A 57671-nucleotide genomic window follows, 5' to 3' on the forward strand; every position below is an offset into this window, starting at 1 on the left:
TTTCTGCAGGGGTATAGCCAAGCGGTAAGGCAGCGGGTTTTGATCCCGCCATTCTGGGGTTCGAATCCCTGTACCCCTGCCATTTTTTGATAACCCAGCTTCGGCTGGGTTTTCTTTTTTCTGCGCCAGATGAATTGAGCCCAGTTATTTGAGCCCAGTTATTTGAGCCCTGCAGCATAAGCACCGACCCAGGCTTTTAACGGCCCGGCATTGGCGGCGAGCGTTAATCCTGCTTTGCGGGCGAATCGAAATAGCGGTGATGTGCTGCTAAATAGCTGATAAAAACCGTCCATCGCCGACATCATTAATAAATTCGCGTTTTTACGTTGTTGCTCGTATTTGGCCAGCAATGCTGCATTTGCTGGATCTTCGCCAGCAGCCACTGCCGCCAGCACCAGCTCTGCCAACACTTTTGCATCGGCAAAGCCTAAGTTTACGCCCTGCCCGGCTAACGGATTAATGGTATGCGCCGCATCGCCGACCAGCACCACTCTGCCGGCGCTATATCTGTTGGCATGCATCCGGGTTAATGGAAACCAGCCTTGTTGCAGCACTTTCACTTTGCCGAGTTTTTCTGGAAAATGTTGCTGAATTTGCTGCGCCAGTTCGGTGGAATTAAGCGCCGCCAACTGCTTGACCCGTATCTGACTGTCGTACCAGACCAAAGATCCCATAGCGCCGGGCAAAGGTAAAAATGCCCGGGGTCCTTGTTCGGTAAATTGCTGCCAGGTGATGTCTTGTTGTGGATATTCAGTTTCAACTGTTGCCACTAAACAACCTTGTTGATACTGCCAGCCATTACTACCAATGCCAGCCAAAGTTCGTAGCTGCGAAGTACCGCCGTCGGCCGCAATCAATAACCGGCCCCGGATTTCACCAAATTCCTGCGTCTGCAGGCTGGCATAGCCAGGTTCTTGCTGCAGTGAAACAATGGTCGCCGGACAAAATACCGTCAGTTCTTTCGGGAACTGCTGCCACAAGGCCGCCTGAATTTGATTATTTTCAATAATATGGCCAAGATGCGGTTGCTTAATTTCTTCGGCGGTAAAGGTCAATTCGGCACCAGTTACCTTGCCGTCCGTTGCTTCAAACGCCTGCAACCGCTGATAAGGACAAAGCCGCTGTACAGGAATGGCCTGAAAGGCACCAAGTTCGGTCAGCCATTGTTCGCTGCGCCGGTTAATCGCGCTGACCCGCAGATCAACAGGTGCATCTGGCGCAAGCTTAGGTGCAACCGTTTTTTCCAATAGCGCAACTTTGAGCCCGCTTTGACTAAACTTCAACGCCAGCGACGCCCCGACCATGCCCCCACCGACGATTATCACATCAAACACGGCTGCACCTTTTAAAAATTCTGGATTGATGAACTGCTGTAACCAGCAACATTCTGTCTGGCATTCTAACCGAGAATAAGCGGCCTACTGCCGGGCCGGATCAAATTAATCGGTAATTTTCACCAACGCTGAAAGAAATCGCCACCCTACTCGTTCTTATGGCCACTTCTACTGACTAAGGATTTTCAATGACCATCTTCCAAAAAACCACCAGGTTGCTCGCTCTGAGCTTTTTTTCCGCGACGACATTTTTCGCCACAGCCGCCGACATCGCCACGAGCCCGGACATTGCCCAAAGCCCCGAAACAGTGCGGCCGTTATTAAACGGCATGACAGTGCCAGCGATTTCGGTGCTGGATCAAGCAGGCAAAACCGTTGATTTAACCGCAACCATCAAGCAAAAACCAACGGTGCTGGTATTTTACCGCGGCGGCTGGTGCCCCTATTGCAATACGCAGCTTGCTGGCCTGCAGCAAGTCGAAGACGAATTTGCCAAGCTTGGTTATCAGATTATTGCCATCAGCCCGGAAGCGCCGCTAGCTGTAAGCAAATCGCAGCAATCGACCAAAGACGTAGCTTTAAGTTATAGGCTGTTGTCCGATGAACAACTCAGTGCCGCCAAAGCCTTTGGTATCGCTTATTACCTGGATGCCAAAACCACGGCTTTATATAAAGGCAGTTATGGCATTAACTTAACCTATGACAGCACTGGCCAGGCGGTGCTGCCGGCACCCGCGGTCTATGTGCTGAATGAAAAAGCTGAAGTGCAGTTTAGTTATGTCCATATCAACTATAAAACCAGGTTGCAGCCGGAATTACTGTTGTTAGCCGCGAAATTAGCGAAAGGTTGATCCAGCAACACGGTTTCAGCGGGCAGCGTTGTTGTCCACTGAAACCGCAATTCCCGCATAAAAACCCCATCTTTATTCAGATATCCCACATAACAATTCCCAGCTGATTCAATCAGCTGCCAAAGCCAAAGCTGTCACTAAAAATGCGTTGACGTGCGGCGAAAAATCCGGCATTTTGCGCGCCCTATCCCCTTTAGCCTTATCTTGACTACAGCAGAAGTTTTGCCGTGTGCAGCGTTTATGGCTAAAGTAATGTTTTCTTTTTTCCTTTTGCTTTGGAGAATGTTGCATGCGTAACGTCACAGTTGCCGCCACCCAGATGATTGGTGGCTGGAATGTCGAAGAAAATATCGCCCGTGGCGAAAAACTGGTACGTGAAGCGGCCAGCCAGGGTGCACAAATTATCCTGTTACAGGAACTGTTTGAACGTAACTACTTCTGCCAGAAGCAAAAACCTGATTATCTGAATTTCGCCGTGCCGCTGGAAGAAAACGCTGCCTTTTTGCATTTCCAGAACATCGCCAAAGAACTGAAAGTGGTGCTGCCAATCAGCTTTTATGAGCGCGCCGGCAACTGCCTGTACAACAGCGTGGCGGTGGTGGATGCCGACGGTTCTTACCTGGGCACTTACCGCAAAAGCCATATTCCGGATGGCCCTGGTTACAGCGAAAAATACTATTTCACCCCAGGCGACACCGGTTTTAAAGTTTGGGATACCGCTTATGCCAAAATCGGCATCGGTATTTGCTGGGATCAGTGGTTCCCGGAATGTGCCCGCAGCATGGCACTGATGGGTGCAGAACTGTTGTTCTACCCAACGGCTATCGGTAGCGAACCACATGACCCAACTATTTCATCGCGCGACCACTGGCAACGCACGCAGCAAGGCCATGCCGCTGCCAACTTAGTGCCGCTGATTGCGTCCAACCGGATTGGTACTGAAAGTGAAGACGATTTCTCCATCACTTTCTATGGCAGTTCCTTTATTGCCGACCAATCTGGTGCCAAAGTGCAAGAAGCGGATGAAGTGAGCGAAGCAGTGCTGGTGCACACCTTTGATTTAGACGCGCTGGCGCATATCCGCCGCAGCTGGGGGGTGTTCCGTGACCGTCGCATCGATATCTTCGATACGCTACTCACCAAAGATGGCAAAACCACGCCAACCGCAGGTAAAAACTAACATGGCCGTGACCTTAACCAGCACTCCACGCGCCGATGGTTTTTATATGCCAGCCGAATGGGCGACGCACAAGCAAACCTGGCTGGTATGGCCAGAGCGCACCGATAACTGGCGTTTGGGTGCCAAACCGGCGCAACAAGCTTTTACGGCAGTTATTCGCGCCATCGCCCGCTTTGAGCCAGTGACCGTGCTGGCTTCGGCCCGCCAGTTTGCTAATGCACAGGCGCAGCTGAGTCTTGAAGCGACAAAACACCCGATCCGGGTGATTGAAGTTTCAACCAACGATTCCTGGTGTCGTGACACTGGCCCAACTTTTGTCACTAACGGCACCGAAGTACGCGGCGTCGACTGGACTTTTAACGCCTGGGGCGGCCTCAACGGCGGCTTGTATTTCCCCTGGGATCTGGATGACCAGGTAGCGCAAAAGGTGTTGAATGTTGAAGGCATCGCCCGGTATCGCACCGAAGGTTTTGTGCTGGAAGGCGGCGCTATTCACACCGACGGCGAAGGCACCTTGCTGACCACCGCCGAGTGTTTGTTAAATGCCAACCGCAACCCGGATCTCACCAAAACCCAAATCGAACAGCAGCTGTCGGATTATTTAGCCATCGATAAAGTGATTTGGCTCGAAGATGGCATCTTTAACGACGAGACCGATGGCCACGTCGACAATATGTGCTGTTTTGTCCGCCCGGGTGAAGTACTGCTAGCCTGGACTGACGACAAGTCTGACCCACAATACGCCCGCTCCAAAGCGGCACTGGAAGTGTTGGAAAACAGCACTGATGCCAAAGGCCGCAAGTTTATTATTCATAAACTACCGGTTCCAGGCCCGTTACTGGCCAAAGCTGAAGAATACGCCTCAGTCGATTTAACCGGTGCTGCCACGCCGCGGGAAGCCGAAGCGCGTTTAGCCGGCTCTTACATCAATTTTTATTTATGTAATGGCGGTCTGGTATTGCCGACTTTTGACGATCCGATGGACGCAGTTGCGGTGGACATTTTGGCGAAAGTCTTCCCACAACATCAAATCGTCACCGTGCCTGGGCGGGAAATTCTGCTTGGCGGCGGTAATGTACACTGCATTACCCAGCAACAGCCTGCATAAAACCCGCATAAAACCTCCCAGAAAAAGGTGAAAGTGGCATCAGTCGCCACTTTTGCCTCACTTCAGTCATTCTCTGTTCCCATTCTTAGGCACTATCACAGCCTAATTTAACTTAAACAGCTGAATAAAATCACGATTACTACGGCTGTCATTAAGCGCATACAAAATACGCGGTTAATTTTTACGCACTTGGTTTGCCCACATAAAATTACATATGGAAATCAAATTCATTATGGTGGTAGCATCCCGACGCATTTTAAAGCAATTTTATTACATTTTTAACCAAAACAGATAAAAGTATCCAAGGAACTGTATGCAACTTGTAAGAAGATCGATGCTATCAGCCGCAGTTTTGCTGGCATTAACCGCTTGTAATGGCAATAAAGATAACAATATTGGCCCAAATACGGCTTCCTCTGCTATTAGCGGTACCAAAATGTGGCTCCCGGTACAGGGCAGCTTTAAAGCATCTGATGCTAACAATGATGCTCTTACCATTACTTCTATCAGTGAAGGTACTGCGAACATTTCTGCTCAGAATGGTGTTTATCAACTCAGCAACGGCACCTTGGCAGTGAATGGTCTGAATTTTGTGTTCACACCAACCAAAAATACCGCAACCAGCATCACTTTTACCGTATCTGATGGTGAGTTACGTAATTCCGGAACAGTTTCAATCGCTGCAGCTGCTGGCGATCCATTGCAATCACAACAATGGGCACTGAAAAATACCGGTCAACGTGCTTACTCATTAGGCGAATCTGCTTTGGCGTACATGGTTGATCTCTATAAGAGTATTGGTCAGGACGAAGCTACCGCCAAAAAATCAGCCGCAGCTCAATTCGCCAAATGGGAACAAGTGTTAGTACCTGGTCAGGATATGAACGTGCCAGCTGCTTACGCACTGGGCGCCACCGGCCAAAACACCATTGCAGTGGTCGTCGATTCAGGTCTGGAACTGGCACACGAAGATTTAGAAGCAAACATTCTGCCGAATCGGTCACTGAACTTTATTGCCAACGTTGCCAAACCAACAGATCCAAGCCCAACATCAGCTCGTGGTGACCATGGCACCAGCGTTGCCGGACTTATCGCCGCCGTAGGCTGGAATGGTAAAGGCGGTCACGGTGTGGCGCCGGACACAAAATTAATTGGCATGAACTATTTGTCTGCTCAGACCGATCTGGCCTATTTCCTGTCCCATGGCATTCCAGGCAGCGGTATTGAATCATCAGAGCCTTTAGCCGTGTTTAACCGCAGCTACGGTATAACCCACCCTGGTGCTCTGGAATATGATGTGCTGGACGAAGCCGTTCAACAATTTTCTTCGGTTGAACTTCGTAACGGCAAAGGCGCAGTCAACACTAAATCCAGTGGCAACAGTTTCCGCAGTGGCAGCCGTGAAAACAACCTGTGCTCCGCCAACGGTGCCAGAACACTTGGTTTAACTTGCTATAACGGCAATATGGAACCATCGCAGGCGACGCCGTACTACATTTCGATTGGTTCGGTTAATTCTGATGGCAAACACACCAGCTATTCTACTGCGGGCGCCAACCTGTTTGTCGCTGCGCCATCAGGCGAATATGGTGATACAGCACCGGCCATGGTGACAACCGATCAGATGACGTGTTTACGTGGTTATTCAAGCTTTGCTAATGCTGATTATTTTGACACTGTGATCACTGGTGAACCAGGTTACTTTGCTGCATGGTACCCGTTTAACACCCCTGGTCATGATGACAACCCAAGTTGTAATTATACCTCCAGCTTCAATGGTACTTCATCCGCAGCACCAAACGCCGCAGGTGTCATCGCCTTGATGCTGTCGGCAAATCCAAACCTGAGCTACCGTGATGTGAAACATATTCTGGCAGCCAGCAGCAGCAAAGTGGATCCAACCAATGCCAAGGTTAAACTAACTTTAGCGGACGGCGAATTTGTCGCACATGACGGCTGGGTTAAAAATAAAGCCGGCTTTGAGCACAATAACTATTACGGTTTTGGCCGCGTTAATGCTGGTAAAGCGGTGGAACTGGCAAAAGCTTACACCCGGAATCTGGGTGAGCTGAAGATGTCCGCCTGGGTTGCTGCTGCTCAACCACTGGCACTGCCGGTACCGGATAACTCGGTCACTGGTGCCGAAATCAGTATCGAAATCGCTGATGATATTACGCTGGAAGGTGCGCAGTTCAAATTTAACGTGCTGAATGACGAGATGACTTTAGCTGTAAATGCGCAAAATCAGCTGTACAAAGAGTTTCACACTACTGCAGGTATCGATCTGGCGATTGAAGTGACTTCACCACAAGGAACCCGCAGTGTCCTGCTGAGTTCTAAACAAGCACTGGTGATGCCAGCTGCCGGTGAACTTTACTACCAACGGCATATCCTGAAAGATCATGTGTTTCTTTCGAACGCATTTTTTGGTGAAAAAGCTAAAGGTACCTGGAAAATCAAAGTATTGGATGCAAATGGTACAGACATTAATGCCACAGGCGGCATCCTGAATACCAAAGGCTATCTGAATAACAAGCAGCCAAGTGTCGTTACCAGCGCAGCTGTCCGGGTATTTGGCAATTAATGAGTGGAATGAATCAGATGAAATTATCAACTTTATTACTGGCAACTTTGGTTGCATCTACCACACCACTTGCACTGGCTCAAACGGCTGAGTCTGAGCCACAAACGACGTTTGGCGTTTATCAGATCCAACCAGGCCTGGTCGCTGTGACGGCACAGAACCACACCGATGGACAAGTTGTAGAAAATGTTGGTGCGATGCAAGTGATCAACGCCCAACAACCTGCGGCCACCAACACCGTACAAACGAATGCAGTTGTTCGTAATGTGCTGAGCGGCGAACTGGCCGTGGTGACAGGTCGCATCAGCGTACTGAGCAACGATGCCGCCGCAGTCAAAGCTGCAGCCACCCGTCTGGGTCTGAAACAGTTACACAGTTTCAATAAAGGACAGGTGCTGGTTCTGCAAGCGAGCGCCAATGCCGATTTGTTAGCACTGACCGCAGCACTGAAACAAGTAGCTGGCGTGAGCAAAGTTAAACTTGACGTACTTGAAAACAAACAAGAAGCGCATTAACAGCGCTGAATAGTAAAAAACCCCACTGCGTGCAGTGGGGTTGCTTTTTGGTGTGTGCTGTCGTTTTTTACGCAGTTTCAGTACTTTTTATAACGTCCGCTGCGCTAAGCTTTTGCTTTGGTTTCGCTGATATATTGCTCAACTACTCTTTGCAAAATCGCAATCGGCATCGAGCCATTTTTCAGCACCACATCATGAAAATCAGTCAGTTTAAACTTGTCACCCAGCTCAGTTTGCGCTTTGTTGCGCAGCTCAACAATTTTCAGCATGCCAATTTTATACGCACAAGCCTGACCTGGCATCACGATATAACGCTCAATTTCCGCTTCCACATCTGAAGCGGCCATCCCGGAATTACCGGCCATATATTCAATGGCTTGTTCGCGGGTCCAGCGATGGTGGTGAATACCGGTATCAACCACTAAGCGGATAGCGCGGAATAATTCATCCTGCAACCGGCCTAAATCACCAAAAGGATCATCCTGATACAATCCACGCTCGGCCATCAACTGTTCGGTATATAACGCCCAACCTTCGGCATAGACGGTGAACGGCAGAATTTTACGGAAGGTCGGCAAGCCCTCTAGCTCTTGCTGAATAGCAATCTGGAAATGGTGACCAGGAATACCTTCATGCACCGCCAGCGTTTTCATACTGAATTTGGGCGTGGCTTTAATATTGTACAAATTGGCGTAAAACACCCCAGGGCGCGAACCATCCATTGCTGGCGCATTGTAATAAGCGCCTGGCGCGGTTTTTTCACTGAATTCCGGCACCCGTTGCACATCCATATCCGCTTTAGGCCTGATATTAAAAGCGCCGTCTAAACGGGTATTGATATCCGCCAACATGGTTTTGTAGTCAGCCAGAATTTGCAGTCGCGCTTCGGCCGTGTCCGGATACAGGAACCTTGGGTCGTCGCCCAAAGCTTTCATCATCGTTGGCACATGGTTGCCGCTAATGCCTTGCGCCTGTAGTGTGGTCAACATCTGCTGTTGAATACGTGCCACTTCATCCAATCCCAGCTGATGAATTTGCGCCGGGGTTAAATCGGTGGTGGTGTGCTCTTTGAGCATATAAGCGTAATAAGCCTCGCCATTGGGTAATTTCCACACGCCATCGTCCGTGGTGGTTTGTGGCAATAAAGCTTGCAGATATTCGGTTAAATGCTGGTAGCCCGGCAACACCGAGCTTTCAATCGCCGTCGCGACCTTTTGTTTGAGCGCGGTGGCCGTTTGTGCGTCAATGCCTTCGATGGCATCAACTTTACCGGCAAAGTGTTTATATAACAGCTGCTGATCAACCGGGCCAGCGGTAAACCCCTGCATCTCTGCCAGTACTTTTTCCAGTACAAAGCGCGGTGGGATCACGCCTTTATTGGCCCTGATCTGTAAATCTTCCACCACCTGCAAAAACACCCGGTTAAATTGCTCCAATCGAGCAATGTAATGTTCGGCGTCCGTTAAATCGTGCAGCGGATGGCTGTTGACCATAAAGTTTGGCAGCGAATTTTGCACACCAAATAACTGGTTCACCGGATAACCATGGTAACGCCACTGCTCGCCATCAGCACCGTGCGCCATAAACCATTCCAGCATGTCGTAACTGAGTTTTTCCTGCTCTGACATGGCGTTACGATCATATTGGCGCAACGTGGCTAAATCAGCTTTCAGTTTGGCTTGTTGTGCGTCGCCAGCTTGCTGCGAGCGGTCGTCCAATTTCGCGTTGTGGCTTCGAATGCCAAGACTTTCCAGCATCCGTAATTGCGTCAGCAGTTCCGGGCTTTCTAAGCCAAATTCCAGAAATACCCGCTCATAAAACACCCGGCTGGAAAAGGGTTTAAACCAAATTGCATTCACTGCCAGCACGGTGATTGCTGCCAAAATCAGCAGAAAAATTCTTAGTACCCACTTACCCATTTGTTCGTTTCCTTTTTTATTTTTATAAAACATAGCTTTACTAAGATTTGACCTGTTCTGTCAATTGCAAAGTGCATATTGCTTAAAAAAACCGCAGAAAACTGGTCTAAACAGATGCTGTTATCACAGCAGGTTTTCCATTAAACTGTGCGGCCGCGTCGCCGTGGCGCGCCTTGTTTGTACTGTAAGGAGTCATTGAATGGCTAAAGCCTGTGCTTGTCATATCCTGGTGAAAACCTCGGAAGAAGCCGAAAACCTGAAACAGCTGTTGGCAAAAGGTGCCAGTTTTCATGAGTTAGCCAAAAAACACTCGTTATGTCCGTCTGGTAAAAAAGGCGGTGATTTGGGCGAATTCCGCTCCGGTCAAATGGTAAAACCCTTTGATGACGTGGTGTTTAAAAAAGCAATTTTGGAAATCCATGGTCCGGTGAAAACGCAGTTTGGTTTTCATTTGATCAAAACCTTATACCGCGCTTAACCCCCACTTTAAGGACCGACGATGCAACTTGCCCTTTGCCAGTTTGACACGGACGCTCAAGCGATCCTGGCAATATTTAACCACGCCATTTTGCATACCACGGCCCTTTATGAATATAACCCCAGAACGATGGCGACCATGCAACAGTGGTTCGCCAACAAAGCGGCCAGCAACTTTCCGGTGTGGGGACTGAAAAATGCCGAAGGTGAATTGGTTGCTTTTGGCAGTTACGGCACCTTCCGCGCTTTTCCGGCGTTTAAATATTCAGTGGAACATTCGGTTTATGTCCATCCTGATCATCAGGGCAAAGGTTATGGCCGGATGATGTTAGAGCAGTTGATTCAATCGGCACAGCAGGAGAATTATCACTTGTTGATTGGTGGTATTGATGCCAGCAATAGCGGCAGTATTGCACTGCATCAAAAACTGGGTTTTGTGCACAGCGGTACTATTACTCAGGCGGGTTTTAAGTTTGGCCGGTGGCTGGATTTAGCTTTTTATCAGCTTACACTGAGTACGCCGACTGAGCCTGTTGATGGGTGAGTAATAGCTGGAGTTGGCAAATAACTCCAGCTATTACTATCAAACCTGTATTTATTGCGGACGTTTTTTACCCAGCGCAACAGCCCGCAGTTTTGATTTTTCAATCGACAATTTGCGGCTATTACTCAAAGTTTTTTTCATTTTCACTTCGGCATCTGCCTGATCTTCTTTCGCTTTGCTGGAATGATTAAATTTCGGATTATGCTCATAGCCCGGCAGTACTTGCTGTTCAATCACCTGCTTAATCATTTTTTCAATCAGACTGAGCATCGGTAAATCATCCGGCGTTACCAGCGTCACCGCGAGTCCAAAACGGCCAGCACGACCGGTGCGGCCTATCCGATGCACATAATCTTCGGCGACATGAGGTAAATCGTAGTTCACCACTATCGGCAAATCTTCGATATCCAGGCCACGGGCGGCGATATCAGTCGCTACTAATACCCGCAGTTCCCCCTTTTTAAAATCCTGCAACACCTTGGTACGGTGGCCCTGACTTTTATCACCATGAATGGACGCCGCTTCGATACCGTCGAGCGCCAGCTGTTTACTTAAACGGTCGGCGCCATGTTTAGTGCGGCTGAAAATCAGCACCTGTTGCCAATTACGCGCTCCGATGACGTGCGAAAGCATTTCGCGTTTTCGCTGTGAATCGACCCGAAACGCCAGTTGTTGTACCTGTACTGACGCAGAGTTGGCAGTTGCCACTTCAATCAATTCCGGGCTATCGAGTAAATTGTCGGCCAACGCTTTAATATCATTGGAGAATGTCGCTGAAAACAACAGCGTCTGCCGCTTCGGCGGTAACTTGGCCATTATCCGTTTGATATCGTGGATAAAGCCCATATCCAGCATGCGGTCGGCTTCATCCAGCACCAGCACTTCCAGCTGATACAAGCTAATCGTCCCCTGATGTAAATGGTCCAATAACCGGCCCGGCGTTGCGATCAGAATATCCAGACCACCATCGGCGGCATCCAGCTGCGGATTAATTGACACACCACCATAAAACACCGCGGTTATTAGCGGTAAATGCCGGGCATAAGCGGCGATATTGTCGGCCACTTGCTGTGCGAGTTCGCGGGTTGGCGTCAGCACCAGACAACGAATTTGTTTCGGCTCCAGCGTTTTTGGCTGAGAAATAAGTTTTTGCAGAATAGGTAAAGTAAAAGCGGCGGTTTTGCCAGTACCGGTCTGGGCGCCACCCAGCACATCTTTGCCTTTTAAAATCACCGGAATGGTTTTTTGCTGAATTGGGGTTGGGCTTTGGTAGCCCTGATCGGCGATTGCCTTTAAGATAAGCGCGTCTAACGCCAAATCTGCAAATTGCATAATTGTCCTTCAGAAACAAGGCAGATCCCGAGCATTCGGCGCTGCCAAAACGGCGGCCAGATGTGGGCGCCAATAAGGACGCGAGTATAGCAGAATCAACCTTTGCCGGATATCCAAGCCTCATGTCAGAACTGTGCGACCACAACAAACCAGAACTCCAGGCCACTGTGGGCGAAGGCTCCAACCCTGCTAAGCACTGGTTTGTTTATCTGATCCGCACTCAGCAAGGTGTACTTTACACCGGCATTAGTACCGATCCGGCCAGAAGATTACGCCAGCATCAGGGCGAAATTGTCGGTGGTGCCAAAGCTCTGCGCGGTAAAGGCCCACTGCAACTGGTCTGGCAATATCAGGCGCCCAATCGCAGCATCGCCAGCCAGTGGGAATTTCAGCTGAAAAAACTACCAAAAAAAGCCAAAGAGCAACTGGTCAGTTTGTTGTGGCAACCAGAGTTTTTGCAGGGTATCCAACAGAAGTCGTATAGCGATAAGTGATCTCAGGCGTTATCATCAACAGATCTGCACTTTCATTTAAACAATACCTAATTCATCACATCCGGAGCCCGCTGTTGGACAATTTTCTGCTGATTTTAATCTACCTTTGCATCGGCATGCTGGCGCGACGGATCCCGAAATTTACCGACGATACACCGGTGGTGCTGAACGCTTTTGTGCTTTATATCGCGTTACCGGCGCTTATTTTACAGAAAATTCCGGCGCTGACCTTTTCCACTGCGCTCTTAATCCCAGCCGTAGTGCCGTGGATTTTATTGCTGATCGTCGTCGCCACTGTGTTGCTGTTAAGCCGGATTTTTGGCTGGAGCCGCGAAGTCACCGCAGCCTTACTAATAGTGCTGCCGCTTGGCAATACCTCATTTTTGGGGTTCCCGATGATCGAAGCGTTTTTTGGTGGTGATCATCTGCCTTATGCGCTGATTTACGATCAGGTGGGATCTTTTGTGGCGCTAGCCACCTACTCGACTATTCTGGCGGCGGCCTACAGCCCAAGCGCGGAACAAGCCACGCTCAAGTCGATGAGTCTGAAAATTGTCACCTTCCCGCCCTTTCTGGCGTTAATGCTGGCGCTGTTACTGCGAAACTTTAGCTACCCACCATTGTTTCAGGCACTGATTGATAATCTGGCAGCAACATTGGTACCGCTGATTATGGTGGCGGTTGGCTTTACCCTGCGCTTTTCATTGGGCGGCGAGCGATTGTCGCCACTGCTGAGCGGCATTACCATTAAGTTGGTGCTGATGCCGTTATTGGTTTACGCCGGCTGCTATGCGCTGGGGTTGGAAGGGAAAGCGGTGACAGTTTCGGTGTTTGAAGCAGCGATGCCACCAATGATTTCTGCCGGCGCTATCGCCATTATGGCCGGGCTGGCACCAAGAATGGTGGCCAATCTGGTGGGTTTTGGTTTATTGGTGAGTTTTATTACCTTGCCGCTGTGGTATTGGTTATTGCAGATCTGATAGTTAGCTCTGATAATTAGTTCTGATAGTTCGCACCCGGGATCAGTCAGATAAACTGATCCCGGGCACCTTATTTTAGTCCCGGCTCATCGCCAGCAGCTTCGGCAAAAACTCTTTATCCATCGCCGCCAGTTCAATTTGCTCAGCTAACACTTCATGCAAAATAGCGTCTGTTGTCAGTGGGTTGGCTAACACCACCCGAAACACCACCGTATCCTGGCGCTGGTATGTGGCGGGTTTTAACCGGGTACGGGAGACAAAAGATTTACCTTCTTCGCGCTGACGTTTTTGGATAAATTTGGTCAGGCCGCTAATCAGCTCATTAAATTTCTGCACCCGCTCCCAATCACCGTCTGCCATCGCTTTATGCATCGCTTGTTGCACTGCCGCCGGCACATACCGATAAGTCAGTAAACAGAGCTCCGGCGCTGTGACCAGTTCAAAATCGGCATGTAAATCAATGAGTCCAGCAAAATAACGGGCTTTTTCTAAGCTGCGGTTAATCAGAATTTCATAACCTTCGCGGCCAATCACCTGCAAACAGGCATGTACCAGCATCGCCATACCGGGGCGTGAGCCCTCGAGAGTTTGACTACCTAAATCTTTTGAGCCTTTACGTAAAATATATTCAGCGTGATGTTCAATCGCGTGCGCAGCAGACGGATGTTTAAATACCACCATGCCAGCGCCCATTGGCACATACATTTGTTTATGCGCATCGATGGTGACTGAATCTGCTCGCTCGATGCCTTTGAGTAAATAACGATATTTATCAGAGAGTAACGTCGCACCGCCCCAGGCAGCATCCACGTGGAAATGACAGTTAAGCTCTGCAGCTAAATCCGCCAGCTCATCTAAGGGGTCGACATTCCCGGTTTCGGTTGTTCCCGCCACTCCAACAATCGCCACCACCCGAATCGATCGCGCGGCTAAATCGGCAGCCACCCGGCGCATTTCAACGCTATCGACTTTATTGTTGGCATCGGTTTTCACCGGGATCAGTAAATCGCGGCCAATACCCAGAATATCAGCAGCTTTACGCAACGAATAATGGCCACGCTCAGACACCAGAATAGCTAAATCCTGATAACCATAATGGCGCATAGCACGGAATAAACCTTCTTTGGCCACCCCTTTAAAATCGCCGTCCGGCCGCAATAAGCGGTTGCGGGCAATCCACAGCGCCGTCATATTGGCGACAGTACCGCCAGAGCAAAATGCGCCTAATGAATGATTGGCGCTATGCAGCCATTTTTTATAAAAACCTTCAGTTTCGCCATACACCAAGTGGTGCATCATGCCGAGCACCTGACGTTCTAACGGGGTAAAGGCTTTGGAAGTTTCGATTTTCACCAAATTCTGGTTCAGCCCGACCATCATTTTTGACAGCGGCAACACAAAATAAGGCAAAGCTGACGTCATATGACCGATAAAACTAGGCGCCGCCGTGTGAACCGAATGCGCGACCAGTTTTTGCATCATATTTTCAGCATAGTCGGAGACAAATTTTGGCTGTGCCGGAATTTGATAAGCCTGAAAATCACGCTCGATTTGCCACAGCGGTTTTTCCACCGCGACAATACTTTCGCGCAGAAAACCCGCCAGGTTTTGCGAGATATTCTGCTCAATAATACTGAGCGTGGAGTCTGGCGCTTCCGGCACCGTGAAAATGCGCCATAGCGCTTCTTCGGAGGCCTCAGCCTGGCGTTTAGGTTCGGTCATAGTTTCTCACCGGGTTACTTCAGGCCGTCCACAGGTCCAAACCTGTAACGCCGAAAAACAGTAAGTCAAAAGGAGGTCACTGTACTTTATGAGTTCTGAAAAGTCTTCAAAAAACTGTCATCCGCCTGCAAACTGGTCGGAACAGCACCGGTTTGCAGACGAAGTCAGTGATTCGAATTTATAAGGGACCTTAGCTGCGAAGGCCAATACCTTTATTAATCAGATGCATAGCAATAGAAAACAGCACCGTGATTAAGCTCAGCATCACCGCAAAAGCCACATAGATGTTGACATCCGACACGCCAAGAAAACCATAACGGAAGGCGTTCACCATGTAGACAATCGGATTGGCCGCGGCCACGTGTTGCCAAAAACCGGGTAATAAGGTCAGCGAATAAAACACCCCGCCCAGATACGTCAGCGGCGTCAGCACGAATGTCGGCACTATGCTGATGTCATCAAAAGTCTTGGCATACACAGCGTTGATCAGACCGCCTAACGAAAACAGCGCTGAAGTTAGCACCACGGTCGCGATAATCACCAACAAATGATGAATACGGATATCAACAAAAAACAAACTGAGCAAAGTGACAATCAAGCCAACCAATACGCCACGCGCCACGCCACCGCCGACAAAACCCAGCACAATCACATAGTTGGGTACCGGCGCTACCAACAGCTCTTCGACATTACGCTGAAACTTGGCGCTGAAAAAACTGGAGGCCACATTGGCGTAGGAATTGGTGATCACCGACATCATAATCAGCCCGGGCACAATAAATTCCATATAGCTGAAGCCACCCATATCGCCGATGCGCGAGCCAATTAAGGTACCAAAAATCAGGAAATACAAAGTCATGGTGATGGCAGGTGGCACTAAAGTCTGCACCCAAATCCGCATAAAGCGGTTGGTTTCTTTATTAATGATGCTTTGAAAAGCAATCCAGTTGCGCGCCTGACTCATGCTTTTGCTCCTTGCGCTTTTTCTGACTGGCCATTTTCTACCAGCCCATTTTCGACCAGGCTGACAAACAACTCTTCCAGCCGGTTGGCCTTGTTGCGCATCGACAGTACCTGAATACCCTGCGCCGTTAACGCCGCAAACACCGAGTTCACGCCCTGCCCTTTAGCAACATCAATTTCCACCGTATGCTCGTCAAGTTGCCGTATGGTGAAACCGTCCAGCGCCTCCACTTTAGCGGCAGTGGCTAAATCCAGCACAAAGGTTTCTTTGGTCAGTTTGCTCAGTAGCGCCTTCATGCTGGTGTTTTCAACAATCTGGCCTTTATTGATAATGGCAATATTGCGGCAGAGGTTTTCCGCTTCTTCCAGATAATGGGTGGTCAGAATAATAGTCACGCCTTGTTGATTGATTTCTTTCAGGAATTCCCACATTGAACGGCGTAGTTCAATATCAACACCGGCGGTTGGCTCATCGAGGATCAATAGTTTTGGCTCATGCATTAAAGCGCGGGCAATCATTAACCGTCGTTTCATGCCGCCGGATAACTCGCGTGAACGGGCATGGCGTTTTTCCCATAACCCAAGTTGTCCCAGGTATTTTTCCGCCCGCACCAGGGCGATAGCTTTTGGCACACCGTAATATCCGGCTTGATTCACCACAATCTGCAGCACAGTTTCAAACTGGTTGAAGTTAAATTCCTGCGGCACCAAACCAAGCTGGCTTTTGGCATCTTCCAGCGCAGTATCAATATCATAATCAAACACTTTCACGGTGCCGGAACTTTTATTGACCAGCGAACTGATGATACCGATACAGGTACTTTTACCAGCACCATTGGGGCCAAGTAAGGCGAAAAAATCACCTTGCTGTACCTGTAAATCGATACCGGACAGCGCCACGGTACCGCTTTTGTAGGTTTTTTTAAGCTGTTGAATATTTAGAGCGAGCGTCAAATGATTCCCCTCGTGCTTGAAACTACGGACTGATCGCTTTGCAAAAGCCTCAATCAATCCTGACTGGTTGAATGGGTCGGAGCCGGCGCATAACCCCAGCGCGGCATGATATTCTGCGGTAACTGCAGGTGGTCCAAAATTCGCGCCACCATAAAATCAATTAAATCTTCAATACTTTGTGGCTGATGATAAAAACCCGGTGCTGCCGGCATAATCGTCACGCCAAGTTTGGCGAGTTTCAGCAGATTCTCCAGATGCAAAGCACTAAGCGGCGTTTCGCGCGGCACTAAAATCAGCTGGCCCTGCTCCTTAATCACCACATCGGCGGCACGTTCGATTAAATTGTCGCTCATGCCATAAGCAATAGCGGCGACAGTACCAGTTGAACATGGGCAGACCACCATGGTTTTTGGCGCGGCCGAGCCAGAAGCCACCGGCGAAAACCAATCATCTTTGCCGTACACAGCCAGTAGATCGGGACTGCACTGCAACATTTCAACCAGCTGCTGCTGACAACTTTGTGGATTGCCATTGAGCTTTAAATTGTGCTCGGTAGCAAACACCACACGGGCGGCGCTTGAAATCAATAAATGCACTTTGACGTTTTGCGACAATAAACACTGCAACAGCCGCCAGCCGTATAAAGCACCGGACGCGCCGGTAAAGGCCAGGGTGATTTCGCGCACTGGCACAGGAGTTAAAGTGCCGGGCAAGGTGCTGGTTAAAGATGATGTCATCAGTGTTCCCATTTTCTCTTTAGAGCGTCGAGTAATTTGTCATGAATGCCGCCAAAACCGCCATTGCTCATAATGACAATCGAATCACCCTGCACTGCAGCATCGGTGATTAGACTGACTAAGGCAGCGATATCGCTGCTGACCTGTGCTTTGTTGCCACAAGCCGCGGCCACATCAGCCAATGACCAGCCGGAGTTCAGCGGTTCAAACAAAAACACCTGATCAGCGGTTTTGAGTGAAGCAGGCAAAGCTTGTTTATGCACGCCAAGTCGCATGGTATTGGAGCGCGGTTCTAGTACGGCGAGAATACGTTTTTCGCCCACTTTGTTGCGAAGTCCAGTTAAAGTGGTGTCGATAGCCGTTGGGTGATGGGCGAAATCGTCATAAACAGCAATGTCAGCCACAGTGCCTTTAAGCTCCATCCGCCGTTTTGGCGCAATGAATGTATTTAGCGCTTCGATAGCAACGGCAACCGGCACACCTGCATGGCGAGCTGCGGCCAGCGCCATCAGGCCGTTGTCGACGCTGTGTTGCCCGGTTAAACCCCAGCGCACTTCGCCAAGCACTTCACGACCCGCGTCACCCTGCAGACTGACACTAAAAGCGCTGCCGTCTTTACTCAGTAATTCAGTGGTCCAATCCAAACCGTAGCGCTGCTGCTCACTCCAGCAGCCCATGGTTAAAGTATCATCCACCGCTGCCACATTGGCTGGCGAGAGCACCAGACCATTGCCCGGCACCATCCGCAGCAAATGGTGGAATTGGCGCTGAATCGCCGCTAAATCAGGGAAAATGTCAGCGTGGTCGTATTCCAGGTTATTGATAACTAACGTGCGTGGCCGGTAATGCACAAATTTGCTGCGTTTATCAAAAAAGGCGGTGTCGTATTCGTCCGCTTCGATGACAAAAAATGGCGCATCGCCTAAACGGGCAGAAACATCAAAATTCTGCGGAATACCACCGATTAAAAAACCAGGTTTCAGGCCGGCGTATTCCAAAATCCACGCCAGCATCGAGGTGGTGGTGGTTTTACCATGAGTACCAGCAACTGCCAGCACCCAACGGCTTTGCAGCACATGTTCCGCCAGCCACTGCGGGCCTGAGGTGTACGGCAGATTGGTGTTCAACACATATTCCACCGCCGGGTTACCACGCGACATCGCGTTACCAATAATCACCAGATCCGGGGTTGGCTCAAACTGACTGGCGTCATAGCCTTGGGTTAATTCAATGCCAAGCTCTTCTAACTGGGTACTCATCGGCGGATACACATTGGCGTCGGAGCCGGTGACTTTATGGCCCATCGCTTTGGCAATGGCGGCAATACCGCCCATAAAAGTGCCACAAATGCCCAAAATATGAATATGCATAACCTTCCTTTTTGAGTTCTTTTCAACCACGGCGGCACGAATAACAGTGCCGCAAAGATGGCGCATTGTAACAAAAGCGCTTTGGAACAAAAGCAAATAAAACCGACTGAAAAACTGCAATTTTTAGCCAGATTCTTTACACTGTGCGCCGGCGTCTGTCGCATTGCTAAAATCTACAAATTACTGACTCAGACCCACCCTACAGCAACAGCAAAAAGGAAGACAACATGCGCCGACTGGCTCCCGTATTACGGCAGGACGGAGTTGATACCGACCTGATTTCCCTGATCAAAACGATTCTGGCCGCTTGTAAGGAAATTTCCTTTCGCGTCGGTCAGGGTGAATTAGCCGGTGTTTTGGGCTCGACGCTGGATGAAAATATTCAGGGCGAAACCCAGAAAAAACTCGATGTGCTGGCCAATGAGCTGCTCAAAGACATGATTTTAGAAACCGGCGTGGTCAAAGCCATTTCTTCCGAAGAAGAAGATTACACCGTCGCCGGCAACCCGGAAGGTCGTTATCTGGTGACTTTTGACCCACTTGACGGTTCATCCAATACCGATATCAATAGCCTGATCGGCACCATTTTTTCTATTCTGCCGGCCCGCGCTGATGTTGACGCCGCCGATGCTGCACAATTTTTACAACCGGGCACCGCGCAAATTGCCGCCGGTTATGTGCTGTATGGCCCATCGACCATGCTGGCGTTGACGACCGGTAAAGGCACTAAACTGTATACGCTGGACAAAACCTACGGCGGCTTTTTGCTGACGCAAGAAGAAGTAGCCGTGCCGGGTGTCACCGCAGAATTTGCCATTAATATGTCGAATCAGCGCCATTGGCAGCCGGGCATGCAGGCTTATGTCGCTGATTTACTCGAAGGTAAACCGGGGCCACGTGGCAAAAACTTTAATATGCGCTGGATTGCTGCGATGGTCGGCGATGTGCACCGGGTGTTATGCCGGGGTGGTATTTTTATGTACCCAAGCGATACCAAAGACCCGAACAAACCAAACAAATTACGCCTGATGTACGAAGCCAATCCGATGAGCTTTTTGGTGGAACAAGCCGGCGGCCTCAGTAGTACCGGCTATCAGCGGATTATGGAAATAGAGCCTACTGATATTCACCAACGGGTAGCGGTGATCCTGGGTTCTAAACATGAAGTTGAAACTTGTCTGAAATATCATCAGTCGTAGACGAGTTACCGGCTAATTAGACCAATGAAACCGGCCAAAACCGTAGCCATTTAAACTGCCGCCGTTATAATAGGCGGCATTCAACACTCCATTATCGATCTAAGGAACTATCATGAGTCTGAGTCTGGTCCCAGCAGGTAAAAACCTGCCTGACGAAATTAACGTCATCATCGAAATTCCGGCCAATGCCGATCCAATCAAATACGAAGTCGACAAAGACAGCGGCACCGTGTGGGTTGACCGTTTTATGTCCACGCCAATGTTCTATCCATGCAACTATGGTTTTGTAAACCATACACTGAGCCTGGATGGAGATCCGGTCGACGTGTTAGTGCCAACGCCATACCCATTAGTACCAGGTGCAGTCATTCGCTGCCGCCCGGTTGCAGTGCTAAAAATGGCTGACGAAGCCGGTGAAGATGCCAAAGTTCTGGCCGTGCCAATCAGCAAACTGACTAAAATCTACGACCATATTCAGGACATCAACGACGTGCCAGAACTGCTGAAACAGCAAATCCAGCATTTCTTTGAACGTTACAAAGAATTAGAGCCAGGCAAGTGGGTGAAAGTGATTGGCTGGGGCGACAAAGCTGACGCCAAAGCAGAAATCAGCACTTCTTATGACCGCGCCAATAAAAAGTAATCAAGCTGCTTAAGCTTTGTAACTAGCCTGCGACTCTGCGGGCTTTTTTATGCCTGTGGTAGATGCTCTGTCGCAATTCACTGATTGAGATTGAGTTTTCTGTCGTAAAGAGCGATAAGTCATGTCCTTCCTTTCACAACATCAAATGTTTACCACGGCGACTACCGTTATCCTGTAACGGAAACAAATATCAGAAATTCGTGATAGGACCTTCTTTATATTAGAATTTTTTAGTCGATTACCGCTTTAGTTGCAGCATTATGGGCATTTGCTGACTATACTGAACTTCGATTTCAAAAAATCAGTTACATACCGAAAATCATTGAAGATTCGGGTAGGCGACGAGAAAGCGAAGCCTCAGGAGCATAGCTGTTTATGTGACTGGGGTGAGAGAGCGAAGTCAACAACCCCGAATCTTCAAGGATGACGGGTATAAACAAATCATTCCGAATTTGTTCACATTACAGGGGTACGCGTGTATGGAATTTTTGCAACGCCTTTCGATTGCGAAAAAAGTTTATTTAATCCCCTTCATCGGTACGATCAGCTTTATTGTCTACCTGGTGTTGGCAACAGTCACAGCACTCAACAACGTCAAAACTCTTGAAAGCACAAGAGATATTCAATTCCCAGTGTTACAGGCAGCCGAAAGTGGCTTGGTCGCTTTAGAGCGGGTGAAAGAATCACTCGCCAGCGCAGTGACCACCGGTGACGAAGAAGCGTTAAAAGTTTCTGATGGTTTTGCTGAGCAACTTAAAAAACAACTGAACCAGGTCAGTCAGCTGGATGCTGCACTTCGCGAGGAAATCAGCCCGATTTTGTCTTCTTTTGATGATTATTATTCAGTTGCCTTTAAAGTCTCTGAAGAAATGGTCAGCAATACGGCCGACATGGCGACCATTGGCGAACGTTCGCAAAAAATGAACGCCGATTATGACAGTACGGTCAAAAAACTATCGCAATTCCGTGACGTGCAGCTGAAACATTTCACCGCTTCAATCGACGATGCCAATCAACAAGCCAGTACCTTAATTACTGTCGGTATTGTGATGGGCGTGTTTACCACTTTTGTATTATTTATCACCGCAGTGCTGGTGGTTGGTGGCATCAAATCCAGCTTGCTGAGCATCATTAACTCTCTCAAAGACCTGGCTAAAGAAGATGGTGATCTGACCGTCCGTATTCAAACAAAATCCAAAGATGAACTTGGTGATTTGGCATTCTGGTTCAACTCTTTTATGGAAAAACTGCAGGGTGTGGTGAAAGAAATCGTCAATACTGCATTGCCGTTATCGTCTTTGGCCAAAGACTTACATCAACTGACCGATGACACCAATAAAACTATCGCCGTACAACGCCAAGCCGCCGACAAAGCCAAATTCGCGGTTGATAATATGAGCAGCAGCGTGATCGCTGAAGCCAGCAGTGCTAACGAAGCGTCATCTGCTGCCAATGATTCGAACAATGCAGCTGATCGCGGCCAGCAGACGGTTGGGGTGACGGTGAATAATATTCGCCAGCTGGCCGCCAACGTGCAGGAAGCGTCAGATGTGATCCTGAAACTGGAAACTGATGCCAACCAGGTGGGTGCAGTGCTGGATGTGATTAAAGGCATCGCCGAACAAACCAACTTACTGGCGCTGAACGCAGCGATTGAAGCAGCCCGTGCTGGTGAGCAAGGCCGTGGTTTTGCGGTGGTCGCTGATGAAGTCCGGACGCTGGCGTCACGCACTCAGAAATCAACCGAAGAAATTCAGAAAACCATCGAACAATTACAATCTGCCGCCCGCTCTGCAGTGCAAAAGATGCAACAAAGTACCGTGCAGGCCGATCAAAGCGTCAATTCAGCCAATCAGGCCGGTGAATCGCTGCAAGTGATCACCACCAGTATTCGCCGTATTCGCGAAATGAATCAGCACATTGCTTCGGCGACGGAAGAGCAGCAAATCATGGCTAACACTATTGTTAATCATGTGGTGGATATTGTGAAACATACGGAACACAGCTCACAAAGCGCTGGCAATATTGCCAAAGCCTCGCGGGAACTGGCCAATTTGGCACAAAATCTGGAAAATATTGCCCGTTTATTCCGGGTGTAGTTACCAGAACCAGGTGCAGGCACATTACCTGCACTTTGAATTGAGTTGTTGTTCAAAACCACAATTCGATATCTAAGTGAACCGTAAGCTACAGATTAAACAAAAGCCGCGACAATCGCGGCTTTTTATATAGGTATGACGGCTAAGATCAGGCTTTATTTGCTCTTAAAAACTCCAGCAGAGCAGCTGTTGGCATTGGCTTGGCGTACAAAAAGCCCTGCACTTCTTCACAGCCCATCGCTCTGACGACCTCCGCCTGCTCGACGGTTTCAATGCCTTCGGCGATGGTGGCGAGTCCCAGCTTTTTACCCAGATTAATGATCGTTTCAGCAATCACAGTGCCATTCGGTTCGGCCAGATCACGGATAAAAGCGCGATCGACTTTAATCCGATCCAGTGGCAACTGTTGCAGATAACTTAAGCTGGAAAAACCAATGCCGAAGTCGTCGATGGCGACTTTAATGCCATAACTTTTTAACCGGTTCAGCGCATCAATCACCATTTTCGGTTCGTCCATCACCACAGATTCAGTGATCTCCAGCTCCAACAATTCCGGAGCTACCCCAAAACGCTCAATACAATCAATCACTGACTGCACGAACAAAGGGTTTCTGAACTGTGGCATCGACACATTCACCGCGATACGTAGATCCATCAGGCCATGCGATTGCAGCAGTTTAATCTGCTGGCAGGCCTGCTGAATCACCCAGGCACCAATTTCGACAATTAACCCGGAATACTCAGCCAGCGGAATAAAAACTGCCGGAGAGATAAAACCACCTTGCTCAGTTGGCCAGCGCAATAACGCTTCCATCCCAATAACTTTATTGGTATCCAAGGCGATTTGAGGCTGATACCACAGCTGCAATTTGTCCTGACTGAAATCCTGACGCAGCGTCCGTAACAAGGCCAACCGCCCGGCCATCTGCTCTTCCATTTCAGAACTGTAAAACTCGTAATTCTGCGACAGGTTTTTCTTAGCGCGGTTCAGCGCGATATACACCTGCTTCAAAATACCTAACCCTTGTTTGGCGGTGTCGACTAACCGGCAAAACCCAAAGGTTGCATTAATTTGCAGCCCATGTTCAGACGCCTGAAACGGCTGCACAAACACCGCATTTAACGATGATGGCGTTAACAAGCTTTCTGGCCCAATCAACCCAAACACATCGGCGCCAATCCGGGCGATTTGGGCAACATCACCAAACTGCTCGACCAACCGCCGGGTCACGGCAATCAGCAATTCGTTCCCCACTTCCTGACCCAGACCATCATTCACATCGGAAAAGTGATCGATATCAATCAGCACAGCAACCGTATTGCCCGGATCAAGCCGACGGGTTTCCTGCAGGAGTTGGGTAAATTCGTTGCGATTCGGGGTTTTGGTTAAAGGGTCAATATAGGCCGCATGTTTTAACTGCTGGAATAAGGTGACATTCTCATAGCCGATGGAAATATTGCTTAAAAACACTTCAATCAGTTGACGGTCAAAATCTTCGATCGGCCGGTTGGTTTCAATATAAACCGCTGCACTGTGCTCAGCATTACCAAGATACAACACCGTATCAAAACCAGTAAAAATATGCCGGCGTAGCTGCAGACATTGCAGAATTTGCTGAATAATCCGAGGGTTATTTAGACGCTCTAATTTACATTTAATAAAAGGTGCGTAATGCCCGGCAGCGCCAAGCACATAAACATTGTCACTGGCGGAGCCGTCATCTTCAATTTGTGCGCACAGAACACCTTCAGCGTGTAGGCCAATTAAAGATGAAATTTGCGTGACGACCCCTTCTGAGAACTCGTGCAGAGAATGCTGCTCCAGTAAGTTCGCGCCGGCGTTGATGATTTTCTGCAAGCCCAGTCGGTTTTGATTGATGGTACGAATTTGCTGATAAGAACGAATCGACGAAATAATGGAGGTGACTAATTTACTGCGGGTTAACTCGGTTTTAGTTTTGTAGTCGTTGATATCGTATTCTTTGATGACGCTTTCTTCCGGGGCGTACCCTGGCTGACCGGTCCGCAGCACAATTCTGACTTCGTCCATGCCCAGTTGTTCGCGAATTTGTTGCACAACCAGCAACCCAGCGTCGTCAGACTCCATCACGACATCAAGCAAAATAACCGCAATATTTTGATTTTTCTTCAAAAAATCAATGGCATCTTTCCCGGAATAACAATGATGAAAAACAAGTTTCCGCCCAAGAACCAATAAATCGCTTAACGCCAAACGAGTGACGGTATGGATTTCTTCATCATCGTCTACTATCAGCAAGTGCCATTCGCCGGTCACTTGCAGTACTTGAGGCTCCGGCGCATCGTCTTCTGCGAGGAACAGAAACTCTTCATCTGTTACTTTTGACACCATGTTACGACCTTATCCATTGAGTCCTGCTGAATGGCGCAATACCGAGTCGGATGAATGACTGGAGCCCTCCTGTGGCCGCGCCACACTTATCACCGTCTATCGCCGCGTCAGCTTGTTGCCTGACTTATTACACTATACGCTTAACTAAAAAATGCAATCATTTTGTCGAAACTCAGGCCTGAAGCCGTCGGCGAAAATCATCAGTGAATTGGCCTTTAGCCGCCGGTGCTAAGTGCACAAAACAACTGTTTGCTGCAGTTTTGCTGACGAGCGCCGATATCTGCGATAAGCTTGAATTTACCGATAACAGGGCACAACCATATGAGCAAAGTTCAGACTTTGTCCGGACAACAACGTTTGCGACAATTGGCAAAACGACAACTGGGCAGCGATTTGGCATCAAACAGAGTACAAACAACCACCATCGCGCCACAGCCGGTGGATCCTGCGGCCAATGGCAGCTTCAACGACAAGCATCAAATGTTGACTTCCCGCGCCGGCATTCCACTTACAGATCCAATTTACACTGAGCTCACCCTTGCGGACCGTTCCGCCAGACGCTTGCAAATGCGGTTAGAACAACAACAGCAGAATCTGGAACTTGTGATCACCCTTGCCTTAAATTACTGCACCGAGCAAACCACAGCACAGGATGTAGATCCGGATTGGTTCCAGTTTTATTGTGAGCTGGTGCAGAACATCTCAACCCATAGCATGCAAAAGTTATGGGCAAAAATACTGGCCGGTGAAATCAGTAACCCGGGTAGCTTTTCACTGAAAACCTTAAATCTGTTAAAACAGATGAGTTACAAAGATGCTGTGTCGCTGCAGCAGGCGTCATCGCTCAGTTGCCGTATCCGCAGTCAGGAACCGGCGCATATTTACTTTGGTTATGTGCAGCAAGGATCGGTCTGGCGGTGGCTGGCAGGAAAAAGCCGCGGGATGCTGAATTTGAGTCAGTTTGGTTTAAGTTACCCGCAAATTCTGAATCTGATTGATTTGGGGCTACTCCATCAGACGGAAATTGAAAGTGGTGAGCTGAATAAAAATCAGCAGCTGCAATGGTATTACCATCAGCAAATGCTACAGGGGACCACCAGACGACAGGGCGTCATTTTGCAGTATTACAAATTTACCAGTATTGGAGCTGAGTTATTACCGTTGTTAAGTGGCCAGCCCAACCCTGCCTATTGGCAAGCGTTGCAAAGCTTATTATCCGATGTCATCAGCTTTGATCCAACGCCTTAATCCGCCCGAGAATGTGGGCAATTTTTTGGGTATCCAGCGGTTTAATCAACACATCATCCATCCCGGCAAGGCGGAAACTGGCTATTTCATCCGGCAGCGCATGTGCGGTAAAAGCTAAAATAACCGTCTGTTGATGATGACGTAATTGCCTGATTTGTTTGGTCACTTCGGTACCTGGTAAATCAGGCAGCTGAATATCCATCAGGATCAGTTGATAACGATTGTTGCTGGCCATTTTAATGGCTTCATCACCGGTCATCGCAATATCAATGCGCAACCCTTCCAGAGCCAGCACGGCCCGTACATAACTTAAATTTGTCAGATTATCGTCGACCACCAACAATTGCTGCAGTGCGAGCGCCTGCGGCTGTGGTGCCGATAACTGCCCGATTAACAAAGGCATGGCGCTGACCGGACAAGACAACAACGCTTGCCAACGGGCGACAGCGGCTGGATTTGCAAATGTTTGTACCTGAAAGCGTTGTTGCAGTGCATTTAACTCCGCCACTGGGATAGCCAACTGCGCAGGTTGATCCGGCAACACCAACACTAATAAATCCACCAAACGTCGTGGTAACGTTTCTTTTAACTGAGCATAAGCAAAACAACAATGTACCTGCTCACCAAGGGCTGCCAGGCTTTGTTTCGCCAATGGCAAACGGCACTCTTTTTCATCCACCAGCAAAATCGACTGAAACCGCTTTGTAGTGTTAGTTTTTTGCCATGACACCGGTAATAAGATCTCAAGCTGCGTGCCTACATCATCAATCGAAGCAATCTGGAGCTGGCCTTGGAGCTGCTGTAAAATGCTTCGGCAGACTTCGGCATCCAGATCATCAGGCTGCATTGTGTCGACACCGCTAGCCAACACCTGACGCCAGCGCGCCGGAAAGCTACGGCCTATAAATTTAATGTTAATTTTCAAAAGCTTCTGCGGTAGCTCGACAAGCCGATAACTAAAAATAATTTCTGGCTCTGTCGCCAGCTTTCGGCACATGGTTGCTAATAATTCGAGTAAATGCGCCAGCAGCACCGGATCAAAATTCACTTTAAAGGCATAAGCTTGCGAGTCTTCTTCGAATAAAAACTGATGGCCTGAGTCACAGTCCTGCAGATAGTCGGTATAACAAAGCAACATCCAGTCAGGCAACAGCAGCGCATCAGGTTGTAGCATAAAATCGGGTTCATGCAATCGGGTATACAACGCCAATAACTGTAGCTGCCGAAGTAACAATCCAGGTGTCAGTCGCTCCGCATTGGCTGCCAGTTGCTGCCAATAATCCAACTGCTGCGATGACGACTGAAGCTGTGATAAGGCCTGTTGTTGTTTGGCAGCAAGCTGTGACGTGGTTTGCTGACTCAACAGCAACTGACTTTCAAGTTGGTTTAGCTTGGTCTGAAATTGCAACGACAATACCTCGGTCTGCTGCCGGAATTGCTGCATTTTTTCCTGCCACGCTGCCTGCAATGGTTTAAAGACCGGATCAGTATCTGAGCTTTCGGCACTGAGCGCCTGATCAGTATTCAGTTGCCGGGCAAATTGTTCATGCTGCACAAGCTGACGAGCGGTCAGTTGCCTGATGCTGAGCCAGACCAGCCAAACTGCGAGACCGAGCAATAGATACAATGGTGACAATACCGTCAGTAGCGGCGTTGGCGCATCATCTAGCAATACCAGCAGATAACCAAGTTGACGTGAAGATACTGCAGGTGCTGGCACCAGATTGCGCTCGGGCAATAAACTATCAGGCTCATTGTGCTCCGCTGGGGCTGGATGAACCGCCGACTGCGTGGTCAAAGCACGATCCGCCCAGATGGGGGTGGATATTAATTGCACCCCGGCATCATTGAAGGCGGCTTGTTCTGAATCTAATGATTGTGCGGCTTGTTCCAGCCAGCGATCAGCTTTGCTGGTACTGGCAAACATCCGCTGGGATTGATCAAACACCGCCATCGCCCGGATGGGCAGCGCGCTGTGTTGTTGCAGCGCATGCAGAGTAACTTCCAGTGCCGCTGCTTGCTTATGCTGCAATGGCTGAATCGACAATAACGAGGCGCTATTGTTTAATAACTGAATTTGCAACGTTGTCTGCTGGTGTTGCCATTGCTGTAACAGCCAACCACTGCCGAGAATTGCTGCCGCTAATGCGGCAATAAGCAGCTGCAACGGCCAAAAAGTACGCGAAAAAAGTTGCTTCATGCTGTAAAAAACCAGTCCTGTCTGATGCAACACTATAATAGTGCGGTGAAGGTTCCACAAGAACAGGCTGGAATGACATCGTTGCCTGCGCTCTGTTTACCCGATGTTTTACTGGATGTTTTACCCAATACAGTTTGGCTGTATGTTCAGAAGTCAGCTTCCAGCGCCAAAAAAGGCCCTTTCATCTGCATATCAATATCGAGTTGATCTTTGTCGATGAGCGCGACTGATTGCTGCTGCCAGCCAAATTTTATGGCGAGTGTCATTGCCGTGAGATCAAGCATTTGATATGACAAGCCGACTTTGGTTTGCGCCCATTGTTGATCGCGATAATCCGTGTACTGGCCTTGCCAGAATAGCGCAGTATCGGTACCCCAGACGTTAATGGTCAGGTGGCTATACAGCAACGGCAGAAAACCTGACGCCGTGCGTGTTCTGCTGACGGGTTCGGTGACCGCTAACTCAGCATCATACTGCATAGCACTCACCCCTAAATCTAACGCCAGCAGACTGTTATCCAACACTTCGTAATAAAAGCTAACATCGGTCGATTGCAGATCCAGTGCGTTCTGAATATGACTTTGACTGGCAAAATGCTGTGCATCCAACCGAAAATTACCTTGCAACAGGGTCGTACCCGACCAACGGGCGGTTTGCCGACGCAATGCAACATTAGGTACTAGCGGCAGCGGATGTTCAAACGCCACCGACCAGCTTTGCCAACCATCGTCTGAAAACTGCAACGGCTGGCTGAATAAATGATCCCCGCCCTGCCCGCTCGGACTCAGTTTGGCATAGTCGCCGCTCAGCGTGAGCCCCAGCAGATCTGCCCGGGCATTATTATTTAATAACAACACCACACAACCCAACGTTAAAACAACTGCTTTCATTTATTATCCTTGTGACCTTTTTTCCTGGCGGCACTTAGCCTTGTGACACTTAGCCTTGAGACAAGAGTTCCGTTAAATCAATTAAAGCGGCATTCGCCCGGGAAATATAATTCGCCATCACCAGCGAATGGTTCGCCAGTAACCCAAAACCACTGCCGTTCAGCACCATTGGGCTCCAGACTGCTTGCTGGGTTGACTCCAATTCACGAATAATTTGCTGCACGCTGACAGACGCATTTTTTCGTTGCAGTACATCGGCAAAATCGACTTCGATCGCTTTTAAAATATGTAACAAAGCCCAGCAAGCACCCCGCGCTTCATAAAATTCATCATCAATCCGCCACCAGTTGGTTTTGATCAATTGTTCGCCTGGTGTCAAGGTTGATTGCCGCGCCTGCACATCACCCGCCAGGTCGGTGTTTAAACGGTCCTGGCCGACACTGGCACTCAGGCGCTGACTGTAGCTGCCCAGTCTTTTTTCGATGGCTTTGAGTAAATCGCGTAAATTGTCGGCCCGGGCGTAAAATTGATGATCGCGGTTGTTCGGATCCATTAACGCCTGCCGGTAGGAGCGCAGCAACCGCAGCGCTTCTTCATATTCGGCTTCGGCCGCAGGAACCGCCCAGCTACGATGGTCAATATTTAACTTCGGCTGCGCCAGTTTTAAAAAAGAGTTTTCCACCGATTGCGATTGTGACCGGCTAAGATCGGTGCGCATCGACAACGCCAAATCACGTACCATTTCCAGCACACCAAGCTCCCAGGCTGGCATGTTATCGAGCATGCTAAATGGCGGCGCTAAATCGTTAGACATATAGCCACCGGATTTGTGCAGTAGCACTTCAGTGACATGGATTAAGGTGTTGGTGGTGGTATAACCCACCACAGGTTTGGCGGGTTGCGCTGTGGTATTTGCCAGTTCGACGACATCAAAAGTGTCAGGTTCCTGGCTTAACCACACGGCCGTCGCCCAACCCAACAATATCAACAACAGCAACGAACTGACGATCAGTTTAGTTTTTTGCATTTGCAACTCCGTTTACTGTTTAGGGATTTTTGTGACCACAGCCGCGACCGATATTTTCTGGCCATTTTCAAGCACCAGTTCAATCGGCACTTGCTGGTCCAGTTGCAATGGCTGTTTTGGGGTAAACAACATCAGATGTAAACCGCCCGGTTGCAGATGCACCGTTTGATTGGGTGCAACCAGAATACGATCAACATGCTCCATTCGCATCATCCCATCAACATAACTATGCTGATGCAACTCAACTTTCTCAAACCAGGGGCTTGTTGCCGCCACCAGATTTACCGCCTGCAAGCTGGTATTGTGAATAGAGAAATAACCTGCACTGACTGAGCGTCCCGGCAATGGCTGACGTACCGTTGCATTGCTAATTCCGACCTCTGCAGCCAGCGATGGCAGACTGGCACTTAGGGCTGCAACGAGGGCTGTAATACGAACAAATCGGCGCATGGTTAACTCACTTCTCTGATGTCTGCGCCATCTTACACCAAAGCCAACCACGGATGTCAGGGTTGGTAACGATCCGGCAACAAAAATGCGGCGGCAAGGTAGGCAATGATCGCGGCAACTGGGAAAACGAACAGTAACGCAATCGCCAACAGGCGCATGATCCAGATCGGTTGTTGGTAGCAAGACGCCAGACCCGCACACACGCCATAAATTTTCCGGTGGGCTTTGTTACAGAACCAGCTTTGTTCAGAAGAGTTGTTCATAAATCACCTCAGACAATGACATCAACCAAATGTTGAATTCATAGAGACAGGATCAAAAGGTGTGCCATTCCCAGCAAGAACATAACCTCTTGTTTTAAATATAATTTTTTATGTGGCAATGTTTCTTTCAAATGAATTTTTTCAAATTCACCACAGAATCAATAATTTGACTAAAAAGTAGTGCAGGATTTACTAATGGGTTTTGATCAGCAATATGCGAAACAACAAGGTGGAAAACTTTGATAACAGCAGGGCCAAGTAAAAAAAGAAAAAACCCGGTACTACACAGTCCGGGTTTGAGGAGGAATATCGCAAGGTGGCAGCAACCAGAGCCAAAACAACCAGATGCTAAACACACTCAGTACGGGCAGTAAAAACAACCCTAATAGCGCAGTTGAAGTAATTAACATTCGTTACTCCATCATTGATTCAGGCTGTTCAACTCCTTTTACCTGCGATGTGGTTTTAATCGCAACAATCTGATTATTATCAGTTACTTCAGCAGTTGCCAGCGCCACTACTTCATCTAAAGACGCTTGCAGTGAAGCCGTGATTTGTTGCTGGATTGCATCACTTACTTGAGTCGCCTGCACTGCAAGCACTTTTGCCACTTGCTCGGTCAACTCTTGGGTTGGTTGAGCAGCTACAGCTGCAGCAGAGCTAAACATTAAACCGGTAACGAAGATCATTGAAGTTAAAGTTTTCATGGTAATTTCCTTTTTGGGCAATTGAATTAACGAACGACAATCTATTACTTCAATTGCTGTGCCAACCAAGAAAATAAATTTAACTATATGTTTTTACTCAATTTAATTTTAAAAAAAACAATTCACTTCCTCATACCAAAAAATAGCAAAAACCATTTTTTAGCAAAATACACCATTTTTTAGCCAGTTCAAAATTCCGGCACTTTCGCCAATGCCGCCAGCATCACTTCCGGCCCACTACTTGGCAGATGCCCCACTTCACTCAGATGGCGACGCCACTGCCGCGCACCGGTCACCCCCTGAAAAATGCCCAGCATATGACGGGCGATATGCCAGAATCTGGCTCCTTCCGTCATTTGTTGCTCGATGTAGGGCAGCATCTCGCGCACCACCTGATGAGGGGTTAACAATGCCCTTGGATCGCCATAAATCGCCGCATCAATCTGATTTAAAAACAATGGGTTCGTGTAAGCTTCTCGCCCGACCATCACACCGTCAACATGCTGTAAATGGGCAAGACATTCAGCAACAGTTTTTACACCACCGTTCACGGACAACTGTAAATGCGGAAAATCACGTTTTAACTGATAAACCCGTGGGTAATCCAGAGGCGGCACTTCCCGATTTTCTTTTGGACTTAACCCGCTGAGCCAGGCTTTGCGGGCGTGCACAATAAACTGATCACAACCAGCTTCGGCGATGGTGCCGACAAAATCGACCAGAAACTGATAACTATCCTGATCATCGATGCCAATCCGGCTTTTCACGGTAATGGGAATATCCACGACTTGTCGCATTTGCGCGACGCAGCTTGCCACCAACTCAGGTTTGGCCATTAAACAGGCTCCAAACATACCGTTTTGCACCCGATCAGACGGACAACCGACATTGATGTTGATAGCATCGTAACCGCGTTGCTGACACATCACGGCACTTTTAACCATTGCAGCAGGATCAGAACCACCTAGTTGCACCACCACCGGATGCTCTTCGTCGTTAAATGCCAGATAGTCGCCCTGGCCGAAGATCAGTGCGCCGGTCGTCACCATTTCGGTATAGAGCACAGCATGGCGGGTCAGTTTACGATGGAAATATCGACAATGTTTGTCTGTCCAATCCAGCATCGGGGCAATCGAAAATTTATGGTCCACAGGTCCTCCGTCAATTAGGCCAGCATTTTAACCGGATCCTGACAAATTTTCTGCGATTTTGGCTGATTTATGCCGGGCTTTTGTATGTTACACTGCCAAAGATCCTGATAAGAAAGGTACAACGGCGTTATGTCTATCGAATCTCTGGTACTGCGGGCACGGCATATTTGTGAACACAATGGTGCTCGGTTTACGTCGATCCGCGAAAAAGTCTTCCGGTTGTTGGCCAGTACCCAGTCGGGTGTTGGTGCTTATGAACTGTTGGAACAGCTGAAAAGCACCGAGCCAGCGGCAAAACCAGCAACTATCTACCGCGCTCTGGATTTCCTGACAGAACAAGGATTTATTCACAAAATTGAATCCAGCAATGCTTTTTTGCTCTGCCACCATTTTGAGCATCATCATCCGGCGCAACTGCTGATTTGCCAGGGCTGCGGTCATGTTGAAGAATTACATTCAAAAGTACTGCAACAGGAATTCGAAAGTCTGGCGACTGCCAAAGGTTTTGTGATTAAGCAGCAGACCATCGAAGCACGTGGACTTTGCCAACATTGCGTGACACCCAAATAATTGTTCTGGATAGACTTTTAATTTCGACTGAAATACAGCATTTACAGCATGAAAACGATTGATTTGCTGTGGAAACTATCTCAAAAACAACGAGCTAGACTTGTTTATTCTTTAAAATCTGCCTAACCTTAGGTTTATGGCCAAAACAACTTCAACGCTATTTTATTCGATGGGTCTATTAAATGAATGTTGAGTACGTAAATCCATTTCTATCATCTTTGGTGAATGTGTTAAGTACCATGGCAAATACGAACATTGTGCCGGGACAACCAAGGATCAAAAAGGATGAAGTAGCGCGTGGCGACGTGTCAGGATTGATCGGGATGATTGGACCTCAGACTAAAGGGTCGTTTTCTGTTACTTTTGAAGAATCTCTGGCGCTAGAGATTATGTTCCGGATGTTAGGTGAACGTCCAAAGTCGATCAATGAAGAAGTGACCGATATGGTTGGTGAAATTACCAACATGGTTACCGGCGGCGCCAAACGGATCCTTGGTGAAAAAGGGTATGAATTTAGTATGGCAACGCCTGTAGTCGTTTCAGGTAAAGCGCACACCATCACCCATAAATGCGATGGTCCAAAAATTCTGATGCCGTTTGATTCAGATTTTGGCAAAGTGCATATCGAAGTAAGCTTCGATAATCAGAAATAAACACTTGTTAGAAAAAAACCGGCTTCAAGCCGGTTTTTTTATTTTAATCAGTTACATACCGAAGTTGGACACGGCTGGTTATATTACATAACAGTTCATAAGGAATGGTCTGCACCAACTCGGCAATCTCTTCAACTGCTAAAGTTTCGCCCCACAACACCACTTGATCGCCAATCTGCACATTGTCATTGCCGATATCGACTGTGGTCATATCCATCGATACCCGACCAACAATCGGATAGCGTTTGCTGTTGATCAGGACCGGCGTTCCACTTGGCGCATTGCGTGGATAACCATCGCCATAACCAATAGCGACTACTGCAAGCTGAGTGTCATGTGGGGCTGTCCAGCTGGCGCCATAACCGACTTTATCGCCTTTCTTGACCTGACGAACCGCAATCACCGAACTACTAAAAGTCATCACCGGACGCAAACCATGCAAAGACGAGCGTCCATCCATCATCGGCGATACGCCGTAGAGCGCTAAACCTGGTCTGATCCAGTCACCATGGCTTTGCGGCCATGCCAGTACCCCTGCCGAATTGGCAATTGAGAGCTCACCTTCGCAACCAGCAATCAGCTGCTTAAATAGCGCCAGTTGATTCGACGTCGTCGGATTATCCGGCTCATCAGCACAGGCAAAATGGGTCATTAACCGCAGTGGTTTCAGCACATTGCTGCTCGCCATGAGCCGCTGGTATACCTCGGAAAATTGCTCTGGGTAAATGCCAAGCCGATGCATTCCGCTATCAATTTTTAACCAAACATGCACCGGAGCCTCCAGCTCTGCCGCCAATAATGCATCAACCTGCGACAAATGATGCACCACCACTTGCAGGTTCGAAGCAACAATTTGTGGCAGTTCATCGGCGTGGAAAAACCCCTCTAGTAGCACGATGGGTTTAACCACACCGCCAGCCCGCAATAACAAAGCTTCATCAATACGGGCAACACCAAAAGCGCCAGCAACCTTTAGTTGCTCCGCGACCGCCAATAAGCCATGGCCATAAGCATTGGCTTTGAGCACCGCCAGAATTTTGCTTTGCGGGGCAATCTGTTGCAGATGATTAAAATTATGATGCAGCGCATCAATATTAATTTGAGCGATTGGCCGACGACTCATTAGTACTCGTCCTCAAACCGCGCAGAACCGGCATAGTTGTCAAAGCGGGAATAACGACCGTGAAAGGTCAGCCGCACCCGGCCAATCGGACCATTCCGCTGTTTACCGATAATCACTTCGGCCGTACCTTTGTCGGCACTGTCTTCGTGATACACCTCATCACGATAGATAAACATAATTAAATCAGCATCCTGCTCAATAGAGCCTGATTCCCGTAAGTCCGAGTTGACCGGGCGTTTATCGGCGCGTTGCTCCAATGAACGGTTAAGCTGCGATAATGCAATCACTGGCACTTTAAGCTCTTTCGCCAAAGCTTTTAAAGAACGGGAAATTTCAGCGATTTCCAAAGTCCGGTTTTCAGATAATCCAGGTACCGTCATGAGCTGCAGGTAGTCAATCATGATCATCGACAAGCCACCGTGCTCACGTGCAATACGCCGCGCTCGCGAGCGTACTTCAGTGGGAGTCAGGCCTGATGCATCATCGATATACATCTTGCCTTTGCTGTTCAAAAGTTCAATCGCAGAAGATAGCCGCGCCCAATCTTCATCATCGAGCTGACCGGTCCGCACTTTGGTTTGATCAATGCGGCCTAAAGACGCCAGCATCCTCATCATAATTTGTTCAGACGGCATTTCTAAACTGAAGATCAGCACTGGTTTATCGCTACTCATCGCCGCGTGTTCGCAGAGGTTCATCGCAAAAGTGGTTTTACCCATCGAAGGACGCGCCGCGACAATGATTAAATCCGATGGCTGCATACCATTGGTCATTTTGTCTAAATCGGTGTAGCCAGTTGAAACGCCGGTGATGCCACCCGCGCTCGGATTACGAAACAACGAATCAATTTTATCGATGGTTTTGGCCAGGATACTGTGGATGGCTTCCGGCCCTTCATTGGCATTAGCGCGCTGCTCGGCAATCTTAAAGACCTTGGTCTCGGCAAAGTCGAGTAACTGCGCACTATCGCGCCCTTGCGGGTCGTAACCTGCATCGGCGATATCATGCGCCACCGCAATCATATCCCGCACCACGGCCCGCTCACGCACGATATCGGCATAAGCCAGAATATTCGCCGCACTTGGCGTATTTTTGGCAATTTCACCTAAATAGGCAAAACCGCCGATATCATCCAGTTGCTGATTGCGTTCCAACCATTCCGACACAGTAATTAAATCGATGGGTTGGTTTGCTTCAGCGATGCTGGTCATCGCCTGGAATATATATTTGTGCGAGCGCAAATAAAAGTCGTGATCAACCACCTTTTCGGCAACCCGATCCCAGGCGTTGTTGTCCAGCATCAAGCCGCCTAATACCGACTGTTCGGCTTCAATTGAGTGCGGCGGCATCTTGACCGCTGCGACCTGGCTGTCGTTCTGATATTTATCTTTTTGATATTTATCTTTTGAGAATCGTTCTTTTGGATTTGCCATAACACCAGATTTTGACTGTCGGTCGGCCAGAGTAGCCAACGCAAAGAAGTAGTTCAATTGCGGCATAGCCTAGCATTTTTCGAAAACCAGATCAGGTAGAAAACGCAAAGTCAGTGGATTTTTTTAACGGCGAACAAATGTGAGACAAGATATTTTTAGGAATGAACTTAGAAAGAGAACGGGTACAGCGGGGAAATCAGGCACAGTGAAGATTCACTGTGCCTGGCAGCAATTAAGCTTCTGCTACCACAACCAGTTTGATGGTTGCTGTCACTTCAGCGTGTAATTGCAGGTCGATGTCAAATGAACCAACGTCACGCAGAGTGCCGTGTGGTAATTTAACTTCGGCTTTAGAAACAGCTACACCAGCTTCTGTGATCGCATCAGCGATATCACGGGTACCGATAGAACCGAACAGTTTGCCTTCGTCACCCGCTTTAGCAGCGATGGTCACTTCAGCCAGTTCAGCTACTTTCGCAGCGCGTTCCTGAGCAGCGCCTAAGTTAGCAACCAGTTTGGCTTCTAACTCAGCACGACGTGCTTCAAATTTTTCCAGGTTAGCCTTGGTTGCTGGAACTGCTTTTCCTTGTGGGAATAAGAAGTTACGGGCATAACCAGATTTAACAACTACTTTGTCGCCTAAACCACCAAGGTTAGCAACTTTATCCAACAGAATGATATCCATTGTTTAATCCTCTCAGTATCGGTTGAACCAGGCTTATGCGTGTGAATCGCTGTACGGCAGCAGAGCCAGGTAGCGAGCGCGTTTGATGGCGCGGGCTAATTGACGCTGATACTTAGCGCTGGTACCAGTGATACGGCTAGGAACAATTTTGCCACTTTCAGTGACATAATTTTTTAAAGTAGCGGTATCTTTGTAGTCGATCTCTTGCACGCCTTCGGCAGAGAAACGGCAGAATTTACGGCGACGGAAATAACGAGCCATGAACTTTCTCCTAACTTAAAATTTCAATTCGTTGGGCATGAAGGACAAGCTTCGCTTGACCACTCGGGCTTTGATGACGGTTTAAAAAGCCAGTCACCCGAACCACACTACCCTGCATCAAATTGTGAGTTTGTCTGCACAACTCACCGGCAACGACGACCTGAAGTCGGACGTAACTAGCTCTGTTGTATCCGGCTTCCTGCTGCATCGACTTGTGTTCAAGTGACAAATGCATATGCGGGACACCGGCTGGACTTTCGCTTCGGTCAGGTTGGCGGCAAATGACGCCAGTGATGACCAGGCAGTTGTCCATCAGAATTACTCGTCGTTTGCAACCTGCTCGTCAGAATCACGAGGAGCACGGTCACGACGTTCGTCACGTACCTTGGCCATTGGTGATGGCTCAGTCACGGCACCATGAGTGCGCATGATCAGGTTACGCAGAACTGCGTCGTTGAAACGGAAGTTAGTTTCCAGTTCATCGATTACTGACTGTGGTGCTTCAACGTTCAGCAGAACGTAGTGAGCTTTGTGCAGTTTCTCGATTGGGTAAGCCAGTTGACGACGACCCCAGTCTTCCAGACGGTGGATAGAACCACCCGCTTCTTTAATCGCACCTGTATAACGTTCGATCATACCTGGTACTTGTTCACTCTGATCCGGGTGAACCATAAACACGATTTCGTAATGACGCATGGTAGCTCCTTACGGTTAGTTAGCCTCGGGTGAGCTCGACCAGTCTCGCATAGAGGCAAGGAACGTTTGTTGAACGGTCGAAGGGTGCGTATTCTACGGACTCGATGCGCTAAAAACAAGCAGAGATTGCGACGAGTGTCAGATATCGGAAAACAACCAAGCCATGGAAAATAATTGGTTTTCCATGGCTTTGTGTATGCTGCAAACTACCAGTTCGGAAATGCAGCGGTTTCATGCAGAAAATCTACTTCGCCTGACGCTGCCGCACGGCTTCATACAAGCAAATACCGGTCGCTACCGACACGTTTAAGCTCGACACTGCACCGAACATCGGGATTTTCACCAGCGAATCGCAAGATTCTTTGGTCAACCGGCGTAAACCATCGCCTTCAGCACCCATCGCCAGCGCGATAGGACCTTTAAGCTCAGCCTGATAAATGGTGGTTTCGGTTTCACCTGCCGCGCCCACCACCCAGACACCCGCTTCTTGTAACTGCCGGATAGTGCGAGCCAAATTGGTCACATTGATAAAAGGCACTGACTCAGCCGCACCACAAGCCACTTTACGCACCACAGCCGTCAGTTTTACTGAACGGTCTTTTGGCGCAATCACCGCATGGACACCAGCGGCATCGGCTGAGCGCAAAATGGCGCCTAAGTTATGTGGATCAGTGATGCCATCTAAAATCAGCAAAAATGGCGCGCTTTCGCGCTCGACAATCCGCGCTAAATCCGACTCATCACCAGCATCATGTAACCGTGCTTTGGCGACCACGCCTTGGTGCTGCGCGCCATTGACCTTGTCATCTAAAGATTTGCGGTTACAAAACTGCACTGAAACACCCGCTTTACGCGCAAGCTGGATCACCGGCTGCATCCGCTGATCTTCGCGGTCTTTGAGCACAAATAACTCCAGCACATCTTCCGGCGCCCGTTCCATAAAGGCGCTCACTGCGTGGATCCCAAAAACGTAATCTGTGCTCATCACTTATTCCTGCAAAATCAGCAGCTGAAACTGCTGCAAAATTAAAAAACAAACGCCTGGAAAGGCCAGGCGTTTGTATAAAGTGCAGTGATTGTAGCAAATCGGCGCCGAGGCGTCATTGTCCGTCTGCCATCATCACCAATGGCGTTGCGTTATTTACGCTTACGTGGCGCTTTTGGCTTTTCGCTACCGGCTTTGGCCGCTGGTTTTCCAGCAGTTTTAGCGCCAGGTTTTGCTTTGCTACCACTGCGCCCGACTTTGGTTTTACCAGGCCGTGCTGTAGGGTCGGCCATTGCCTTGCCTTTTTTGGTACTAAAGCCCTTCGCAGGTTGGCCAGCAGCTGTTTTATCAGCGCCACCTTTACCCTGACCTGAAGCCATTCGTTTACCAACATGCTTCACAGTGCCAACAATACCTAAGTCAATTTTGCGCGCTTCGAGATTCACTGCGAGCACTTTTACTTCAATCAAATCACCCATCCGGTAACTTTGATTGCTGTGCTCGCCGAGTAGCACCTGACGCTCCACATCAAAGTGGTAATAGTCGTTTGGCAAGGATGTGACATGCACCAGACCTTCAATATACAAATCGGTCAGACGCACAAATAACCCGAAGTTAGTGACTGTTGAAACCACACCCGGGAATTCAGCGCCGATATGATCTTGCATATACTCACATTTCAGCCAGTCCGATACTTCACGGGTGGCATCATCGGCACGGCGCTCGGTCATCGAACACTGTTCGCCCAGCGGCACCATTTGTTCCGGCGTATAAGAGCGTGCGCCAGTGGTTTGCTCGCCCTGCTTCTTCAGCAAAGATTTAATCACCCGGTGTAGCAGTAAATCCGGATAACGGCGAATGGGCGAGGTAAAGTGCGAATAGGCTTCCAGCGCCAAACCAAAATGCCCCATATTGTCTGGTTGATACACCGCTTGCTTCATCGAGCGCAGCATGGTGGTTTCAATCAGTTCTTTATCGGGTCTGTCCTGCAGCTTTTGTAGCAGCAGCATTAAATCAAGCGGTGTTGGCTCCATCGGCAGTTCGGCACTGATGCCAAGCTCGGATAGAAAACGTTTAAAATTGGCAAAACGGTCTGAATCCGGCTGTTCATGCACCCGGTAGAGCGCAGCAGCTTCGGCTTTTTCAACTAATTGCGCTGAAGCGACGTTGGCTAAAATCATACATTCTTCAATGATTTTATGCGCTTCGTTGCGGTGCACCGGCACAATTTGCTCAATCTTGCGATGACTGTTGAAAATAAAGCGGGTTTCGACGGTTTCAAATTCAATCGCACCGCGCACACCACGGACTTTCGCCATTTGTTTGTATAGCGAATACAGGTGGTCGATGTTGGTCAGATTCGCTTCATACTGCTGACGCAGTTCCGGGTCGCCCTGCAAAATTGCATGGACTTTGTTGTAGGTCAGCCGCGCTTTTGAATGCATCACCGCTTCGTAAAACTTCGAACTACCAAGCTTGCCCTGGGCACTGATATGCATTTCAGCGACAAAACATAAGCGGTCGGTATGTGGGTTTAACGAGCACAGGCCGTTGGATAACACTTCCGGCAGCATTGGCAGTACGTGATCCGGGAAATACACCGAGTTGCCACGATCCAGCGCTTCGCGATCCAGCGTAGTATCAGGCAATACGTAAGCTGTGACATCAGCAATGGCTACCCATAAATGCCAACCACCGTCTGCTTTACGCTCACAATAAACCGCATCATCAAAATCGCGGGCATCTTCACCATCAATCGTAATCAGTCCAAGCTCGGTGAGATCAACACGTCCGGCTTTAGCATCTGCTGGCACTTCGGTGCCATAACCGGCAACTTGCTTTTCAACCGCTTCGGAGAATTTATGCGGCAATTGATGGTTACGAATTGCGACTTCGATTTCCATGCCAGGCGCCATATGGTCACCAAGCACTTCAATTACTTTGCCAACTGCGTTAACACGCTTAAATGGCCGTTGTGTCACTTCAGCCAACACAATCTGACCATGACGCGCCGCGCCTTCTTCACCGGCAGGGATCACGATATCCTGCGTAATGCGCGGATCTTCCGGCACCACCACTGACAAGGCAAAATCTTTAAAATAGCGGCCAACAATCGGCTCAGTACGAGGCGTTAACACCCGCACAATCCGCGCTTCGACTTTGTCTTTGCCTTTAATCTCACCGGCACTTGCCAGCACGACATCGCCCGGTAACAGGCGCTGCATATCAAAATTCTGGATATACCAATCTGGGCCGCCTTGCTCCAGCTTTAAAAAGCCGAAACCGTCGCGATGACCGATCACTGTGCCTTTGACCAAATCTAAATCGTCCACCACCCCATACCGTTTGGTTTTGGTAAACAACAACTGGCCATCACGCTCCATCGCGCGTAAACGTTTTTTTAATGCAAAAAGTGGCTCTTCGCCTTCCAGCTTTAACTCAGTGGCTAGTTCTTCGAAGTAGGCAGGTTGCTGGCGCTGTTTGATGTGCTCGAGGATAAATTCGCGGCTTGGGATTGGGTTGTCATATTTTTCTTGCTCACGCGCAAGATGCGGATCTTTGATCGTCATGGATTCTCTTCATTACTAAAACTCCGGCAAGTGTAACAGCCTGCCGTTGTTTTTTCACTGCTGCTGCTGTTTTTATCAGCAAATCCAAGATGAATTTTTGTTTACAGTGGTTTTTTTGCTCTTGCCAGTACTGGCTCCGGCATCCTGGATGCTAGTTTTTGCAATGCAGTTTGAATGCGCTGATGAAGATTTTTATCTGCGGTCACGGAATGATGCAACCAGCGATAGACTGTTTCATAGTCGACCGGACTGCCGTGACCACTGAGCAACAATTCCGCCAATCGGATCTGCGCATTGATATTGCCCATCGCACCCGCTTCATGCAGATAAGATTGTGCTTTGACTAAATCTTTTTGTACAAATTTGCCTTGCTGGTAATAACGGCCTATTTGTTCCAGAGCTTCTGGTAAACCCTGCCGCGCCGCTTCGTCGATTAAATCCCAACCACGTTGTACATTGACCGGGATACAGACACCATATGCCAGCATATCGCCGAACAAAAACTGGTATGCCGGTAACTTCATGATATCAGCCCGGGCTTCGATATCTTTAACCAGCTGACAATCATCGTCTTTGACCCGCTTTAAGTGCAGGTTTTGTCGGATCAATGCCAGCAGCTCATCCTGCGTATACAACTGCACCACCTGCAACTGCTCGGTCGTTACCTGCGCGACAAGCTTTAGCGGCAGACAACATACCAACAGCAGGATCAAAGGGAGAAATCTATTCATGTCCAATCACCGGAAAATTGACACTATCGATAATGAAGAACCTTTATACAATATTCCTGCCAGAACTGAATAAAAAAACGCTGCACCAGGCAGCGTTTTTTAATGCTGATTTAAAAATCAGGCAAATGGATGTAACAGGACAATCGTCTGTACCCGATCTGGCCCAGTTGAAACGATATCAATTGGCACGCCGGTGACTTCTTCTAAACGCTTGATATAGTTCAGCGCGTTCTGTGGCAACCCATCTAAGCTTTGCACACCAAAAGTCGTTTCAGACCAGCCTGGCATGGTTTCGTACACTGGCGTCACCAGCTCGTAGCCTTCGGCTGCAAGTGGCGGAACATCGGTGACTGAACCATCCGGTTGACGGTAGCCAACACAGATTTTCACTTCAGTCAGGCCATCCATCACGTCTAACTTGGTCAGACAGAAACCAGAGATGCTGTTCAGCTGTACGGCACGACGAACGGCAACAGCGTCGAACCAGCCACAACGACGTTTACGGCCAGTAGTGGCACCAAACTCGTGGCCTTTAACACCTAAGTGTTCGCCAATGGCGCAGTCCAGTTCAGTCGGGAAAGGACCTGAACCAACACGAGTGGTGTACGCTTTCACAATACCCAATACGTAGTCGATATAACGAGGACCAAAACCCGCGCCGGTCGCGACACCACCAGCGGTGGTATTGGATGAAGTGACATAAGGGTAAGTACCGTGATCGATATCGAGCAACGTACCCTGTGCACCTTCAAACATGATTTCCTGACCAGCCTTGCGGGCTTTGTCCAGTAAATCAGTGACATCAACCACCATTGATTTCAGCGTATCTGCCATTGATAAGGCATTATCTAACGTCGTTTGGTAGTCGATTGGGTCCAGTTTGTAGTACTGCGTTAAGGTGAAGTTATGCAGTTCCATCAGAACTTTCAGCTTTTCAGCAAACAGTTCCGGATTAAACAAATCACCAATACGTAGACCACGACGGGCTACTTTATCTTCGTAAGCTGGGCCGATACCACGACCTGTGGTGCCGATTTTTTTATCGCCACGGGCAGCTTCACGGGCCACGTCCAATGCAACGTGGAATGGGAGGATCAGGGGACAAGCTTCGCTGACCAGTAAACGCTCTTTAACCGGTACGCCACGCTGTTCCAGCATGGTCATCTCTTTTAAAAAGGCTTCCGGGGACAGCACCACGCCATTACCAATCACACATTTGACGTTTGCACGCAAAATACCTGAAGGGATTAAGTGCAGGACGGTTTTTTCGCCGTCGATGACCAGAGTGTGACCGGCATTATGGCCGCCCTGGTAACGCACTACATAGCTAGCCTTGTCGGTTAATAAATCGACGATTTTACCTTTTCCTTCGTCACCCCATTGGGTGCCGAGCACAACAACGTTTTTGGCCATGGTTCCTACATCATGGAAAAAAATTAGGCGGGGATTCTACCAAAATTAAATGCAAAGTTCAGCCGCAAGGGCAAAAAAAAACCAGCTGATTTTTCAGCTGGTTGAATTCATTCAGATTTAAATAATAAATAAACTTAAAAGACGTCTGGATTTCTAATTATTCAGGCCAAGAACAGGTAAATCAGCAAGGCGCCACCACAAAGCACGGCACCAACCTGACGCAAACTGCTGATCGGCTCTGCGCTTAGGCGTCTTAAATAACCTTGCCATTGTTTCGGGAACAACAACGGCCCGATGCCCTCAAGCAACAACACCAATGCCAGACTGGCCCAGAATAAGTCCATCTGTGTTACCCCCGATGCGCCTGCAGACAGGATAAATCAATATCGGCGACATCCTGATAAGGCGCAAAGCCAAAACGTAAACGGTCGCCGCGATAATCGGTATAAATTTTATGCTGTTTCAGATAAGCCGCTAAGTCTGCGACTTGCTGGGTGGAAGGCAATTTAAACGTCAAAAAATGGCCGTGTTGCTGTAAATCCTTTGCCAATAATGCAGTGCGATTGAGCAACGGATGCTGCTGCTGTTCAAGCTCGACTAAAAAAGCCTGCTGTAACTGCTGCACATGCTGATGCACAGCGTCGATGGTGATCTGTTGCTGCTGATATAAATCAAGCACCGCTTCCAGCCGGTACAAAGCGGTGAAATCCATGGTCGCGCCAGCAAATTGATAACCATCCTGGCTGTATTGCACTTCAGCTGTTTTCGCCTGCGCCAGCGTACCGAACTCGGCAAACCATCCGGTATACAAAGGCCGCATATTATTATGTTGCGGCACCACCATAAAGCAGCAACCTTCACCGCCCTGGGCGTATTTGTAAGACCCTGCCAGATAAAAAATCTTGCCTTCAAGCGCCGATAAATCGCTCGGCAGCGCCATAAAACCATGATAACCATCGATAGCGATCGTGGCGGTTGTAGCGTTAGTTACTTGCTGGATTGCTGCTACAAATGCAGTAAGGTCGGGAATTGCCACACCGGAATTAAAAAATACCTGACTACAAAACACCAAATCCGGCTGCAGTTGCTGCGCTGCTTGCACAAAACGCTGCTCAAAAGTCGCAAAAGGCTCAGTCGCGACTTGCACCACTTCGACGTTTGGCAACTCAGCAAATCGTTTGATTTGGCGGCTGAAACTATGAAACTCGCTGTCGGACGACAACACTTTCAGCGGTTGCTGTAAATCGAAACAACTTAATAACCGGAACAATAATTCATGGGTATTCGGCGCAAACACGATTTGCTCCGGCGCTTGTAGCTTCAACAGCTGGGCTATTTGACGCTGCACTTTCGGTACTTTTTCGCCAAACACATAATCCCACTTGTCATCGACCATCCGCGCGCTGTCGTCCCAATAGGCCAGCGCAGCGTCGCGGGTGACATCAGGCCAATAATGGTGGGAGTGGCAGGCAAAGTGCTGGACTCCGGCATTAGCCTGCAAAAATCGTTGATAGAAGGATTTGTAGCTCATCGGCAAAAACTCCACTTAAAAAAAAGGCGCACTAGGCGCCTTTTTTAAATTCTAGAAAATTATTTCTTAGTTTGCGATTTCATATATTGGAAGAAATCACTGTCTGGCTGCACCACTAAAATATCAGATTTGCTGTTGAAGCTACGATTGTACGCTTCTAAGCTTCTGACAAAGCTGAAAAATTCAGCATTTTTATTGTACGCTTCAGCATAAACTTTCGCCGCTAAGGCATCACCTTCACCGCGAACGGAACGGGAATTCCGCTCTGCTTCTGCCACCATAACGGTGACTTTAGCATCGACGTCAGCACGGATAATTTCCGCTTGCTCCATACCACGGGCACGGTGCTCTTTGGCGACCGCAGTCCGCTCAGCGCGCATCCGCTGGAAAATGTTGTTACTAATTTCATCCGGCAGGTTAATTTTCTTTACCCGCACATCAAGAATTTCAATACCAATTTCCTCAGCGCCTTTGCCAGCCTGCGCCAGGGCGCCAGACATCAGCTCTGCCCTTTCACCAGACACAATCTGCTGAATGGTGCGGGTACCGAACTCAGTCCGCAGACCGTTGTTGATATATTGTTTCAACAGACTTTCAGCACGATCTGTACGACCCGTGGTTGACAGGAAATACTTGCCGAAATCTTTAATCCGCCATTTGACATAGCTGTCGACCAGTAAGTCTTTTTTCTCAGCTGTCACAAAACGGTCTGCCGGGTCATCCAGTGTCTGAACTTTGGCGTCCAGAATGCGGACGTTTTCAATCAGCGGCAGCTTAAAATGCAGGCCCGGTTCAAACACCACCACGCCGCCTGTCGCATCCCGCTGAATTTTGCTGAACTGGAACACAATACCGCGTTCGCCTTCTTTCACCACAAACAGTGACGAAAACACCACAACCGCAACTAAGGCTAATAAAGCAATAATAAAATTCTTCATCGGTTAGCCCCTTCCTGCTCTGTTACTGTCTGAACGAGGTGTCTCAATCCGCGGATCCGCAGAACGAGCATCGCTACTATTCAGGCGCGGTTCCATCACCGCAGGTTTTGCTGCACCATTCTGATTTAGCATTTTATCCAGCGGTAAATACATAATATTACTGCCATTTTTCACATCAATTAACACTTTAGACGTATTGCCGTACACCTGTTCCATCGTCTCTAAATACAGACGTTCACGGGTTACCTGCGGCGAAGCAATATACTCAGGCAACAGTTTTTCAAAGCGGGCAACTTCACCCTGTGCTTTTAACTGTGACTGCTGTTTGTAAGCTTCGGATTCCTGCATCACGCGGTTCACCCGACCACGGGCTTCAGGTTCGATCGCTCTGGCATAAGCCGTTGCTTCCTGAATAAACCGTTGTTCATCTTCTTGCGCGGCAATCGCATCATCAAAAGAAGCTTTTACTTCTTCTGGCGGGCGGGCATCACGGAAGTTGACGTCCACAATTTGCAGACCAAGGTTGTAAGGTTTGATGATAGCTTCAAGCTCAACCCGGGTGTTCTGACGGATCAGTTCACGACCTTTTGTGAGTACATCGTCCATCAAGGAATGACCAATCACATAGCGTAAAGCGGCATCAGTCGCCTGACGCAGACTATTATCCGGATCAACCACCGCAAATTTGTATTGTCTTGGATCTTCGACCCGGTACTGCACTTCAAAAGTAACCCGCACCAAATTTTGATCCTGCGTCAGCATAAAACCATCTGTTTTTAAGGTTTCGACGCTGCTGATGTCGACTGGTAACACCTGGTCAATAAAAGTAGGTTTCCAGTTGATGCCTGGATTAACTTCACTATGGTACTGACCAAAACGCAGAATGACGCCACGCTCCGATTCTTTGATAGTGTAGATACCGCTAAATAACCAGCCGATTAAGGCCACCACCAGCAACAACACCAATGCAGCAGAGCCGCCGTTGTTGCTGTCGGATGAACCGCCTTTATTGCCGCCGAAGATGCCACCGAGTTTTTTACTCAGATTGCGAAACACTTCATCCATATCGGGCGGGCCTTGGTTCTTACCACCCTGGTTCCAGGGATCATTGTTTTTGCCGTTATTGCCCGGCTCATTCCAAGCCATACTTCACTCCGTCTTGCTGTAAACAGTTGAGGTTAATGTATCAAAAAGTCAGGTCGAGACGATAAAATTTTGCAACAAACCGTCGCTTTGTTTAAGCAACCGCTCCCATTGCGGCTTTGCCAGTGCAATTTGCAACAGACAAATCCCTTGTTCATCAAAGTGTTCTTGTTGTACCGCCCCCATTTCATGAAACCTGGCACGCCAGGATGCAGCATCAGGTGGCAGCGCTAAATTAAGCCGCTGATAACTGTCCGATAATAGAGACACAATAGCTTCGGTCAGTAAATTCAGCCCGTCGCCGCTTTGTGCCGACAGATAAACCGCAACCGGCATCCCTGATTCGTCGTATTCAATTCGGGCATTTTGCTGCAGCACATCAATTTTGTTATAGACAAACAGCTGCGGCAAGTCGTCCGCTTCTATTTCATGTAACACTTTTTGCACTTGTTTGACGTTGTCTTCCAGTCTCGGGTCAGCAAGGTCAATCACATGCAGTTGCAAATCAGCTTCGCGGCTTTCCTGCAACGTCGACTTAAACGCCGCAACCAAATCATGTGGTAAATGCCGGATAAACCCTACGGTGTCGGCAAAAATTAATTGGCCAAAATCTGCCAGTCGAATTTGCCGCAGCGTTGGGTCTAAAGTCGCAAACAACTGATCTGCTGCGTACACTTCGGATTGGGTCAGCCGGTTAAACAAGGTCGACTTACCGGCGTTGGTATAACCAACTAACGAAATCACCGGTATTTCAGCACGTTGCCGTGCTTTACGTCCTTGTTCCCGTTGTTTGCCGACTTTTTCCAGCTTTTGATGTAGTGCAGCTATACGATCGCGCAACAAGCGCCGATCAGTTTCGAGCTGGGTTTCGCCAGGGCCCCGTAAACCAATGCCGCCTTTTTGCCGTTCGTTGTCAAAACCACGAATGAGCCTTGAGGCTAAATGCTTAAGCTGCGCCAGTTCGACCTGCAATTTACCTTCGTAACTGCGGGCGCGCTGCGCAAAAATATCGAGAATGAGTGTGGTTCGGTCGATGACCCGACACTGAAAAACGCGTTCCAGATTACGGGTTTGGGCCGGCGATAAGGCGTGATTAAAAATAACCATAGTCGCAGCGAGATCAGCAACTTGCTGCGCTACTTCTAATGCTTTGCCGGAACCAATAAATAGTCGGGCGTCAATTGAACTTCGGCTACAACTTACCACAGCCAGTTCAGCGACACCCGCAGAAGAAACCAACATCTGCAACTCATGAAGATCTTCACAAGCGCTTTCTTGCGGGAAAAAAACATGCACAAGGATCGCTTGCTCAGCCAGCGTTTCACGGTCAAACAAACGACAATATCCTGTTTTTTATTCTATCTCATCCATGTCACCGCCACCGGCGCCATGGCTGACCATCGTATTCACAGCGCGGGCCGGAACGACAGTCGAGATAGCATGCTTGTACACCATCTGACTGACAGTGTTTTTTAACAAAATGACAAATTGATCAAATGACTCGATTTGTCCCTGTAACTTAATCCCATTCACCAGATAAATAGAAACTGGAATACGTTCCCGTCGTAAGGTGTTTAAAAATGGGTCTTGTAAAGATTGGCCCTTTGCCATGTGCCGCTTTCCTTTTCTTAGTTCTGATTCTTGATATATGGATTATTATATTATTTTCAAGTCGTTAAATAACGATTTTTTTCTTCACTAAATTAGCGTAGCGAAGATAAAACAGCTTGCAAGTTTTCCGCAGGACTAACTTCACTTTTCAGCCAGTTTAATTCCTGCCAACTGCGCAGCCAGGTCAATTGTCTTTTGGCCAGCTGCCTTGTTGCGGCGACACCACGATACACCATCTCAGGGTAACTCACTAGCCCGTCCAGATAATCCCACATCTGGCGGTATCCAACACAGCGCATCGACGGTAAATTGGCATGCAAATCACCACGTTGTCTGAGTTGTACAACTTCTTCTTCAAAGCCTTGTTGCAACATCTGGTTAAACCGCAGTTCGATACGCTGATGCAACACTGCACGATCAGTTGGCGCTATCGCAAATTGCTTCACCGGATAAGGGAAAGCTTCGCCTTTGTCTGTGGTCCATTCGGTTAGACTTTTACCACTGACTAAAAATACTTCCAGCGCTCGATTAATCCGTTGTGGATCGTTTGGATGGATCCTGGCTGCCGACACCGGATCAACTTCAGCCAATTGCTGATGTAATGCAGCCCAGCCCAAAGTTACCGCTTGTTGCTCAAGTTCTGCCCGCACCGCAGGCGACGCTTCAGGCAACGGCGAGATCCCATCCAATAACGCCTTATAATACAACATGGTACCACCAACCAGCAGCGGAACCTTGCCTTTATTACGAATATCTTCAATCTGCTGCAACGCATCACGTCGAAAATCGGCTGCAGAATAGGCTTCGGTCGGCTCCAGAATATTAATCAGCCGATGTGGAGCCCGCGCTAATTCTGCCGCGGAAGGCTTTGCTGTACCTATATCCATCCCGCGATAAATTAACGCGCTGTCGACACTGATTATTTCTGCATTTATTTGTTCAACTAACTCTATCGCCAACGCCGTTTTACCGGACGCAGTAGGTCCCATCAGACAGATCACCGGGAGGGTCATACCAAATTACTCATTGTTTAGCCTCTAACAACATCTGACTGACTGATATATCAAGTGGCACTGCATGCCAGGTCGAAGGCTCGGACAAATGTGGTGCGAAATAGTTTAAAAAAATCGATAAAGAAAACCATGATTGCGCCAAACCACTTTGCAGCAAGTGAAGAAGCAGCTGGCGCGGCGTGAATTCAGCGTGCTCTGGCCACTGTTGCCACCACAGCGGCAACCATTGGCTTAACGCCGTTTGCCGCAGCAACAGCGGAACTGCGCGTACAATCAACACGTTATTATTTAAAACCAAATCAAAACCTAATTCAGCCAGGTTTTGTGCCTGCGTCAGCAAGCCTGCTTTTTCGGTGGCTTGTAGCGTTAATCGTAGTGGCAATAATAATGATGATGCTGGCGGTGGCTGTCTCAGCCATAAATCGCACAAGCTGTCACAGGCATCCACCAGCCATAATCTATCGTCGAAAGCTGCAACGGCGTAACGACCGCCGGCAGCTAGCCAAGGCGTTTCGGCTGCGCCGGTTGATGGTGAGTGTGGCTGCAACTGTGATTGGGACTGCGGGTATGAAAGTGTTGACACTGCGTGTTCAGCATGAACTTCGTGCCCGGTCGGCGCCGTGACTGGCAATGGCCAACCTGCACCGGGTCTTGCTGCTCCTGCAGGCGCGGCTGTCCATGCGCGCTGTGGACGATGCGAAAACGCGCTGTAATTACCGGCAGCTTCCCGGATCGCTGGCGATGGCGCCACCGCAGGAGCTGCTGAAACTGTCTCTGAAAGGGCTGTCGTTGGCGAAATGGCAGCCACGGCAGCATCAAATAACGCTGGCTGCTGACACACTTGCGCCAACGCACTGACCACAAAATCGTGCACTAACCGCGCCTGATGAAACCGCACTTCATGTTTCGCCGGATGCACATTAACATCGAGTTGCTGCGGATCCAGTTCCAGATACAGCACAAAGGCTGGTTGCGCGCCTGGTAACAATACATCGCCGTAAGACTGACGAATGGCGTGATTCAGCAGTTTGTCGCGCATCATCCGGCCGTTGACATAACTGAACTGACAAGCGGGCTGCGCCTGACAGGCATGGGGTAGCTGCACCCAGCCCCAGAGCCGCATATCATCGTACTGACTTTCGACATAAAGCGCCGATTCAATAAAACTGCGACCACAAAGTTGCGCCAGCCGTTTTTCCTGGGCGGCTCTATCTGTTGCTGCTTTTAATTGGCGCACGGTCTGGCCGTTGTGGGTTAGCGTCCAGTTCACGTCATAACGACTCAATGCTAACCGTTTGACCAGCTCGTCGATATGGGCGAATTCGGTTTTATCACTGCGCAAAAATCGCCGGCGCGCTGGCGTATTAAAAAACAAATCCAGCACTTCAATGCTGCTGCCTGGAGGGTGCGCTGCCGGGCGCAGTTGCACCTGCATGTCACGGCCTTCAGCAATGGCTTGCCAGGCACTGTCCTGATCTGCGGGTCTGGACGTTAACGTCAGCCGCGACACCGAACTGATACTCGCTAACGCTTCGCCACGAAAGCCCAGGCTTAAAATTTGTTCTAAATCAGATAATTGATGAATTTTACTGGTGGCATGGCGGCAAAGCGCCAACTCGAGCTCGGCTTTGGCAATGCCACAACCGTCATCGCGAATGCGGATGAGTTTGCTGCCACCTTTTTCGATATCGATGGTAATAGTGGTCGCACCCGCGTCCAGGCTATTTTCGACCAGCTCTTTCACCACAGAAGCAGGTCGTTCAACCACCTCACCGGCGGCAATCTGATTCGCTAACTGAGGTGATAAAATCTGGATAGCCATTTATTCGGGGATCCGCAGCACCTGACCAATTTTAATATTGTCAGTGGTCAGCTTGTTGTAGCTGCGAAGCACCGACATCGGCACCGCATAACGCTTGGCAAGACCAGATAGCGACTCGCCACGTGTCACCTTATGCAAACGTGGATTGACAATACTTTCCACCGGCTCGCTGACTCTGACCACGTTTTGTGCTGAAGATGCGTTGCTGCCTGCACTTCGGATCTCGCTGGGCTGACTACGATTCGGCGCCTGACCTTTGCGCTGCGCTAACCAGGAATCGGCCGGCGGTGATTGTTCAAAATGGCGCTTTAAAGCCCGAAATACTGCAGTCGCTAATTTTTGCTGATGCGACGCTGACTTTAACTTTTGCTCTTCGCTGGGGTTTGAAATATAACCGGTTTCAACCAAAATCGACGGAATATCCGGTGCTTTGAGTACACCGAGACTCGCCGCCTGCGGTTCTTTTTTGTGCAGATGCGTTACTTTGCTCATTTCCGCAAGCACCTGCCGCGCCACTTCAAAACCAGTGGTCATCGAATGGTTCATCGACAAATCGAGCACAGTTTGCGCCAGATAACGCTCATTGGCCGAATCTTTAATCACTTCGGCTACACCGCCCAGCAATTCGGAATGTTGTTCGGTTTGTTCCAGCATCCGGCCAACTTCGGTGGTTGCACGGCGCAAGGACAACACCCACACTGAGCCACCATGGGCTTTACGATTAGCGACTGCGTCGGCATGAATTGAGACCAGTAAATCAGCTTGTTTGTTGCGAGCGACATCCGGTCTTTTGCTTGGATAGATATAATAATCTGAGGTGCGGGTCATCACCGCTTTAAAGCCGGGTTCTTTATTGATCAGCGCCATCAGCCGCTCAGAAACAGCCAGTGTGACGTGCTTTTCATAAGTGCCTTTGGGGCCTACAGCACCCGGATCGTGGCCACCATGTCCTGCATCAATGGCAATCACCACTTCACGGCCACCAGCGCGTTGGGTTCGGGGTGCGGGGGCTGCGGTAATGGCTTGCTCGGCCTGCGGATCAGCTAAATCCAGTACCAGCCGATGGCCGTATCTGTCCAACGGCGGCAAACTAAAGGCTTTTTCGCGGGCCGGCCGATTGAGTTCGACCTGCAATAAAATGCCACGACCCGACGCTAAACGCTGCACCCGGATATCTTTGATTAAATCCGATTGGCCGGACATTTTACCCAGCGATGGGCTGTCGATATTGCTGATCTCCAGCTGCACCAGATTTTGTTTTTGACTGAGTAACCGGAACTGCGCTTTGCCGCTTAAATCAAATACCACCCGAGTGCTGTCAGGGGAAGGCCAAATGCGCACGCTGTCGATACGCTCGGCCGCCAGCAGCGATGTACTGATCAACATGATCAAAACGGGGACTATCCGCAATAGTTTCATCAATACTGTAATAAATAGTTTCATGCGTTGACCAACCCGAGCATTTGCTGCCCTAACGGCGTTTGTGCCCGTAAGTGGATCAGCCGCTGCGTATCAGAAACAACTTGCAATTCAATGTCTAAATCGGCGGTCGGTAACAAAGGTTCACCCCGCTCTGGCCATTCAATTAAACAGAGCGTGTTGGCAGAAAAATAATCGCGAATGCCCATAAACTCTAGTTCTTCCGGATCCATCAACCGATATAAATCAAAGTGATAAATTGTGAGTGCTGGAAGTTGATAAGGCTCGACCAGGGTGTAAGTCGGACTTTTTACATTGCCCTGATACCCTAAAGCATGCAGCAAACAACGACTGAACGTGGTTTTGCCAGCGCCCAGCCCCCCATGCAAATAGATGACACCGCCCTGTTGGCAGGCTGGCGCCAGCTGGCTGGCAAAAAGTTGGGTCTCGGTTTCATTGTGCAGGAGTCGTTGGTAATGAGTAACGAGCATGCCTTTCCTCAATCAGAATTCAAACGACCGAAAAGTCAGATTGCTCTGGCTGGGTCAATGCAAGCTATGCTATCAAATTCATCCTGTCAGAACCACCTGCAATTTGGCCAATGCCAGAAAGCACCTCGCCTGTGCTACCATATCGACGTCGATGAATCTGTGGGCGGAACCTTCTGCCACTGCCAAAATTACAGTAGAACATGCATGAACACCCTTGTTGCCACGCCTGAAATGACCGAACTTGCCGCCCGGATTAAACAATGGGCGCTGGATCTTGGTTTTTCGCAAGTCGGTATCGCCGATACCGATCTGCAGCTGGAAGAACAGCGCTTACAACAGTGGCTGGATCAGGGCATGCACGGTGAAATGCAGTATATGGCGCAGCACGGCATGATGCGCGCCAGACCGGCCGAACTGCTACCGGGCACCTTGCGGGTCATTTCAGTACGACTGGATTATTTACCCAAAGCCGCCGGTTTTGCCACTAACCTTGCCGACCCAACACAGGCCTATATCAGCCGCTACGCTTTGGGCCGCGATTATCACAAAATCATCCGGCAGAAACTAAAACAACTGGCTGACAAAATCAGCTCGGTGCAGGGCGAATTTGGGTTTCGGCCTTTTGTTGATTCTGCACCGGTGCTGGAACGGCCACTGGCTGCTAAGGCCGGACTCGGCTGGATTGGCAAACATAGCTTGTTACTGAATCCAGCTGCGGGCTCGTGGTTTTTCCTTGGCGAACTGCTGGTCGATTTGCCGCTGCCGGTGGATCAGCCACTGACCCAAGACTGCGGCAACTGTGTCGCCTGCATCACCATGTGTCCGACCGGCGCTATCGTCGCGCCTTATGTGGTCGACGCCAGACGTTGTATCAGTTATCTGACCATTGAGCTTAAAGATGCCATTCCGGAAGAACTGCGGCCACTGATTGGTAATCGTATTTATGGTTGTGATGATTGCCAGCTGGTGTGTCCGGTCAACCGCACTGCCCCGCTAACCGACGAAGCAGATTTCCAACGCCGGCCGCAGTGGCAAAGTCAAACATTGCTGGCGCTATTGCAATGGGACGAAGCGACTTTTTTAAAACAAACCGAAGGCTCGGCGATCCGGCGCATAGGCTTTAGCCGCTGGCAACGGAATTTGGCGGTTGGGATCGGCAATGCGCCTTACAGCTTCGACAATATTGAAGTATTACAAAGCTTTAGCGACCACCCGGATCTGATGGTGCGGGAACATCTCGAGTGGGCACTGGCGCAGCAGCTGCATAAACAGCAACAGGCTGAGTTACAAAACCGGCAGCAACAACGCTTGATCCGGATTATTCAGCTTGGTTTGCCGCGAGACGCCTGATCTGAATGAGACGCCTGATCTGAATGAACAACGGCGGCAGGACGTTTTTTGGCAATTAACCGCTGCTCGGCCTGAACCAGCATCTGCTCTTTTTGCGCGGCATCCGCCTGATGCCAACCACAAATTTCAGTTAAACTGCGGCCACAACCGAGGCAAATATCATCGTGATCGAGGCAACAATTTCGCTGGCAAGGTGTCTTGTCCATCAGTGTTGCTCCGTTCCTGTAATGGTGATGGCTGATTGCCGGATAAATGCGATAAAGTCGTCGGCGCGAAGCGGTTTACTAAAATAATAACCCTGAATAAAATCGCAACCCAGTTGGTGCAGAACATCCAGCTGCGCTTTGGTTTCTACCCCTTCTGCCACCACTTGCACATCCAACACTTTTGCCATATTGATCAGCACCGCCGCTAAAGCACGGGCTTTGTCTTCGGTTGCCACATCCACAATAAAACTTTTATCGATTTTAATAAAATTGACCGGATAACGGCTCAAATAGTTCAGAGCAGAATAACCGGTGCCAAAATCATCAATCGCCAGCTGCAATCCTTGTTGATGCAGCTTAATGATATTGTTCTGCTGCACCGAAATCCGGTCCATAAACAATGACTCAGTGATTTCAAAAATCAGCTGTTCGCAGTCAAGACCGGCCGCTGCAATCATTTGCAGCCATTCGTCCGCCACATGATGCACGTTAAATTCTTGGCTGCTGCGGTTGACCGACATTTGCAGCGGTAAACCTAAGCTATTAAAACGTTTGGCGTCGACTAAGGCTTGTTGCAAAATCCAATGGCCTAATGGCCGGATGGCACCGGTTCGTTCGGCGACGCTGATAAAATCAAGTGGTGAAATCAAGCCACGTTCCGGGTGTTGCCACCGCACCAGCGCTTCACACTTGGTAAAGCTGCCACTTTGCACATCATAAATCGGCTGATACACCAGGAAAAACTGCCCTTGCTGCACACCTTTGAGGATTTCATTGTGCAGATGGACAAAGCGATCGGCTTCTTTTTGCATCGCCGCGTCATAAAAATGATAGGTATTGCGGCCAATTTGTTTGGCAGCATACATGGCACGGTCGGAGTGTTTGAGTAAATCACCATGATTCATCCCATCGTGCGGATACATCGCAATCCCAATGCTAGCGCTGACGGCCAGCAATTTATCGCCAACCTGCACCGGTTTTGCCAGTTCCTGCACTAGCTTTTCGGCCATCAGTTCAGTCATTTCAGGGCCGTTGCCCAGGGCCGACGCCACCACAAATTCATCGCCGCCCAATCGCGCCAATAAATCGTGTTCGCCGACCAGCAATTTCAGCCGTTCAGCCACCGCCCGCAGCAGTTTGTCGCCGACCAAATGCCCCAGGCTTTCATTCACTTGCTTAAATTCATCAAGATCGATGCACAACAAACTCAAACAACTTTGATTGCCTTGGGCCTGTTTTAACATGCGCGAGAGGTTTTCGGTAAAAACCGCACGGTTCGGCAAACCGGTGAGCGGATCAAAAGTGGCCTGAAAGGCAATGGTATGCAGCGCTTGTTCACGCTCGCCTGCCATTCGCAGTAGCAGCATCAGCGCCGAACACAACAATACAATGACCAACGCAGCCAGTGCCGCCATCCATTGCAGCGGCCCAACCAGCCAGGGTAATTTATGCTTCACAGCGGCTTGTAATTGCCAACGCCCCACCGGCAACTTAATGTCTGCCATTACCCGTTCGGTTTGTAATAACTCCTGATTTCCCCAAAACAATTCATCAGGTTGATCATTGCCATCTTTGCCGGACAACCCAACCCAATATTGTTGTTGCAACGCGGGCAAATTGGCGCGCTCTAACAAGGATTCCAGCGGAATGATCGCAGCGATGACGCCCCAGTTTTGCTGATCGCTGGTTTGCACCGGCACCCTGACCACCAACCC

The 57671-nt window shown here is 49.1% G+C and carries 54 protein-coding genes and 1 tRNA gene (1 of these 55 running past the window's edge); 17 read left to right on the forward strand and 38 right to left on the reverse strand.

Annotated features, from left to right (window positions below; translation table 11 throughout):
- Positions 1 to 7 precede the first annotated feature (7 nt).
- Positions 8 to 82, forward strand: a tRNA-Gln gene (locus EOE67_RS17710).
- A gap of 76 nt (positions 83 to 158) precedes the next feature.
- Here EOE67_RS17710 and EOE67_RS17715 read toward each other — a convergent pair.
- Positions 159 to 1334, reverse strand: coding sequence for an FAD-dependent oxidoreductase (locus EOE67_RS17715; RefSeq protein ID WP_127700668.1), 1176 nt, complete (start codon positions 1332 to 1334; stop codon positions 159 to 161).
- 188 nt (positions 1335 to 1522) lie between these two features.
- On the opposite strand from EOE67_RS17715, the gene EOE67_RS17720 reads away from it, so the two are divergent.
- From EOE67_RS17720 to EOE67_RS17740, 5 genes are all read left to right on the forward strand, one after another.
- Complete coding sequence (locus tag EOE67_RS17720; protein WP_127700669.1) at positions 1523 to 2185, forward strand: peroxiredoxin-like family protein; 663 nt, start codon at positions 1523 to 1525, stop codon at positions 2183 to 2185.
- A 289-nt stretch (positions 2186 to 2474) separates the two neighbouring features.
- On the forward strand, positions 2475 to 3365 hold the full coding sequence (gene aguB, locus EOE67_RS17725; protein ID WP_127700670.1) for an N-carbamoylputrescine amidase: 891 nt from the start codon (positions 2475 to 2477) through the stop codon (positions 3363 to 3365).
- Between the two features lies 1 nt (position 3366).
- Entirely contained in the window at positions 3367 to 4473 is a 1107-nt protein-coding gene (gene aguA / locus EOE67_RS17730) for an agmatine deiminase (protein ID WP_127700671.1), read from the forward strand.
- A gap of 313 nt (positions 4474 to 4786) precedes the next feature.
- Entirely contained in the window at positions 4787 to 7057 is a 2271-nt protein-coding gene (locus EOE67_RS17735; RefSeq protein ID WP_127700672.1) for a S8 family serine peptidase, read from the forward strand.
- Between the two features lie 17 nt (positions 7058 to 7074).
- Positions 7075 to 7572, forward strand: coding sequence for a hypothetical protein (locus tag EOE67_RS17740; protein ID WP_127700673.1), 498 nt, complete (start codon positions 7075 to 7077; stop codon positions 7570 to 7572).
- A 104-nt stretch (positions 7573 to 7676) separates the two neighbouring features.
- On the opposite strand, the gene EOE67_RS17745 is transcribed toward EOE67_RS17740, so the two are convergent.
- On the reverse strand, positions 7677 to 9491 hold the full coding sequence (locus tag EOE67_RS17745) for a DUF885 domain-containing protein (protein ID WP_206099657.1): 1815 nt from the start codon (positions 9489 to 9491) through the stop codon (positions 7677 to 7679).
- Positions 9492 to 9690: 199 nt separating this feature from the next.
- Between EOE67_RS17745 and EOE67_RS17750 the strand changes: the two genes are divergently transcribed.
- On the forward strand, positions 9691 to 9969 hold the full coding sequence (locus tag EOE67_RS17750; protein ID WP_127700675.1) for a peptidylprolyl isomerase: 279 nt from the start codon (positions 9691 to 9693) through the stop codon (positions 9967 to 9969).
- A gap of 21 nt (positions 9970 to 9990) precedes the next feature.
- Complete coding sequence (locus tag EOE67_RS17755) at positions 9991 to 10512, forward strand: GNAT family N-acetyltransferase (RefSeq protein ID WP_127700676.1); 522 nt, start codon at positions 9991 to 9993, stop codon at positions 10510 to 10512.
- Between the two features lie 51 nt (positions 10513 to 10563).
- Here EOE67_RS17755 and EOE67_RS17760 read toward each other — a convergent pair whose 3' ends face one another.
- Positions 10564 to 11844, reverse strand: a complete 1281-nt coding sequence (locus EOE67_RS17760; RefSeq protein ID WP_127700677.1) for a DEAD/DEAH box helicase — start codon at positions 11842 to 11844, stop codon at positions 10564 to 10566.
- A gap of 122 nt (positions 11845 to 11966) precedes the next feature.
- Between EOE67_RS17760 and EOE67_RS17765 the strand changes: the two genes are divergently transcribed.
- Together EOE67_RS17765 and EOE67_RS17770 are read left to right on the forward strand one after the other, a co-directional pair.
- Positions 11967 to 12338 (forward strand): GIY-YIG nuclease family protein, encoded by a 372-nt coding sequence (locus tag EOE67_RS17765; RefSeq protein ID WP_127700678.1) that lies wholly within the window; start codon positions 11967 to 11969, stop codon positions 12336 to 12338.
- Between the two features lie 74 nt (positions 12339 to 12412).
- On the forward strand, positions 12413 to 13318 hold the full coding sequence (locus EOE67_RS17770) for an AEC family transporter (protein WP_127700679.1): 906 nt from the start codon (positions 12413 to 12415) through the stop codon (positions 13316 to 13318).
- A 75-nt stretch (positions 13319 to 13393) separates the two neighbouring features.
- On the opposite strand, the gene panP is transcribed toward EOE67_RS17770, so the two are convergent.
- From panP to mpl, 5 genes are all read right to left on the reverse strand, one after another.
- Entirely contained in the window at positions 13394 to 15040 is a 1647-nt protein-coding gene (gene panP, locus EOE67_RS17775) for a pyridoxal-dependent aspartate 1-decarboxylase PanP (protein ID WP_127700680.1), read from the reverse strand.
- A gap of 190 nt (positions 15041 to 15230) precedes the next feature.
- A complete protein-coding gene (locus tag EOE67_RS17780; RefSeq protein WP_127700681.1) occupies positions 15231 to 16004 on the reverse strand; it encodes an ABC transporter permease in 774 nt (257 codons plus the stop codon).
- Positions 16001 to 16957 (reverse strand): ABC transporter ATP-binding protein, encoded by a 957-nt coding sequence (locus tag EOE67_RS17785; protein WP_127700682.1) that lies wholly within the window; start codon positions 16955 to 16957, stop codon positions 16001 to 16003. Before EOE67_RS17785 ends, EOE67_RS17780 begins: the two co-directional genes overlap by 4 nt.
- A gap of 53 nt (positions 16958 to 17010) precedes the next feature.
- The gene (locus tag EOE67_RS17790; protein WP_127700683.1) at positions 17011 to 17694 is read right to left on the reverse strand and encodes a flavin prenyltransferase UbiX; all 684 of its coding nucleotides are present in this window, start codon (positions 17692 to 17694) and stop codon (positions 17011 to 17013) included.
- Positions 17694 to 19064, reverse strand: coding sequence for a UDP-N-acetylmuramate:L-alanyl-gamma-D-glutamyl-meso-diaminopimelate ligase (gene mpl / locus EOE67_RS17795; protein ID WP_127700684.1), 1371 nt, complete (start codon positions 19062 to 19064; stop codon positions 17694 to 17696). Before mpl ends, EOE67_RS17790 begins: the two co-directional genes overlap by 1 nt.
- Positions 19065 to 19291: 227 nt before the next feature.
- On the opposite strand from mpl, the gene EOE67_RS17800 reads away from it, so the two are divergent.
- The 3 genes from EOE67_RS17800 (at position 19292) to EOE67_RS17810 (ending at position 23005) form a co-directional block, all read left to right on the forward strand.
- A complete protein-coding gene (locus tag EOE67_RS17800) occupies positions 19292 to 20263 on the forward strand; it encodes a class 1 fructose-bisphosphatase (RefSeq protein ID WP_127700685.1) in 972 nt (323 codons plus the stop codon).
- 112 nt (positions 20264 to 20375) lie between these two features.
- Positions 20376 to 20906, forward strand: a complete 531-nt coding sequence (ppa, locus tag EOE67_RS17805; protein ID WP_068060586.1) for an inorganic diphosphatase — start codon at positions 20376 to 20378, stop codon at positions 20904 to 20906.
- Positions 20907 to 21385: 479 nt separating this feature from the next.
- Positions 21386 to 23005, forward strand: a complete 1620-nt coding sequence (locus EOE67_RS17810; protein ID WP_127700686.1) for a methyl-accepting chemotaxis protein — start codon at positions 21386 to 21388, stop codon at positions 23003 to 23005.
- Positions 23006 to 23153: 148 nt separating this feature from the next.
- Here EOE67_RS17810 and EOE67_RS17815 read toward each other — a convergent pair whose 3' ends face one another.
- Positions 23154 to 25376 carry a two-component system response regulator gene (locus EOE67_RS17815; RefSeq protein ID WP_127700687.1) on the reverse strand — a complete coding sequence of 741 codons (2223 nt, stop codon included), beginning with the start codon at positions 25374 to 25376 and terminating at the stop codon, positions 23154 to 23156.
- A gap of 321 nt (positions 25377 to 25697) precedes the next feature.
- On the opposite strand from EOE67_RS17815, the gene EOE67_RS17820 reads away from it, so the two are divergent.
- Positions 25698 to 26624: a TIGR03899 family protein gene (locus EOE67_RS17820; protein ID WP_127700688.1), complete on the forward strand. Its 927-nt coding sequence runs from the start codon at positions 25698 to 25700 to the stop codon at positions 26622 to 26624.
- On the opposite strand, the gene EOE67_RS17825 is transcribed toward EOE67_RS17820, so the two are convergent.
- The 7 genes from EOE67_RS17825 to dusA form a co-directional block, all read right to left on the reverse strand.
- Positions 26602 to 28824 carry a response regulator gene (locus tag EOE67_RS17825; RefSeq protein WP_127700689.1) on the reverse strand — a complete coding sequence of 741 codons (2223 nt, stop codon included), beginning with the start codon at positions 28822 to 28824 and terminating at the stop codon, positions 26602 to 26604. The genes EOE67_RS17820 and EOE67_RS17825 overlap by 23 nt on opposite strands.
- A 146-nt stretch (positions 28825 to 28970) precedes the next feature.
- A complete protein-coding gene (locus EOE67_RS17830; protein ID WP_127700690.1) occupies positions 28971 to 29714 on the reverse strand; it encodes a TIGR04219 family outer membrane beta-barrel protein in 744 nt (247 codons plus the stop codon).
- Between the two features lie 49 nt (positions 29715 to 29763).
- Positions 29764 to 30741: a DUF2333 family protein gene (locus EOE67_RS17835; protein WP_127700691.1), complete on the reverse strand. Its 978-nt coding sequence runs from the start codon at positions 30739 to 30741 to the stop codon at positions 29764 to 29766.
- Between the two features lie 12 nt (positions 30742 to 30753).
- Positions 30754 to 31191 carry a copper chaperone PCu(A)C gene (locus EOE67_RS17840; RefSeq protein ID WP_127700692.1) on the reverse strand — a complete coding sequence of 146 codons (438 nt, stop codon included), beginning with the start codon at positions 31189 to 31191 and terminating at the stop codon, positions 30754 to 30756.
- Positions 31192 to 31247: 56 nt separating this feature from the next.
- The gene (locus tag EOE67_RS17845) at positions 31248 to 31454 is read right to left on the reverse strand and encodes a PspC domain-containing protein (protein WP_127700693.1); all 207 of its coding nucleotides are present in this window, start codon (positions 31452 to 31454) and stop codon (positions 31248 to 31250) included.
- Between the two features lie 413 nt (positions 31455 to 31867).
- Positions 31868 to 32161, reverse strand: a complete 294-nt coding sequence (locus EOE67_RS17850; protein ID WP_127700694.1) for a hypothetical protein — start codon at positions 32159 to 32161, stop codon at positions 31868 to 31870.
- 188 nt (positions 32162 to 32349) lie between these two features.
- Positions 32350 to 33312, reverse strand: coding sequence for a tRNA dihydrouridine(20/20a) synthase DusA (dusA, locus tag EOE67_RS17855; protein WP_276317451.1), 963 nt, complete (start codon positions 33310 to 33312; stop codon positions 32350 to 32352).
- A gap of 129 nt (positions 33313 to 33441) precedes the next feature.
- On the opposite strand from dusA, the gene EOE67_RS17860 reads away from it, so the two are divergent.
- Positions 33442 to 33882 carry a transcriptional repressor gene (locus EOE67_RS17860; RefSeq protein ID WP_127700696.1) on the forward strand — a complete coding sequence of 147 codons (441 nt, stop codon included), beginning with the start codon at positions 33442 to 33444 and terminating at the stop codon, positions 33880 to 33882.
- A 239-nt stretch (positions 33883 to 34121) separates the two neighbouring features.
- The gene (locus EOE67_RS17865; protein ID WP_240652869.1) at positions 34122 to 34535 is read left to right on the forward strand and encodes a chemotaxis protein CheX; all 414 of its coding nucleotides are present in this window, start codon (positions 34122 to 34124) and stop codon (positions 34533 to 34535) included.
- Positions 34536 to 34578: 43 nt separating this feature from the next.
- On the opposite strand, the gene alr is transcribed toward EOE67_RS17865, so the two are convergent.
- From alr to tsaE, 20 genes are all read right to left on the reverse strand, one after another.
- Positions 34579 to 35658: an alanine racemase gene (alr, locus tag EOE67_RS17870; protein ID WP_127700698.1), complete on the reverse strand. Its 1080-nt coding sequence runs from the start codon at positions 35656 to 35658 to the stop codon at positions 34579 to 34581.
- Positions 35658 to 37091, reverse strand: a complete 1434-nt coding sequence (dnaB, locus tag EOE67_RS17875) for a replicative DNA helicase (protein ID WP_127700699.1) — start codon at positions 37089 to 37091, stop codon at positions 35658 to 35660. Before dnaB ends, alr begins: the two co-directional genes overlap by 1 nt.
- A 232-nt stretch (positions 37092 to 37323) precedes the next feature.
- Entirely contained in the window at positions 37324 to 37776 is a 453-nt protein-coding gene (gene rplI, locus EOE67_RS17880; RefSeq protein ID WP_068060627.1) for a 50S ribosomal protein L9, read from the reverse strand.
- A 33-nt stretch (positions 37777 to 37809) separates the two neighbouring features.
- Positions 37810 to 38037 (reverse strand): 30S ribosomal protein S18, encoded by a 228-nt coding sequence (gene rpsR / locus EOE67_RS17885; protein ID WP_031568572.1) that lies wholly within the window; start codon positions 38035 to 38037, stop codon positions 37810 to 37812.
- Between the two features lie 10 nt (positions 38038 to 38047).
- Complete coding sequence (gene priB / locus EOE67_RS17890; protein ID WP_127700700.1) at positions 38048 to 38350, reverse strand: primosomal replication protein N; 303 nt, start codon at positions 38348 to 38350, stop codon at positions 38048 to 38050.
- A 5-nt stretch (positions 38351 to 38355) separates the two neighbouring features.
- Positions 38356 to 38733, reverse strand: a complete 378-nt coding sequence (gene rpsF, locus EOE67_RS17895) for a 30S ribosomal protein S6 (protein ID WP_068060633.1) — start codon at positions 38731 to 38733, stop codon at positions 38356 to 38358.
- A gap of 244 nt (positions 38734 to 38977) precedes the next feature.
- Positions 38978 to 39718: a 23S rRNA (guanosine(2251)-2'-O)-methyltransferase RlmB gene (rlmB, locus tag EOE67_RS17900; RefSeq protein ID WP_127700701.1), complete on the reverse strand. Its 741-nt coding sequence runs from the start codon at positions 39716 to 39718 to the stop codon at positions 38978 to 38980.
- A 152-nt stretch (positions 39719 to 39870) separates the two neighbouring features.
- Positions 39871 to 42288 (reverse strand): ribonuclease R, encoded by a 2418-nt coding sequence (gene rnr / locus EOE67_RS17905; RefSeq protein ID WP_127700702.1) that lies wholly within the window; start codon positions 42286 to 42288, stop codon positions 39871 to 39873.
- Between the two features lie 101 nt (positions 42289 to 42389).
- On the reverse strand, positions 42390 to 43019 hold the full coding sequence (locus tag EOE67_RS17910) for a tetratricopeptide repeat protein (protein WP_127700703.1): 630 nt from the start codon (positions 43017 to 43019) through the stop codon (positions 42390 to 42392).
- 117 nt (positions 43020 to 43136) lie between these two features.
- On the reverse strand, positions 43137 to 44432 hold the full coding sequence (locus EOE67_RS17915) for an adenylosuccinate synthase (RefSeq protein WP_127700704.1): 1296 nt from the start codon (positions 44430 to 44432) through the stop codon (positions 43137 to 43139).
- A 161-nt stretch (positions 44433 to 44593) separates the two neighbouring features.
- Complete coding sequence (locus tag EOE67_RS17920; RefSeq protein ID WP_127700705.1) at positions 44594 to 44776, reverse strand: DUF2065 domain-containing protein; 183 nt, start codon at positions 44774 to 44776, stop codon at positions 44594 to 44596.
- A gap of 5 nt (positions 44777 to 44781) precedes the next feature.
- Positions 44782 to 45963: an aminotransferase class V-fold PLP-dependent enzyme gene (locus tag EOE67_RS17925; RefSeq protein WP_127700706.1), complete on the reverse strand. Its 1182-nt coding sequence runs from the start codon at positions 45961 to 45963 to the stop codon at positions 44782 to 44784.
- Positions 45964 to 46022: 59 nt separating this feature from the next.
- The gene (gene hflC / locus EOE67_RS17930) at positions 46023 to 46901 is read right to left on the reverse strand and encodes a protease modulator HflC (RefSeq protein WP_127700707.1); all 879 of its coding nucleotides are present in this window, start codon (positions 46899 to 46901) and stop codon (positions 46023 to 46025) included.
- 3 nt (positions 46902 to 46904) lie between these two features.
- On the reverse strand, positions 46905 to 48047 hold the full coding sequence (gene hflK / locus EOE67_RS17935) for an FtsH protease activity modulator HflK (protein WP_127700708.1): 1143 nt from the start codon (positions 48045 to 48047) through the stop codon (positions 46905 to 46907).
- Positions 48048 to 48095: 48 nt separating this feature from the next.
- A complete protein-coding gene (hflX, locus tag EOE67_RS17940; RefSeq protein ID WP_127700709.1) occupies positions 48096 to 49379 on the reverse strand; it encodes a ribosome rescue GTPase HflX in 1284 nt (427 codons plus the stop codon).
- A gap of 18 nt (positions 49380 to 49397) precedes the next feature.
- Positions 49398 to 49655 carry an RNA chaperone Hfq gene (hfq, locus tag EOE67_RS17945; protein ID WP_068060665.1) on the reverse strand — a complete coding sequence of 86 codons (258 nt, stop codon included), beginning with the start codon at positions 49653 to 49655 and terminating at the stop codon, positions 49398 to 49400.
- A 92-nt stretch (positions 49656 to 49747) separates the two neighbouring features.
- The gene (miaA, locus tag EOE67_RS17950; protein WP_127700710.1) at positions 49748 to 50668 is read right to left on the reverse strand and encodes a tRNA (adenosine(37)-N6)-dimethylallyltransferase MiaA; all 921 of its coding nucleotides are present in this window, start codon (positions 50666 to 50668) and stop codon (positions 49748 to 49750) included.
- 10 nt (positions 50669 to 50678) lie between these two features.
- Positions 50679 to 52490 (reverse strand): DNA mismatch repair endonuclease MutL, encoded by a 1812-nt coding sequence (mutL, locus tag EOE67_RS17955; protein WP_127700711.1) that lies wholly within the window; start codon positions 52488 to 52490, stop codon positions 50679 to 50681.
- Positions 52491 to 53876, reverse strand: coding sequence for an N-acetylmuramoyl-L-alanine amidase (locus tag EOE67_RS17960; RefSeq protein ID WP_240652870.1), 1386 nt, complete (start codon positions 53874 to 53876; stop codon positions 52491 to 52493).
- Positions 53877 to 53929: 53 nt separating this feature from the next.
- Positions 53930 to 54400, reverse strand: coding sequence for a tRNA (adenosine(37)-N6)-threonylcarbamoyltransferase complex ATPase subunit type 1 TsaE (gene tsaE, locus EOE67_RS17965; protein WP_127700712.1), 471 nt, complete (start codon positions 54398 to 54400; stop codon positions 53930 to 53932).
- Positions 54401 to 54604: 204 nt separating this feature from the next.
- Between tsaE and queG the strand changes: the two genes are divergently transcribed.
- Complete coding sequence (gene queG, locus EOE67_RS17970) at positions 54605 to 55750, forward strand: tRNA epoxyqueuosine(34) reductase QueG (RefSeq protein WP_127700713.1); 1146 nt, start codon at positions 54605 to 54607, stop codon at positions 55748 to 55750.
- On the opposite strand, the gene EOE67_RS17975 is transcribed toward queG, so the two are convergent.
- Together EOE67_RS17975 and EOE67_RS17980 are read right to left on the reverse strand one after the other, a co-directional pair.
- Positions 55723 to 55956, reverse strand: a complete 234-nt coding sequence (locus tag EOE67_RS17975; protein WP_127700714.1) for a DUF1289 domain-containing protein — start codon at positions 55954 to 55956, stop codon at positions 55723 to 55725. The genes queG and EOE67_RS17975 overlap by 28 nt on opposite strands.
- Positions 55956 to 57671, reverse strand: partial view of a putative bifunctional diguanylate cyclase/phosphodiesterase gene (locus EOE67_RS17980; protein ID WP_127700715.1) — the 3' portion only. It continues 534 nt past the right edge of the window; the window shows 1716 of its 2250 coding nt (coding positions 535-2250); its start codon lies off the right edge, out of view — the gene reads right to left on this strand; it ends in the stop codon at positions 55956 to 55958. Before EOE67_RS17980 ends, EOE67_RS17975 begins: the two co-directional genes overlap by 1 nt.

The sequence above is a fragment of the Rheinheimera riviphila genome, assembly GCF_004005945.1.
GTDB lineage: Bacteria > Pseudomonadota > Gammaproteobacteria > Enterobacterales > Alteromonadaceae > Pararheinheimera > Pararheinheimera riviphila.

What these genes read in the sequence shown, in the direction of transcription:
- EOE67_RS17720 (WP_127700669.1), top strand. Translation starts at nt 1,523, where the DNA reads ATGACCATCTTCCAAAAAACCACCAGGTTGCTCGCTCTGAGCTTTTTT.
- aguB (WP_127700670.1), top strand. Translation starts at nt 2,475, where the DNA reads ATGCGTAACGTCACAGTTGCCGCCACCCAGATGATTGGTGGCTGGAAT.
- aguA (WP_127700671.1), top strand. Translation starts at nt 3,367, where the DNA reads ATGGCCGTGACCTTAACCAGCACTCCACGCGCCGATGGTTTTTATATG.
- EOE67_RS17735 (WP_127700672.1), top strand. Translation starts at nt 4,787, where the DNA reads ATGCAACTTGTAAGAAGATCGATGCTATCAGCCGCAGTTTTGCTGGCA.
- EOE67_RS17740 (WP_127700673.1), top strand. Translation starts at nt 7,075, where the DNA reads ATGAAATTATCAACTTTATTACTGGCAACTTTGGTTGCATCTACCACA.
- EOE67_RS17745 (WP_206099657.1), bottom strand. Translation starts at nt 9,491, where the DNA reads ATGGGTAAGTGGGTACTAAGAATTTTTCTGCTGATTTTGGCAGCAATC.
- EOE67_RS17750 (WP_127700675.1), top strand. Translation starts at nt 9,691, where the DNA reads ATGGCTAAAGCCTGTGCTTGTCATATCCTGGTGAAAACCTCGGAAGAA.
- EOE67_RS17755 (WP_127700676.1), top strand. Translation starts at nt 9,991, where the DNA reads ATGCAACTTGCCCTTTGCCAGTTTGACACGGACGCTCAAGCGATCCTG.
- EOE67_RS17760 (WP_127700677.1), bottom strand. Translation starts at nt 11,844, where the DNA reads ATGCAATTTGCAGATTTGGCGTTAGACGCGCTTATCTTAAAGGCAATC.
- EOE67_RS17765 (WP_127700678.1), top strand. Translation starts at nt 11,967, where the DNA reads ATGTCAGAACTGTGCGACCACAACAAACCAGAACTCCAGGCCACTGTG.
- panP (WP_127700680.1), bottom strand. Translation starts at nt 15,040, where the DNA reads ATGACCGAACCTAAACGCCAGGCTGAGGCCTCCGAAGAAGCGCTATGG.
- EOE67_RS17780 (WP_127700681.1), bottom strand. Translation starts at nt 16,004, where the DNA reads ATGAGTCAGGCGCGCAACTGGATTGCTTTTCAAAGCATCATTAATAAA.
- EOE67_RS17790 (WP_127700683.1), bottom strand. Translation starts at nt 17,694, where the DNA reads ATGACATCATCTTTAACCAGCACCTTGCCCGGCACTTTAACTCCTGTG.
- mpl (WP_127700684.1), bottom strand. Translation starts at nt 19,064, where the DNA reads ATGCATATTCATATTTTGGGCATTTGTGGCACTTTTATGGGCGGTATT.
- EOE67_RS17800 (WP_127700685.1), top strand. Translation starts at nt 19,292, where the DNA reads ATGCGCCGACTGGCTCCCGTATTACGGCAGGACGGAGTTGATACCGAC.
- ppa (WP_068060586.1), top strand. Translation starts at nt 20,376, where the DNA reads ATGAGTCTGAGTCTGGTCCCAGCAGGTAAAAACCTGCCTGACGAAATT.
- EOE67_RS17810 (WP_127700686.1), top strand. Translation starts at nt 21,386, where the DNA reads ATGGAATTTTTGCAACGCCTTTCGATTGCGAAAAAAGTTTATTTAATC.
- EOE67_RS17815 (WP_127700687.1), bottom strand. Translation starts at nt 25,376, where the DNA reads ATGGTGTCAAAAGTAACAGATGAAGAGTTTCTGTTCCTCGCAGAAGAC.
- EOE67_RS17820 (WP_127700688.1), top strand. Translation starts at nt 25,698, where the DNA reads ATGAGCAAAGTTCAGACTTTGTCCGGACAACAACGTTTGCGACAATTG.
- EOE67_RS17825 (WP_127700689.1), bottom strand. Translation starts at nt 28,824, where the DNA reads ATGAAGCAACTTTTTTCGCGTACTTTTTGGCCGTTGCAGCTGCTTATT.
- EOE67_RS17830 (WP_127700690.1), bottom strand. Translation starts at nt 29,714, where the DNA reads ATGAAAGCAGTTGTTTTAACGTTGGGTTGTGTGGTGTTGTTATTAAAT.
- EOE67_RS17835 (WP_127700691.1), bottom strand. Translation starts at nt 30,741, where the DNA reads ATGCAAAAAACTAAACTGATCGTCAGTTCGTTGCTGTTGTTGATATTG.
- EOE67_RS17840 (WP_127700692.1), bottom strand. Translation starts at nt 31,191, where the DNA reads ATGCGCCGATTTGTTCGTATTACAGCCCTCGTTGCAGCCCTAAGTGCC.
- EOE67_RS17845 (WP_127700693.1), bottom strand. Translation starts at nt 31,454, where the DNA reads ATGAACAACTCTTCTGAACAAAGCTGGTTCTGTAACAAAGCCCACCGG.
- EOE67_RS17850 (WP_127700694.1), bottom strand. Translation starts at nt 32,161, where the DNA reads ATGAAAACTTTAACTTCAATGATCTTCGTTACCGGTTTAATGTTTAGC.
- EOE67_RS17860 (WP_127700696.1), top strand. Translation starts at nt 33,442, where the DNA reads ATGTCTATCGAATCTCTGGTACTGCGGGCACGGCATATTTGTGAACAC.
- EOE67_RS17865 (WP_240652869.1), top strand. Translation starts at nt 34,122, where the DNA reads ATGGCAAATACGAACATTGTGCCGGGACAACCAAGGATCAAAAAGGAT.
- alr (WP_127700698.1), bottom strand. Translation starts at nt 35,658, where the DNA reads ATGAGTCGTCGGCCAATCGCTCAAATTAATATTGATGCGCTGCATCAT.
- dnaB (WP_127700699.1), bottom strand. Translation starts at nt 37,091, where the DNA reads ATGGCAAATCCAAAAGAACGATTCTCAAAAGATAAATATCAAAAAGAT.
- rplI (WP_068060627.1), bottom strand. Translation starts at nt 37,776, where the DNA reads ATGGATATCATTCTGTTGGATAAAGTTGCTAACCTTGGTGGTTTAGGC.
- rpsR (WP_031568572.1), bottom strand. Translation starts at nt 38,037, where the DNA reads ATGGCTCGTTATTTCCGTCGCCGTAAATTCTGCCGTTTCTCTGCCGAA.
- priB (WP_127700700.1), bottom strand. Translation starts at nt 38,350, where the DNA reads ATGGACAACTGCCTGGTCATCACTGGCGTCATTTGCCGCCAACCTGAC.
- rpsF (WP_068060633.1), bottom strand. Translation starts at nt 38,733, where the DNA reads ATGCGTCATTACGAAATCGTGTTTATGGTTCACCCGGATCAGAGTGAA.
- rlmB (WP_127700701.1), bottom strand. Translation starts at nt 39,718, where the DNA reads ATGAGCACAGATTACGTTTTTGGGATCCACGCAGTGAGCGCCTTTATG.
- rnr (WP_127700702.1), bottom strand. Translation starts at nt 42,288, where the DNA reads ATGACGATCAAAGATCCGCATCTTGCGCGTGAGCAAGAAAAATATGAC.
- EOE67_RS17910 (WP_127700703.1), bottom strand. Translation starts at nt 43,019, where the DNA reads ATGAATAGATTTCTCCCTTTGATCCTGCTGTTGGTATGTTGTCTGCCG.
- EOE67_RS17915 (WP_127700704.1), bottom strand. Translation starts at nt 44,432, where the DNA reads ATGGCCAAAAACGTTGTTGTGCTCGGCACCCAATGGGGTGACGAAGGA.
- EOE67_RS17920 (WP_127700705.1), bottom strand. Translation starts at nt 44,776, where the DNA reads ATGGACTTATTCTGGGCCAGTCTGGCATTGGTGTTGTTGCTTGAGGGC.
- EOE67_RS17925 (WP_127700706.1), bottom strand. Translation starts at nt 45,963, where the DNA reads ATGAGCTACAAATCCTTCTATCAACGATTTTTGCAGGCTAATGCCGGA.
- hflC (WP_127700707.1), bottom strand. Translation starts at nt 46,901, where the DNA reads ATGAAGAATTTTATTATTGCTTTATTAGCCTTAGTTGCGGTTGTGGTG.
- hflK (WP_127700708.1), bottom strand. Translation starts at nt 48,047, where the DNA reads ATGGCTTGGAATGAGCCGGGCAATAACGGCAAAAACAATGATCCCTGG.
- hfq (WP_068060665.1), bottom strand. Translation starts at nt 49,655, where the DNA reads ATGGCAAAGGGCCAATCTTTACAAGACCCATTTTTAAACACCTTACGA.
- miaA (WP_127700710.1), bottom strand. Translation starts at nt 50,668, where the DNA reads ATGACCCTCCCGGTGATCTGTCTGATGGGACCTACTGCGTCCGGTAAA.
- mutL (WP_127700711.1), bottom strand. Translation starts at nt 52,490, where the DNA reads ATGGCTATCCAGATTTTATCACCTCAGTTAGCGAATCAGATTGCCGCC.
- EOE67_RS17960 (WP_240652870.1), bottom strand. Translation starts at nt 53,876, where the DNA reads ATGTTGATCAGTACATCGCTGCTGGCGGCCGAGCGTATCGACAGCGTG.
- tsaE (WP_127700712.1), bottom strand. Translation starts at nt 54,400, where the DNA reads ATGCTCGTTACTCATTACCAACGACTCCTGCACAATGAAACCGAGACC.
- queG (WP_127700713.1), top strand. Translation starts at nt 54,605, where the DNA reads ATGAACACCCTTGTTGCCACGCCTGAAATGACCGAACTTGCCGCCCGG.
- EOE67_RS17975 (WP_127700714.1), bottom strand. Translation starts at nt 55,956, where the DNA reads ATGGACAAGACACCTTGCCAGCGAAATTGTTGCCTCGATCACGATGAT.